This window comes from Streptomyces sp. NPDC046727 (assembly GCF_040645635.1).
Classification (GTDB): Bacteria; Actinomycetota; Actinomycetes; order Streptomycetales; family Streptomycetaceae; genus Streptomyces.
Window position 1 is genome coordinate 69,636 of the sequence record NZ_JBEYYR010000018.1, and the last position, 56,388, is coordinate 126,023.

The 56,388-nt window shown below is 71.7% G+C and carries 52 protein-coding genes and 1 riboswitch (1 of these 53 cut by a window edge); of the genes, 14 read left to right on the forward strand and 38 right to left on the reverse strand.

What is annotated here, in order from left to right; translation table 11 throughout:
- Positions 1 to 111 precede the first annotated feature (111 nt).
- Positions 112 to 666: an MFS transporter gene (locus tag ABZ937_RS22840; RefSeq protein ID WP_361694604.1), complete on the forward strand. Its 555-nt coding sequence runs from the start codon at positions 112 to 114 to the stop codon at positions 664 to 666.
- 4 nt (positions 667 to 670) lie between these two features.
- Here the strand turns inward: ABZ937_RS22840 and ABZ937_RS22845 are convergent, their stop codons facing one another.
- The gene (locus ABZ937_RS22845; protein ID WP_361694606.1) at positions 671 to 1,255 is read right to left on the reverse strand and encodes a TetR/AcrR family transcriptional regulator; all 585 of its coding nucleotides are present in this window, start codon (positions 1,253 to 1,255) and stop codon (positions 671 to 673) included.
- Between the two features lie 96 nt (positions 1,256 to 1,351).
- Here ABZ937_RS22845 and ABZ937_RS22850 point away from each other — a divergent pair, with 96 nt between their 5' ends.
- Positions 1,352 to 2,866: an MFS transporter gene (locus tag ABZ937_RS22850; RefSeq protein WP_361694608.1), complete on the forward strand. Its 1,515-nt coding sequence runs from the start codon at positions 1,352 to 1,354 to the stop codon at positions 2,864 to 2,866.
- Between the two features lie 60 nt (positions 2,867 to 2,926).
- On the opposite strand, the gene serA is transcribed toward ABZ937_RS22850, so the two are convergent.
- The 6 genes from serA to ABZ937_RS22880 all read right to left on the reverse strand — a co-directional run bounded on the left by serA (position 2,927) and on the right by ABZ937_RS22880 (position 12,917).
- On the reverse strand, positions 2,927 to 4,516 hold the full coding sequence (serA, locus tag ABZ937_RS22855) for a phosphoglycerate dehydrogenase (protein WP_361694610.1): 1,590 nt from the start codon (positions 4,514 to 4,516) through the stop codon (positions 2,927 to 2,929).
- Between the two features lie 225 nt (positions 4,517 to 4,741).
- The gene (gene ilvC, locus ABZ937_RS22860) at positions 4,742 to 5,740 is read right to left on the reverse strand and encodes a ketol-acid reductoisomerase (RefSeq protein ID WP_361694612.1); all 999 of its coding nucleotides are present in this window, start codon (positions 5,738 to 5,740) and stop codon (positions 4,742 to 4,744) included.
- Positions 5,741 to 5,858: 118 nt separating this feature from the next.
- Complete coding sequence (gene ilvN / locus ABZ937_RS22865) at positions 5,859 to 6,383, reverse strand: acetolactate synthase small subunit (protein WP_030793132.1); 525 nt, start codon at positions 6,381 to 6,383, stop codon at positions 5,859 to 5,861.
- A 20-nt stretch (positions 6,384 to 6,403) separates the two neighbouring features.
- Positions 6,404 to 8,254 (reverse strand): acetolactate synthase large subunit, encoded by a 1,851-nt coding sequence (locus ABZ937_RS22870; protein ID WP_361694614.1) that lies wholly within the window; start codon positions 8,252 to 8,254, stop codon positions 6,404 to 6,406.
- A gap of 243 nt (positions 8,255 to 8,497) precedes the next feature.
- Positions 8,498 to 11,554 (reverse strand): EAL domain-containing protein, encoded by a 3,057-nt coding sequence (locus ABZ937_RS22875; RefSeq protein ID WP_361694616.1) that lies wholly within the window; start codon positions 11,552 to 11,554, stop codon positions 8,498 to 8,500.
- A gap of 385 nt (positions 11,555 to 11,939) precedes the next feature.
- Positions 11,940 to 12,917 carry a 2-hydroxyacid dehydrogenase gene (locus ABZ937_RS22880; protein WP_361694618.1) on the reverse strand — a complete coding sequence of 326 codons (978 nt, stop codon included), beginning with the start codon at positions 12,915 to 12,917 and terminating at the stop codon, positions 11,940 to 11,942.
- Between the two features lie 75 nt (positions 12,918 to 12,992).
- On the opposite strand from ABZ937_RS22880, the gene ABZ937_RS22885 reads away from it, so the two are divergent.
- Together ABZ937_RS22885 and ABZ937_RS22890 are read left to right on the forward strand one after the other, a co-directional pair.
- A complete protein-coding gene (locus ABZ937_RS22885) occupies positions 12,993 to 13,991 on the forward strand; it encodes an aldo/keto reductase (RefSeq protein ID WP_361694620.1) in 999 nt (332 codons plus the stop codon).
- A 111-nt stretch (positions 13,992 to 14,102) separates the two neighbouring features.
- Positions 14,103 to 15,260, forward strand: coding sequence for a PQQ-dependent sugar dehydrogenase (locus ABZ937_RS22890; protein ID WP_361694622.1), 1,158 nt, complete (start codon positions 14,103 to 14,105; stop codon positions 15,258 to 15,260).
- A gap of 24 nt (positions 15,261 to 15,284) precedes the next feature.
- On the opposite strand, the gene ABZ937_RS22895 is transcribed toward ABZ937_RS22890, so the two are convergent.
- The 17 genes from ABZ937_RS22895 to ABZ937_RS22975 form a co-directional block, all read right to left on the reverse strand.
- Positions 15,285 to 15,494: a DUF6191 domain-containing protein gene (locus tag ABZ937_RS22895; protein WP_361694624.1), complete on the reverse strand. Its 210-nt coding sequence runs from the start codon at positions 15,492 to 15,494 to the stop codon at positions 15,285 to 15,287.
- A gap of 38 nt (positions 15,495 to 15,532) precedes the next feature.
- Positions 15,533 to 18,601: an AAA family ATPase gene (locus ABZ937_RS22900; RefSeq protein WP_361694626.1), complete on the reverse strand. Its 3,069-nt coding sequence runs from the start codon at positions 18,599 to 18,601 to the stop codon at positions 15,533 to 15,535.
- A 230-nt stretch (positions 18,602 to 18,831) separates the two neighbouring features.
- Positions 18,832 to 19,023, reverse strand: a complete 192-nt coding sequence (locus ABZ937_RS22905) for a hypothetical protein (protein ID WP_361694628.1) — start codon at positions 19,021 to 19,023, stop codon at positions 18,832 to 18,834.
- A 197-nt stretch (positions 19,024 to 19,220) separates the two neighbouring features.
- Positions 19,221 to 19,799: a hypothetical protein gene (locus tag ABZ937_RS22910; RefSeq protein WP_361694630.1), complete on the reverse strand. Its 579-nt coding sequence runs from the start codon at positions 19,797 to 19,799 to the stop codon at positions 19,221 to 19,223.
- A gap of 35 nt (positions 19,800 to 19,834) precedes the next feature.
- Positions 19,835 to 20,410: a GNAT family protein gene (locus tag ABZ937_RS22915; protein WP_361694632.1), complete on the reverse strand. Its 576-nt coding sequence runs from the start codon at positions 20,408 to 20,410 to the stop codon at positions 19,835 to 19,837.
- 40 nt (positions 20,411 to 20,450) lie between these two features.
- On the reverse strand, positions 20,451 to 20,804 hold the full coding sequence (locus ABZ937_RS22920; RefSeq protein WP_361694634.1) for a hypothetical protein: 354 nt from the start codon (positions 20,802 to 20,804) through the stop codon (positions 20,451 to 20,453).
- A gap of 75 nt (positions 20,805 to 20,879) precedes the next feature.
- Positions 20,880 to 22,394, reverse strand: a complete 1,515-nt coding sequence (gene gatB, locus ABZ937_RS22925) for an Asp-tRNA(Asn)/Glu-tRNA(Gln) amidotransferase subunit GatB (RefSeq protein WP_361694636.1) — start codon at positions 22,392 to 22,394, stop codon at positions 20,880 to 20,882.
- A gap of 16 nt (positions 22,395 to 22,410) precedes the next feature.
- On the reverse strand, positions 22,411 to 22,650 hold the full coding sequence (locus ABZ937_RS22930; protein ID WP_361694638.1) for a hypothetical protein: 240 nt from the start codon (positions 22,648 to 22,650) through the stop codon (positions 22,411 to 22,413).
- Positions 22,647 to 24,146, reverse strand: a complete 1,500-nt coding sequence (gene gatA, locus ABZ937_RS22935; protein ID WP_361694640.1) for an Asp-tRNA(Asn)/Glu-tRNA(Gln) amidotransferase subunit GatA — start codon at positions 24,144 to 24,146, stop codon at positions 22,647 to 22,649. Before gatA ends, ABZ937_RS22930 begins: the two co-directional genes overlap by 4 nt.
- A 5-nt stretch (positions 24,147 to 24,151) precedes the next feature.
- Entirely contained in the window at positions 24,152 to 24,448 is a 297-nt protein-coding gene (gatC, locus tag ABZ937_RS22940) for an Asp-tRNA(Asn)/Glu-tRNA(Gln) amidotransferase subunit GatC (RefSeq protein WP_006130840.1), read from the reverse strand.
- 95 nt (positions 24,449 to 24,543) lie between these two features.
- Positions 24,544 to 25,038 (reverse strand): cupin domain-containing protein, encoded by a 495-nt coding sequence (locus ABZ937_RS22945; RefSeq protein WP_361694642.1) that lies wholly within the window; start codon positions 25,036 to 25,038, stop codon positions 24,544 to 24,546.
- A gap of 132 nt (positions 25,039 to 25,170) precedes the next feature.
- Positions 25,171 to 27,411 carry a bifunctional diguanylate cyclase/phosphodiesterase gene (locus ABZ937_RS22950; RefSeq protein WP_361694644.1) on the reverse strand — a complete coding sequence of 747 codons (2,241 nt, stop codon included), beginning with the start codon at positions 27,409 to 27,411 and terminating at the stop codon, positions 25,171 to 25,173.
- A gap of 259 nt (positions 27,412 to 27,670) precedes the next feature.
- Positions 27,671 to 29,866, reverse strand: a complete 2,196-nt coding sequence (gene ligA / locus ABZ937_RS22955) for an NAD-dependent DNA ligase LigA (RefSeq protein WP_361694646.1) — start codon at positions 29,864 to 29,866, stop codon at positions 27,671 to 27,673.
- A gap of 15 nt (positions 29,867 to 29,881) precedes the next feature.
- Positions 29,882 to 30,889 (reverse strand): methionine synthase, encoded by a 1,008-nt coding sequence (locus tag ABZ937_RS22960; RefSeq protein ID WP_361694648.1) that lies wholly within the window; start codon positions 30,887 to 30,889, stop codon positions 29,882 to 29,884.
- 32 nt (positions 30,890 to 30,921) lie between these two features.
- Positions 30,922 to 31,305, reverse strand: a complete 384-nt coding sequence (locus ABZ937_RS22965) for a hypothetical protein (RefSeq protein ID WP_361694650.1) — start codon at positions 31,303 to 31,305, stop codon at positions 30,922 to 30,924.
- Entirely contained in the window at positions 31,302 to 32,000 is a 699-nt protein-coding gene (locus tag ABZ937_RS22970) for an SDR family oxidoreductase (RefSeq protein ID WP_361694652.1), read from the reverse strand. The genes ABZ937_RS22965 and ABZ937_RS22970 overlap by 4 nt, the downstream gene beginning before the upstream one ends.
- Before the next feature lie 7 nt (positions 32,001 to 32,007).
- A complete protein-coding gene (locus tag ABZ937_RS22975; RefSeq protein ID WP_361694654.1) occupies positions 32,008 to 32,547 on the reverse strand; it encodes a TIGR00730 family Rossman fold protein in 540 nt (179 codons plus the stop codon).
- A gap of 64 nt (positions 32,548 to 32,611) precedes the next feature.
- On the opposite strand from ABZ937_RS22975, the gene ABZ937_RS22980 reads away from it, so the two are divergent.
- Positions 32,612 to 32,935, forward strand: coding sequence for a DUF427 domain-containing protein (locus tag ABZ937_RS22980; RefSeq protein WP_361694656.1), 324 nt, complete (start codon positions 32,612 to 32,614; stop codon positions 32,933 to 32,935).
- Between the two features lie 63 nt (positions 32,936 to 32,998).
- Complete coding sequence (locus ABZ937_RS22985) at positions 32,999 to 33,781, forward strand: alpha/beta hydrolase (RefSeq protein ID WP_361694658.1); 783 nt, start codon at positions 32,999 to 33,001, stop codon at positions 33,779 to 33,781.
- Between the two features lie 6 nt (positions 33,782 to 33,787).
- Here the strand turns inward: ABZ937_RS22985 and mnmA are convergent, their stop codons facing one another.
- Positions 33,788 to 34,918 carry a tRNA 2-thiouridine(34) synthase MnmA gene (gene mnmA / locus ABZ937_RS22990; RefSeq protein WP_361694660.1) on the reverse strand — a complete coding sequence of 377 codons (1,131 nt, stop codon included), beginning with the start codon at positions 34,916 to 34,918 and terminating at the stop codon, positions 33,788 to 33,790.
- 60 nt (positions 34,919 to 34,978) lie between these two features.
- Here mnmA and ABZ937_RS22995 point away from each other — a divergent pair, with 60 nt between their 5' ends.
- The gene (locus ABZ937_RS22995; protein ID WP_361694661.1) at positions 34,979 to 35,653 is read left to right on the forward strand and encodes an N-acetylmuramoyl-L-alanine amidase; all 675 of its coding nucleotides are present in this window, start codon (positions 34,979 to 34,981) and stop codon (positions 35,651 to 35,653) included.
- 4 nt (positions 35,654 to 35,657) lie between these two features.
- On the opposite strand, the gene ABZ937_RS23000 is transcribed toward ABZ937_RS22995, so the two are convergent.
- From ABZ937_RS23000 to ABZ937_RS23010, 3 genes are all read right to left on the reverse strand, one after another.
- On the reverse strand, positions 35,658 to 36,827 hold the full coding sequence (locus tag ABZ937_RS23000; RefSeq protein ID WP_361694663.1) for a cysteine desulfurase family protein: 1,170 nt from the start codon (positions 36,825 to 36,827) through the stop codon (positions 35,658 to 35,660).
- 220 nt (positions 36,828 to 37,047) lie between these two features.
- Positions 37,048 to 37,326: a DUF4190 domain-containing protein gene (locus ABZ937_RS23005; protein ID WP_361694665.1), complete on the reverse strand. Its 279-nt coding sequence runs from the start codon at positions 37,324 to 37,326 to the stop codon at positions 37,048 to 37,050.
- Between the two features lie 31 nt (positions 37,327 to 37,357).
- Positions 37,358 to 37,525 carry a hypothetical protein gene (locus ABZ937_RS23010; RefSeq protein ID WP_014675136.1) on the reverse strand — a complete coding sequence of 56 codons (168 nt, stop codon included), beginning with the start codon at positions 37,523 to 37,525 and terminating at the stop codon, positions 37,358 to 37,360.
- 145 nt (positions 37,526 to 37,670) lie between these two features.
- Here ABZ937_RS23010 and ABZ937_RS23015 point away from each other — a divergent pair, with 145 nt between their 5' ends.
- Positions 37,671 to 38,297 (forward strand): TetR family transcriptional regulator, encoded by a 627-nt coding sequence (locus tag ABZ937_RS23015; protein ID WP_361694667.1) that lies wholly within the window; start codon positions 37,671 to 37,673, stop codon positions 38,295 to 38,297.
- Between the two features lie 514 nt (positions 38,298 to 38,811).
- Positions 38,812 to 39,393, forward strand: a complete 582-nt coding sequence (locus ABZ937_RS23020; RefSeq protein WP_361694671.1) for a TIGR03086 family metal-binding protein — start codon at positions 38,812 to 38,814, stop codon at positions 39,391 to 39,393.
- Positions 39,394 to 39,401: 8 nt separating this feature from the next.
- Here ABZ937_RS23020 and ABZ937_RS23025 read toward each other — a convergent pair whose 3' ends face one another.
- Positions 39,402 to 40,262 (reverse strand): thioesterase family protein, encoded by an 861-nt coding sequence (locus ABZ937_RS23025; protein WP_361694673.1) that lies wholly within the window; start codon positions 40,260 to 40,262, stop codon positions 39,402 to 39,404.
- A gap of 153 nt (positions 40,263 to 40,415) precedes the next feature.
- Between ABZ937_RS23025 and ABZ937_RS23030 the strand changes: the two genes are divergently transcribed.
- Entirely contained in the window at positions 40,416 to 41,663 is a 1,248-nt protein-coding gene (locus ABZ937_RS23030; RefSeq protein ID WP_361694675.1) for an alpha/beta hydrolase-fold protein, read from the forward strand.
- Here the strand turns inward: ABZ937_RS23030 and ABZ937_RS23035 are convergent.
- From ABZ937_RS23035 to ABZ937_RS23075, 9 genes are all read right to left on the reverse strand, one after another.
- Positions 41,572 to 42,231, reverse strand: a complete 660-nt coding sequence (locus tag ABZ937_RS23035; protein WP_361694677.1) for a trimeric intracellular cation channel family protein — start codon at positions 42,229 to 42,231, stop codon at positions 41,572 to 41,574. The genes ABZ937_RS23030 and ABZ937_RS23035 overlap by 92 nt on opposite strands.
- A gap of 63 nt (positions 42,232 to 42,294) precedes the next feature.
- On the reverse strand, positions 42,295 to 43,767 hold the full coding sequence (locus tag ABZ937_RS23040) for a dipeptide ABC transporter ATP-binding protein (RefSeq protein ID WP_361694679.1): 1,473 nt from the start codon (positions 43,765 to 43,767) through the stop codon (positions 42,295 to 42,297).
- On the reverse strand, positions 43,764 to 44,858 hold the full coding sequence (locus ABZ937_RS23045; RefSeq protein WP_361694681.1) for an ABC transporter ATP-binding protein: 1,095 nt from the start codon (positions 44,856 to 44,858) through the stop codon (positions 43,764 to 43,766). Before ABZ937_RS23045 ends, ABZ937_RS23040 begins: the two co-directional genes overlap by 4 nt.
- Positions 44,855 to 45,862: an ABC transporter permease gene (locus ABZ937_RS23050; RefSeq protein ID WP_361694683.1), complete on the reverse strand. Its 1,008-nt coding sequence runs from the start codon at positions 45,860 to 45,862 to the stop codon at positions 44,855 to 44,857. Before ABZ937_RS23050 ends, ABZ937_RS23045 begins: the two co-directional genes overlap by 4 nt.
- Positions 45,863 to 45,934: 72 nt before the next feature.
- Complete coding sequence (locus ABZ937_RS23055) at positions 45,935 to 47,707, reverse strand: ABC transporter substrate-binding protein (protein WP_361694685.1); 1,773 nt, start codon at positions 47,705 to 47,707, stop codon at positions 45,935 to 45,937.
- 34 nt (positions 47,708 to 47,741) lie between these two features.
- Positions 47,742 to 48,740 carry an ABC transporter permease gene (locus tag ABZ937_RS23060; RefSeq protein WP_361694687.1) on the reverse strand — a complete coding sequence of 333 codons (999 nt, stop codon included), beginning with the start codon at positions 48,738 to 48,740 and terminating at the stop codon, positions 47,742 to 47,744.
- 383 nt (positions 48,741 to 49,123) lie between these two features.
- Positions 49,124 to 49,939, reverse strand: coding sequence for an enhanced serine sensitivity protein SseB C-terminal domain-containing protein (locus ABZ937_RS23065; protein ID WP_361694689.1), 816 nt, complete (start codon positions 49,937 to 49,939; stop codon positions 49,124 to 49,126).
- Between the two features lie 162 nt (positions 49,940 to 50,101).
- Positions 50,102 to 50,893 (reverse strand): enhanced serine sensitivity protein SseB, encoded by a 792-nt coding sequence (locus ABZ937_RS23070; RefSeq protein WP_361694691.1) that lies wholly within the window; start codon positions 50,891 to 50,893, stop codon positions 50,102 to 50,104.
- Positions 50,894 to 50,959: 66 nt separating this feature from the next.
- Positions 50,960 to 51,619, reverse strand: coding sequence for an AAA family ATPase (locus ABZ937_RS23075; protein WP_361694693.1), 660 nt, complete (start codon positions 51,617 to 51,619; stop codon positions 50,960 to 50,962).
- 179 nt (positions 51,620 to 51,798) lie between these two features.
- Positions 51,799 to 51,898, forward strand: a riboswitch (glycine riboswitch).
- Positions 51,899 to 52,050: 152 nt separating this feature from the next.
- Here ABZ937_RS23075 and gcvT point away from each other — a divergent pair.
- From gcvT to ABZ937_RS23095, 4 genes are all read left to right on the forward strand, one after another.
- Complete coding sequence (gene gcvT, locus ABZ937_RS23080; RefSeq protein WP_361694695.1) at positions 52,051 to 53,169, forward strand: glycine cleavage system aminomethyltransferase GcvT; 1,119 nt, start codon at positions 52,051 to 52,053, stop codon at positions 53,167 to 53,169.
- A 137-nt stretch (positions 53,170 to 53,306) separates the two neighbouring features.
- Positions 53,307 to 53,684 (forward strand): glycine cleavage system protein GcvH, encoded by a 378-nt coding sequence (gene gcvH, locus ABZ937_RS23085; RefSeq protein ID WP_361694697.1) that lies wholly within the window; start codon positions 53,307 to 53,309, stop codon positions 53,682 to 53,684.
- Between the two features lie 14 nt (positions 53,685 to 53,698).
- Positions 53,699 to 54,979 carry a serine hydroxymethyltransferase gene (gene glyA / locus ABZ937_RS23090; protein ID WP_361694699.1) on the forward strand — a complete coding sequence of 427 codons (1,281 nt, stop codon included), beginning with the start codon at positions 53,699 to 53,701 and terminating at the stop codon, positions 54,977 to 54,979.
- Between the two features lie 102 nt (positions 54,980 to 55,081).
- A protein-coding gene (locus tag ABZ937_RS23095; RefSeq protein ID WP_361694701.1) for an L-serine ammonia-lyase crosses the window boundary here: on the forward strand, positions 55,082 to 56,388 show its 5' portion. The gene runs 61 nt beyond the window's last position; 1,307 of the gene's 1,368 nt are visible here — the first part of the coding sequence; the start codon lies at positions 55,082 to 55,084; its stop codon lies off the right edge, out of view.

Below are 56,388 nucleotides of genomic sequence, written 5' to 3' on the forward strand. Positions count from 1 at the left end.
TAGGCGCCGAACCAACCGGCCCCAGGCGGAAGCGGGACGGCCACGGCCCGGAGCCAACCGGCCCCGGGCGACGGTGGGACGGCCACGGCGCGGCGGGAACGTGCCCTCGGGATGGGCGCCGCGTGGCGTGCCGGCGCGTTGATACGGCCTTCGCTCGTCTTCGCCGCCACCGCCCTCGCCGCCGGGATCCTCGTGACGTTCCTGCCGCTGGCGGCCGGCGCGGCCACGGGCGCGGTGACCGTGGCGCTGCTGGTGCAGCCCGCCGCGTCGACGGCGGCCCGCTGGGTCGCGGGCCGGTACGGCGACCGGCGGGGTGCCGGGCAGCTGGTCGTGCCGGGGCTGCTCGTGTCGGCCGCCGGGGTGCTGCTCACCGCGGCGACCTCGGTGCCGGCCGCCGTGGTCGCCGGGTCGGCGGTGTTCGGGGCCGGTTTCGGTGTCGTCCAGAACGCCACCCTCACGGTCCTGTACGGCCGCGTCTCCAGCGCGTCGTACGGCACCGTCGCCGCGCTGTGGAATCTCGCCTACGACGCGGGGATGGGTGCCGGAGCCGCGGCTTTCGGGCTCGTCGCGGGCCGCACGGGCTATCCGGTGGCGTTCTCGCTGACGGCGGCGGCGATGCTGCTCGCGCTCGCCCCGGCGATCGGTGACCGGAGGTCGCCCGACTGAAGGCTCAGCCCTTCGTGGCGCCCTGGATCAGCCTTCGTACCCCCGCCGTGAGCTGCTCGGCGGTGGTCGCGGAGTCCGGGTCGAAGAGCCACTGGACCATGAGGCCGTTGAGGAGGGTCTGGTAGAGGCGGCCCTCGGTGTCCACCGTCTCCTGGTCGACCTCGGCCTCCGGGATGCCGCTGAACAGGGACACGAGCCCCGTGCGACCCTCCTCCTGCGCCTCGGCCAGCAGCTTGCGCACTTCCGGGATCCGGTCGCCCTGGGCGATGAGTTCGTAGCTCAGCATCCAGATCGCCCGCGACTGGGGGACACCCCGGATGACGTTCGTCCACACCTCCTGGAAGCGTTCCAGCGACCCCGGCGGCTGCGTCACCTGTCCGCCCATGGCGGGATCGAAGCTCTCGCCCACCTCCTCGATCAGCGAGACATAGGCCTGCACCAGCAGCGCGTCCTTCGACCCGTAGTGGTAGCCGATCGAGGCCAGGTTCGTCCCCGACTCCTTGACGACGTCCCGCGCGGTCGTGCGCAGGAAGCCCTTCTCCAGCAGGCAGCGCTTGGCGCCTTCGAGCAGATCCTCACGGTGTCCCATGCGGCCACCCTACCCCGGATCCATACAACCGTCCTAGACGCATGTCCTATACAAACGTTCTAGACAAGCGTTTAAGACGCTCGTACAGTCCTCGGCATGACGATGAACCTGACGAGCACCACCGCCCCCGGCCGCGCCGGGCGACGCGAGTGGACCGCGCTCGGCGTGCTGATGCTGCCGCTGCTGCTGGTCTCGATGGACGTGTCGGTCCTGTACTTCGCGACCCCCGGGATCAGCGCCGACCTGCGGCCGAGCGGCACCCAGCAGCTGTGGATCTTCGACATCTACGGCTTCGTGCTGGCCGGCCTGCTGATGACGATGGGCTCGCTCGGCGACCGCATCGGCCGCCGCAGGCTCCTCCTCATGGGCGCCGCGGCCTTCGGCGGCGCCTCGCTCCTCGCGGCCTACGCGAACAGCGCCGAGACCCTCATCGCGGCCCGCGCGATCCTCGGCATCGGCGGCGCGACCCTGATGCCGTCGACGATGGCCCTGCTGCGCACGATGTTCACCGACCCGGCCCAGCGGGCGAAGGCGATCGGACTGTGGTCCGCCGTGATGACCGGCGGTATCGCGCTCGGCTCGGTGATGAGCGGCATCCTGGTCGAGCACTTCTGGTGGGGCTCGGTCTTCCTGGTCAACCTGCCCGCGATGGCGCTGCTGCTCGTCCTCGGCCCGGTGCTGCTGCCCGAGTCGAGGAACCCCGAGCCCGGCCGCTTCGACTGGGTGAGCGTCCCGCTGTCGATGGCCGCCGTGCTCCCCGTGATCTACGGCCTGAAGGAGATCCCCTCCGAGGGCTGGCACCCGCAGTACGTCGTCTCGGTCACCGTCGGCCTGCTCTTCGCGGCCCTGTTCGTCCACCGCCAGCGCACCAGCGCCTCCCCGCTGATCCCGCCGGCCCTGCTCAAGGGCCACGGCTTCACCCCGGCACTGGTCCTGAACCTCGTCGCCAGCCTCGGCATGATGGGTTCGGCCATCTTCACCACGCAGTACCTGCAGTCGGTCCTCGGCAAGAGCCCGCTGGAGGCGGCCCTGTGGAGCCTGCTGCCGTCGGTGTTCATCGGGGTCGCCGGCCCGGTCACCGCCCAGCTCGTGCAGCGGGGTGTCGACCGGGGGTACGTGATCGCCGGTGGCTTCGTGGCCATGGCCGCCGGTTACGCCCTGCTCGCACTCGTCGGCACCGACTCGCTGTGGCTGGCCCTCACCGGGGCCGGCGTCCTCGCCTGCGGGATGGTCGCGATCGTGTCCCAGCTGACCGACCTCGCCATGAGCGGCACACCGGTGGAGCGAGCGGGCACGGCCTCCTCCCTGCTGGAGACCAGCGCCGAGTTCGGCGGCGCGCTCGGCATGGCGGTCCTGGGCTCCATCGGTACGGCGGTCTACCGCCGCGAGATGCCGGCCACCGCCCCGGCCGCGGCCCGCGAGACCCTGGGCGGGGCCCTGGCCGACGCGGCTCACCTGCCCGGCCGGGCCGGACAGACCCTGCTCGCCACGGCCCGGGATGCCTTCACCAGCGGGATGCACGGGGCGGCGATCGCCGGGGCGGTGCTGCTGGTGCTCGCGGCGGCGGGGGCGGCGGCGACGCTGCGGAGGATCGAGGTCAAGCAGAAGTAGGGCACGACAGAACGCCGGACGGGCTGAGAGACCTCAGCCCGTCCGGCGTTTTCGGACTGCTCAGACCAGGTTCACCGACCGGGCCGACGTGGCCCCGATCTCGGAGGCGACCTCGGCCAGAACGGCGGCGCCCACCGTGTCGTCCACGGTGAGCACGGCGAGCGCCTCGCCGCCCACCGCCGCGCGGGCGACCTGCATGCCGGCGATGTTGATGCCCGCCTCGCCGAGGATGCGGCCGACGGTGCCGACGACACCCGGGCGGTCCTCGTAGCGCAGGACGACCATGTGGTCGGCGAGCGCGAGGTCGACGTCGTAGTCACCGACCGCGACGATCTTCTGGACGTGCTTCGGGCCGGCCAGCGTGCCGGAGACCGACACCTCCTCGCCGGTGCCCAGCGTGCCGCGCACGGTCACCACGTTGCGGTGGTCGGCGGACTCCGAGCTGGTGGTCAGCCGGACCTCGACACCGCGCTCCTGCGCGAACAGCGGGGCGTTGACGTAGGACACGGTCTCGTCGACGACGTCCTCGAAGACACCCTTGAGCGCGGACAGCTCCAGCACCTTCACGTCGTGCTGGGTGATCTCGCCGTAGACCTCGACGTCCAGGCGGACCGCGACCTCGCCCGCGAGCGCGGTGAAGATCCGGCCGAGGCGCTCGGCGAGCGGCAGGCCCGGCTTGACGTCCTCGGCGATGACACCGCCCTGGACGTTCACCGCGTCCGGCACCAGCTCACCGGCGAGCGCGAGGCGCACCGACTTGGCGACGGCGATACCGGCCTTCTCCTGCGCCTCGTCCGTGGACGCGCCCAGGTGCGGGGTGCAGACGACCTGGTCCAGCTCGAAGAGCGGGGAGTCGGTGCAGGGCTCCTTGGCGTACACGTCGAGGCCGGCGCCGGCGACCCGGCCCTCCTTCAGCGCCGCGTACAGCGCCGCCTCGTCCACGATGCCGCCGCGCGCGGCGTTGACGACGCGCACGCTCGGCTTGACCTTGCGCAGCGCCTCGTCGCCGATGAGGCCGAGGGTCTCGGGGGTCTTGGGCAGGTGGACGGTGATGAAGTCGGAGACCTCCAGCAGCTCGTCCAGGGAGAGCACCTTGACGCCCATCTGCGCGGCCCGAGCGGGCTGCACGTAGGGGTCGTAGGCGACGACCTTCATGCCGAAGGCGGACATGCGCTGCGCGACGAGGGCACCGATGCGGCCCAGGCCCACGACGCCCAGCGTCTTCTCGGCCAGCTCGACGCCCGTGTACTTGCTCCGCTTCCACTCGCCGTTCTTCAGCGCGGCGTTGGCCTGCGGGATGTTGCGGGCGGTGGAGAGGAGGAGACCGCAGGCCAGCTCGGCGGCGGTCACGATGTTGGAGGTCGGGGCGTTGACGACCATCACGCCGGCCTTGGTGGCGGCGGAGACGTCGACGTTGTCCAGGCCGACGCCGGCTCGCGCGACGACCTTCAGCTTCTTCGCGGCGGCGATGGCCTCGGCGTCGACCTTGGTGGCCGAGCGGATCAGGATCGCGTCCACGTCGGCGATGGCGGGCAGCAGCTGGCTGCGGTCCGCGCCGTTGCAGTGCCGGATCTCGAAGTCCGGACCGAGTGCGTCGACGGTGGCGGGCGACAGCTCTTCAGCGATGAGTACGACGGGTTTCGAGCTCACGTGAGTCCTCACATGTGCGATGCGGACGGCCGTCCCGACGGCCGCAGGCGGAGGAGGGGCTAGCCGCGGAAGACGCACGACGCTGTGGGCCTGACGCGTGTTGTGCAGCAGTCTAGTGGTGCGGCGGGGGCTGCATTGCGCCACCGCGGAAGGATCACTCGTCCGGGGCTGGACGGGGTGGACAACAGGGGCCGGAGCACTTCGCCCCGGCCCCTGTCCTGAGGCTTACGCCTCCTCGTTCACCCAGCTCATCAGCTTGCGCAGCTGCTTGCCCGTGGTCTCCAGCAGGTGCTCGGCGTCCTGCTGCTTGTACTCGTTGTACTTCTTCAGACCGCCGTGGTACTCGTCCATCCAGGTCTGGGCGAAGGTGCCGTCCTGGATCTCGGCGAGGACCTTCTTCATCTCGGCCTTGGTGGCGTCCGTGATGATGCGCGGACCGGTGACGTAGTCGCCCCACTCGGCGGTCTCGGAGACCGACCAGCGCATCTTCTCCAGGCCGCCCTCGTACATGAGGTCCACGATCAGCTTCAGCTCGTGCAGGCACTCGAAGTAGGCGATCTCCGGCTGGTAGCCGGCCTCGGTCAGGGTCTCGAAGCCCGCCTTGACCAGGGCCGCGGTGCCACCGCAGAGGACGGCCTGCTCGCCGAAGAGGTCGGTCTCGGTCTCCTCGGTGAAGGTCGTCTTGATGACGCCGGCGCGGGTGCCGCCGATGCCCTTGGCGTAGGACAGCGCCAGCTGGAAGGCGTCGCCGGAGGCGTCCTGCTCGACGGCGGCGATGCACGGAACGCCGCGGCCCTCCTCGTACTGACGGCGGACCAGGTGGCCCGGGCCCTTCGGGGCGACCATGGCGACGTCGACGCCGGCCGGGGGCTTGATGAAGCCGAAGCGGATGTTGAAGCCATGGCCGAAGAACAGCGCGTCGCCGTCCTTCAGGTTCGGGGCGATGGACTCCTCGTAGACCTGGGACTGGATCGGGTCCGGGACGAGGATCATGATGACGTCGGCCTCGGCGGCGGCCTCGGCCGGGGTCACCACACGCAGGCCCTGCTCCTCGGCCTTGGCCTTGGACTTCGAGCCCTCGTGCAGACCGACACGCACGTCCACACCGGAGTCACGCAGCGACAGGGCGTGGGCGTGGCCCTGGCTGCCGTAGCCGATGACCGCGACCTTGCGGCCCTGGATGATGGACAGGTCGGCGTCGGCGTCGTAGAACAGCTCGGCCACTTTGGGTTCTCTCCTTGAGTGCAGGTGGTGCGTCCCACCGTATGACGGCGGGCGGGAAGGAAGTTCCGGGGTCTCGGCATACGGGCGGCCGTTGATCGGCGGCCGCCCGTTTCCAGTCTTACGCCGTCCGGTCGAGAGCGCGCAGCGACCGGTCCGTGATCGAACGGGCGCCGCGGCCGATCGCGATCGTGCCGGACTGGACCAGCTCCTTGATGCCGTACGGCTCCAGCATCTTGAGCATGGCGGACAGCTTGTCGCTGGAACCGGTGGCCTCGATGGTCACGGCCTCCGGGGAGACGTCGACGGTCTTGGCGCGGAACAGCTGGACGATCTCCACGATCTGGGAGCGGGTCTCGTTGTCGGCACGGACCTTCACCAGGACGAGTTCGCGCTGCACGGCCTGACCGGGCTCCAGCTCGACGATCTTCAGCACGTTGACGAGCTTGTTGAGCTGCTTGGTCACCTGCTCCAGCGGCAGGTCCTCGACGTTCACCACGATGGTGATGCGGGAGATGTCGGGGTGCTCGGTGACACCGACCGCGAGCGAGTCGATGTTGAAGCCGCGACGGGAGAAGAGGGCGGCGATCCGGGCCAGGATGCCCGGCGTGTTCTCCACCAGGACGGAGAGCGTGTGCTTGGACATTTCTCGTTCGTCTCTCTCGCTCAGTCGTCTTCGTTGTCGCCGAAGTCGGGGCGGACGTCCCGGGCGGCCATGATCTCGTCGTTGGAGGTGCCGGCGGCGACCATCGGCCAGACCATCGCGTCCTCGTGGACGATGAAGTCGATGACGACCGGGCGGTCGTTGATGGAGTTGGCCTCCTCGATGACCTTGTCCAGGTCCTCGGGACGCTCGCAGCGCAGGCCCACGCAGCCCATCGCCTCGGACAGCTTCACGAAGTCCGGCACGCGCGTGCCCTTGGCGTCCGGGTTGATGTCCTCGGGGCCGCTGTGCAGCACGGTGTTGGAGTAGCGCTGGTTGTAGAAGAGGGTCTGCCACTGGCGGACCATCCCGAGGGCGCCGTTGTTGATGATGGCGACCTTGATCGGGATGTTGTTCAGGGCGCAGGTGGTCAGTTCCTGATTGGTCATCTGGAAGCAGCCGTCGCCGTCGATCGCCCAGACCGTACGGCCCGGCTGGCCGGCCTTGGCGCCCATGGCGGCCGGGACCGCGTAGCCCATCGTCCCGGCGCCGCCGGAGTTCAGCCAGGTGGCGGGCTTCTCGTACTGGATGAAGTGCGCGGACCACATCTGGTGCTGGCCGACGCCCGCGGCGAAGATCGTGCCCTCGGGCGCGAGCTGTCCGATGCGCTCGATGACCTGCTGCGGGGACAGCGAGCCGTCCTCGGGCTGGTCGTAGCCGAGCGGGTAGGTCTCGCGCCAGCGGTTGAGGTCGCTCCACCAGGCGGTGTAGTCGCCCTTGTGGCCCTCGCTGTGCTCCTTCTGCACGGCCTGGACCAGGTCGGCGATGACCTCGCGGGCGTCGCCGACGATCGGCACGTCGGCGGCGCGGTTCTTGCCGATCTCGGCCGGGTCGATGTCCGCGTGGACGATCTTGGCGTACGGGGCGAAGCTGTCCAGCTTGCCGGTGACACGGTCGTCGAAGCGGGCTCCGAGGGCGACGATCAGGTCGGCCTTCTGCAGCGCGGTGACGGCGGTGACCGCACCGTGCATGCCCGGCATTCCCACGTGCAGCGGGTGGCTGTCGGGGAACGCGCCGAGCGCCATCAGCGTGGTGGTGACGGGCGCTCCGGTGAGTTCGGCGAGGACCTTCAGCTCGGCGGTGGCCTGTGCCTTGATGACGCCGCCGCCGACGTAGAGGACGGGCCGCCTGGCGGAGGTGATCAGCTTGGCGGCCTCGCGGATCTGCTTGGCGTGCGGCTTGGTCACCGGGCGGTAGCCGGGCAGGTCCATCACCGGCGGCCAGGAGAAGGTGGTCTTCGCCTGGAGGGCGTCCTTGGCGATGTCGACCAGGACCGGGCCGGGGCGGCCGGTGGAGGCGATGTGGAACGCCTGCGCGATGACCCGCGGGATGTCCTCGGCCTTGGTGACGAGGAAGTTGTGCTTGGTGATCGGCATGGTGATGCCGACGATGTCCGCCTCCTGGAAGGCGTCCGTGCCGATCGACTTCGAGGCGACCTGGCCGGTGATCGCGACCAGCGGCACCGAGTCCATGTGCGCGTCGGCGATGGGCGTGACCAGGTTGGTGGCGCCCGGTCCTGAGGTGGCCATGCAGACGCCGACCTTGCCGGTGGCCTGCGCGTAGCCGGTGGCCGCGTGGCCGGCGCCCTGCTCGTGCCGGACCAGCACGTGCCGCACCCGGGTGGAGTCCATCAGCGGGTCGTACGCCGGCAGGATCGCACCGCCGGGAATGCCGAACACCGTGTCCGCGCCGACCTCCTCAAGGGAGCGAATGAGGGACTGCGCACCCGTGACGTGCTCGACGGGGGCGGACTGCTGTCCTCCGGAACGGGGCCGCGGCTGCGGATGGTGGGCCCCGGTGGCCTGCTCGGTCATCGGCATTCTCTTCTCGATGCTGAGGGTTTTTGCGAGGTTTGTACGGAGTTCAAGCGCTGCACGAAAGGCGCTCGTGCAACAAAAAACCCCTCGTGCCGCAAGGCAAGCGAGGGGAGCGCGCCGGTGAGGTCGCTGGGGATTCCGGATCGTCCTCCGGTGGGTCCCAGCTCAGCCGACGCGCTGTCCAAGTACGAGAATTCGGGTGCGCATGGAACTGACCCTCCCCCCGGCACGCACCACGTGTCAAGTAGGTGGGACGGGAGTCTCAGAATGTGAGCGAAGAGCACTGCCGCCTCCGAGAACAGCGGGGACACCCCCTGTGTACACCCCCTTCGGCTCCCTCGCCCCCTTCCACGGCTCATTCACCTCCGGGGCGCTCGCGGCGCCCGCGAACGCCGGTTCGGCCGGGGCGTGCGGCACCGGGTAGTGGCCGGATCCGAGCGCCCGGCGCAGCCGGTACTCGTCCAGCGGACCGGCGAACGCCATGCCCTGCCCATGGGTGCAACCCATCGCGCGCAGCGCCACCACCTGTTCGGGCAGGTCCACACCCTCGGCGACCGACTGGAGCCCGAGATCACCAGCGATCCTCAGCAGCCCACTGGTGATCTTGTGCAGCCGGACGGACTCGACCACGCCCTCGACCAGACTGCGGTCCAGCCGGAGGATGTCCACCGGCAGCCGCCGCAGCGCCGTGATGGCCGCGTAGCCGCTGCCGAAGCCGTCCAGCGCGATCCGCACCCCGAGCCGGCTGAGCACGGTCAGCCGCCGCTCCAGCTCCTCCAGGGAGACCCTGGGATCGGTGTCGGACAGCTCGACGACCAGCGCCCCGGGCGGCAGCCCGTGCCGGGTCAGCAGCGCCTCCACCGAGCCCAGCGGCATCGAGCGGTCCAGCAGCCGCCGGGCGCTCATCCGCACCGCCACCGGTACGGCGAGTCCGGTCGCGGCCCGCTCGGCCGCCCGCTCCACGGCTTCCTCCAGGATCCAGCGGTCCAGCTCGGCGGTCTTGTCGCCGTCCTCGGCCACCCGCAGGAACTCCGCCGGCGTGAACAGCACCCCCTGCGAGGAGCGCCAGCGCGCCTGTGCGGAGACCGCTGTGATCCGGCCGTTCTGCAGGCACACCACGGGCTGGTGCAGCAGCGCGAACTCGCCGTCGTGCAGCGCGGCACGCAGGCGCGTGGCCAGTTCCGCCTTGCGGACGACGTCCTGCTGCATCTGCGGCTTGTACAGCTCGACCCGGCCCTTTCCGGCCGATTTCGCGCGGTACATCGCCAGGTCGGCGTTGCGCAGCAACTCGCCCGCGCCGAGGCCCGGTTCGGCGAAGGCGACGCCGATGGACGCGTTGACCCGGACATCGTTTCCGTCGATGCCGTACGGCTGGGAGAGGGTCAGCCTGAGGCGGTCGGCGAGCTCCAGGATGTTCCGCTCCCGGGCGGCACGGTCCCGGGTGCCGTCCCCGACGATCAGGGCCGCGAACTCGTCGCCGCCCAGCCGGGACGCGGTGTCCCCGTGCCGGACCGCGTCCTGGAGTCTGCGGGCGGCCTGGACCAGCAGCTCGTCCCCGGCCTGGTGCCCGATCGTGTCGTTGACGGCCTTGAAGCCGTCGAGGTCGATGAAGAGCACCGCCGTACCGCGCAGGGCGGCGCCCCGGTCGGTGGCCCGGCGGCCGGACAGGGCCTGCTGGACGCGCTTGGTGAACAGCGCGCGGTTGGGCAGGTCGGTCAGCGGGTCGTGCTCGGCGTTGTGCTGGAGCTGCGCCTGCAGGCGCACTCTTTCGGTCACGTCCCGGCTGTTGAAGATCAGCCCGCCGTGGTGCCGGTTGACGGTCGACTCGACGTTGAGCCAGCCCCCGCCGCCGGACCGGAACCGGCACTCGATGCGCGTGGTGGGCTCCTCCAGCGGGTCGGCGGCGAGGAAGCGGCGCACCTCGTGCACCACACAGCCCAGGTCCTCCGGATGGATCAGACCGGCCAGCTCCGTGCCCACCAGCTCCTCGGCGGGCCGTCCGTACACCCCGGCGGCGGCCGGGGAGACGTACCGGAGGATGCCGTTCGGCGCGGCGATCATGATGACGTCGCTGGAGCCCTGCACCAGGGAGCGGAAGTGGTTCTCCTTCTGGGCCAGTTCCTGGGTGAGGGTGATGTTGTCCAGCAGCATGATGCCCTGCCGGATGACGAGCGCCAGCACCACGGCGCCCGCGGTGATCAGCACCACGTGGTCGGGTCTGCGGCCGTTGAGGACGTTGTACAGGATGCCCAGGGTGCACACGGCTGCGGCGAGGTACGGGGTGAGGGCGGCGAGGGAGCCGCTGAGCGGCCGGCCGGACGGGTACCGGCAGTGCTCGGCGCCCGGCGCGGGCAGGGGGAGGTGGTGGTGGCCCGTGCTCCGCTGGCCCGGGACGTGCTCGTGGACCACGCGCGTGTGCCCGTCGGCCGCGCGTGCCTCCTGCGCCTTCCGGCGCCGGGGGGCGGCCCAGGGGGCGTAGGCGAGCAGCAGCGAACCGGCGAACCAGCCGGCGTCCAGGAGCTGCCCGGAGCGGTAGCTGCTGTGCAGCAGCGGCGAGGTGAACAGGGCGTCGCACATCACGGTCAGCGCGAGCGCGCCGATCGCGGTGTTCACCGCCGTGCGGTTGCCCGGGGCGCGGCGGAAGTGCAGCGCGAGGACCATGCTGACGAGCGCGATGTCGAGCAGCGGGTACGCCAGCGACAGCGCGGCGTGCGCCACGCTCGATCCGTCGAACCGGGCCGCCTGGGCGAGCGCGAGGCTCCACGAGAGGGTGAGCAGCGAGCCGCCGATCAGCCAGGCGTCCAGGCCCAGGCAGATCCAGCCCGCCTTCGTCACGGGCCGCTTGGCGAGCACCAGCAGGCCTACGATGGCGGGCGGCGCGAAGCACAGGAAGAACAGGTCGGCGTAGCTCGGGCTGGGCACGGTCCGGCCCAGCACCACCTCGTACCAGCCCCAGACACCGTTGCCCAGGGCCGCCATGGCGGAGGAGAGCGCGAACAGCAGCCAGGCCGAGCGGAAGCGCACGCGCCGGCTGCGGGCGTACAGGAAGCAGGAGACGGCGGCGGTGCCCGCCGCCGCGCTCAGTCCGAAGTCGCCCATGAAGAGCGCGACTTGCTCCGCGCCCCAGTCGAACGCGGCTCCGACGGCGTAGGCCGCGCAGATCAGGGCGAGGACGAGCTGCTCCAGCAGCCGGGTGTTGTCACAGACGGCCGGCCGGCGGGGCGGCGGCGCCTCGTGCGGGTGCGGTGCGCGCACCGCTCCGTCGAGGGTGGTCGTCACGGAGGGCGGCGCACTCACCGGGGCCTCCCGGTCCGCGCCGCTCCCGCGTCCCGGCGGTCCCGCTGCACCGGGTGCGCGTGCCTGCGACGACCGCTGTGCCTGCGCTGGTGGTGGCTGTGATGGCCGGTGTGGTGGCCGCGCCTGCGCGCGGCCGTGCGCCAGGGTCGCCGTCGGCGGCTCCGCCGCGTCGGATCGTTCGTCCATAGGCCGTGCATCGCCCGTCGCCCCCCTCACAAATCTGAAATGTCCATCCCCGGCGCCGAACGGTCAGCGGCGCTGCCCCTGTCGGGACGATACACCAGGATCGTCACTCAGGGACATAGCGTCTCTACGCTCCGTGACGACCAGGGGTAATGCGCGTACAGGGTGCGTCCGAAAGGTTGCGGAGGGTGCCGGAAGCGGACTACTGCCCCATTGATCCCGGCGTTTCGGATCCGGTGGTAAGGATCACGTTCCGCAGTGGTTCCTGGTTGACGAAGCGGGTCAGCTGGTCGACGAGCAGCCGCTTGGCGCGCGGCAGGAAGGCCGAGGAGGGGCCGCCGACATGCGGGCTGATCAGCACGCCCGGCGCCTGCCACAGGGGATGGCCGGGGGGCAGCGGCTCGGGGTCCGTGACGTCCAGGGCGGCGGTGATCCGGCCCCGCTCCAGCTCGGCGAGGAGCGCCTTGGTGTCGACCACGGCCCCGCGAGCGACGTTGACGAGCAGCGCTCCGTCCTTCATCCGGGCCAGGAAGTCGGCGTCGACAAACCCCCGGGTGGCCTCCGTGAGCGGCGTGCAGAGGATCACGACGTCCGCGTCCGGAAGCAGTGAGAGCACATCGGTGATCGGGTGCACAAGACCGCGCGCCGTGGTGCGCTGGGAGCGCGCGATGCGCGCCACCCGCGCGACTTCGAACGGCGTGAGCCGGTCCTCGATGGCGGCACCGATGGCGCCGTAGCCGACGATCAGGACGCTCTTGTCGGCGAGGGACTGGTGGAAACCCGCCGCCCAGCGCTCCTGTTGCTGGGCCCGGACGAATCCCGGGATGCCGCGCAGCGCGGCCAGGGTGAGGGTGAGCGCCAGCTCGGCGGTGCTCGTCTCGTGCACCCCGCGCGCGTTGCACAGCCGTACGCCCGGCACGATCTCCGGCAGCCGTGCGGTGATGTCGTCGACGCCGGCGGTGAGCGTCTGGATGACCCGGACGTTCGTCAGCCGCTCCAGCGGCCGTACCCGGACCGACAGCCGCTTCATGTACGGCACCACGTACACCGCGCAGTCCGCGGGGTCGCCGGGAAACGGCTGGTCGCCGTCCTCTCCCCCGTCCCAGAACAGGTACCGGGGCCCCGCCGGCAGCCCCTCGATCTCCTCGGGCGGGATGGGAAGCCACACGTCTGAAGTCATGCCAGGAGGCTATGTCAGGCACGCGCGCGTGCAGAGGTTAGGTTGGGGGCCGGGCAGAGGGAGGTTCACGAGCAGGTGGAGCGCAGGACGATCGGCGCGGGGGGACTCGCGGTGGGGGCCGTCGGACTCGGATGCATGCCGATGAGCTGGGCGTACAGCGGTTCGCGACAGCGGGGCGACGAGTCGCTCAGAACCGTGCACCGGGCGCTGGACCTGGGCTCGGACCTCCTGGACACCGCGGACATGTACGGCCCTTTCACCAACGAGCTGCTGCTGGGCCGGGTGCTCAAGGAGCGGCGCCAGGACGCCTTCGTGTCCACGAAGGTGGGGCTGCTGGTGGGCGAGCAGCACATCGTGGCCAACGGCCGCCCCGGCTATGTGAAGCGGGCCTGTGACGCCTCGCTGCGGCGGCTGCAGACCGACGTGATCGATCTGTACCAGCTGCACCGCGCCGACCCCGAGGTGCCCGTCGAGGAGACGTGGGGTGCGATGGCGGACCTGGTGCGGGCCGGGAAGGTGCGGGCGCTGGGCCTGTGCGCGGTGGGGGCGCGCGGCGGGCGCCGCTCGGGGACGGGGCTGCACGACACGACGCTGCGCCAGTTGCAGCGGGTGCAGCAGGTGTTCCCGGTGAGCGCGGTGCAGGCGGAGCTGTCGGTGTGGTCGCCGGAGTCGCTCCAGGCGCTGCTGCCGTGGTGCGAGGCGCGCGGTGTGGGCTTCCTGGCGGCGATGCCGCTGGGCAACGGCTTCCTGAGCGGCACGCTGACGCCGGGCGAGGGCTTCGAACCGGACGACGTGCGGGCCCGGCACCCCCGGTTCACCGCCGAGATGATGGCGGCCAACCAGCCGATCGTGGCGGGCCTGCGGCGCGTCGCCCGCCGGCACGGCGAGGACGTCACCCCGGCCCAGGTGGCCCTGGCCTGGGTGCTGGCGCAGGGGCGGCATGTGATCGCGCTGCCGGGTACCAAGCGGGAGCGGTGGGCCGCGCAGAACGCGGCGGCGGCCGGGCTGCGGCTGACCGCACAGGACCTGGCGGAGGTGTCCCAGCTGCCGGCGGCGCAGGGGTCCTGGGACTGAGGTTCCTGCCATCGGTTCCCCAAGACCGGGAACCCGGGCGGCGCCCACGGTGTATGAGAGGGAGAGGGTGCCGTTGGACCGCTGCCTCGGGACCGCCGCCTGGAAGGGACCTTGATCGTGCGACGTCGAGCTGTACCGGCCGTGCTGGCCGCGACCGCCCTGTTGCTGACGGCCGGCTGCTCCTCCGGCGGCGGGGACTCCCCGGGCAGGGCGCCTGCCGCCACGTCGCCCGGCGCCGCCACCGCCCCGCGGGGCACCGGGTCGGCGCCCCCGGCCAAGGGCTCGGCGCGGGTGCTGCGCACGGTGGCCGAGGGCCTGAAGACGCCGTGGGGACTGGCTCCGCTGCCCGGCGGGGGGCTGCTGGTCTCCTCCCGGGACGACGGGACGATCGTCCGCGTCGACGAGAAGACGGGCGAGAAGACCGAACTGGGCGCGGTCTCCGGGGTCTCGCCGGCCGGCGAGGGCGGCCTGCTGGGCATCGCCCTCTCCCCCGACTACGCCTCGGACCACATGGTCTACGCCTACTTCACCTCGGCCTCGGACAACCGCATCGTCCGCATGCTGTACGACGAGCGGAAGCCGGCCGGTGAGCAACTGGGCGCTCCGGACACGGTGTTCCGGGGCATCCCCAAGGGCGTCATCCACAACGGTGGCCGGATCGCGTTCGGCCCGGACGGGATGCTGTACGCGGGCACCGGTGAGAGCGGGCAGCGGGGTCTGGCCCAGGACCGGAAGTCACTGGGCGGCAAGATCCTGCGGCTGACCCCGGAGGGCGAGCCGGCACCGGGCAACCCGTTCCCGGACTCCCCCGTGTACTCGTACGGCCACCGGAACGTCCAGGGTCTGGCCTGGGACGACAAGCAGCGGCTGTTCGCCTCGGAGTTCGGCCAGGACACCTGGGACGAGCTGAACGCGATCAAGCCCGGCGACAACTACGGCTGGCCGCGGGCCGAGGGCAGGTCCGCCGACGCCGGGTTCCACAACCCGATAGCCCAGTGGCACACCGACGACGCCTCCCCCAGCGGCATCGCCTACGTGAACGGCGTGATCTGGATGGCCGGCCTCAAGGGCAAGCGCCTGTGGCGCATCCCGCTGAACGGCACCTCGGCCTCGGCCGCCCCGCAGGCGCTCCTCACCGGCACCTACGGCCGCCTGCGTACGGTCGTCCCGGCCGGTGGCGACAGGCTCTGGCTGGTGACGAGCAACACGGACGGCCGGGGCACCCCGAAGAAGGGGGACGACCGGGTGCTGGAGGTGCGGGTGAGCTAGCCCCGCCAGGCGCGGCTCCCTCCCTCACGCCTCATCCGGCGCCGCCTCGGCGGCCGGCGGTTCGTCAGGCGCCCGTTGGGGCAGGCGTATCACCGCCTTCCCGGACGACAGGTCTATCGGGCCGTGGCCCGGGTCGTTGTCGCCGACGTCCTCGCGGGTCAGTTCGAGTCGGTTCTGCTCGTCCCGGGTGTGCTTGCGGCCGGGCGCGAACAGGTCCTCGAAGACGTTGAACACGGCTCCCCCCTCGTTGCCGGTTTTCTCCAGCGTAGGTCTCAGCCCGGTGATTCGGCAGCGAGCGTCCCGGCCGTGAACAGTTCCAGCCGGTGCGCCACCGCCGCCGCCTCGCCCCGGCCCGAGACGCCCAGCTTGCTCAGGATGTTGGAGACATGGACGCTCGCGGTCTTCGGCGAGATGAACAGCTCCTCGGCTATCTGCCGGTTGGTGCGGCCGGCCGCGACCAGGCCGAGGACGTCCCGTTCCCGGCTGGTGAGGCCGAGCGCCGCGGCCGGGTCGGCCGGGGCCTGCTCCGAGGCGCGGGCCAGGCTGAGACGGGCGCGCCGGGCGAGCCGGGCGACGGCGTCGGCGAGGGGGCGGGCGCCCAGGTGGGCGGCGACCGCCGCGGCCAGCCGGAGCAGCTCCACCGCACGGTCGCGCTCGTCCTCGCCGCCCTCGGCCAGCAGCGCTCCGGCGAGGCGGTGCCGGACCCGGGCGAGGTCGTAGGGGCGGTCCAGGCACTCGAAGGCGGTGACGACCGGGGACCAGGTGTCGACGGTGTCCCGGCCCCGCGCGCGCAGCAGTTCGGCCCGGGTCCACTGGCCGTAGGCACCCCAGAGGGGGACACCGGTGGTGAGGGTCCGTACGACCGTCGCGAGGCGGTCCAGGGTCTCGGAGCGGCCGGGCCGGGCGGCGGGCAGGGTGCGGGCGTCGGCCTCGGCGGTGACGGCGGCGAGCAGCAGCGGCCAGCCGTGGCGGTGGGTGCCGGGCGGGAAGCCGGCGTCCAGGACCGGGAGCAGGGCGGCGCGGGCGTCGTCGATCCTGCCCTCGGCGGCGGCGACTCCGAGGGCGATGCGGGCCACGGGCAGGGTCTGCTGGGGCACGGGGTCATGGGTGCCGTACCAGGAGCGGGCGGCGGCGAGCCGGCGGCCGGCCTCGGCGAGGTCGCCGCGGGCCAGGGCGAGGCGGGCCTGGTGCAGGGCGCCCGCGCCGCGGGGCCGGGCGCTGTGGCCGACGCGGGTGGCGTGCGCGGCGGCCTCGGCTGCCTCCTGCCACCGGCCGAGCGAGTAGAGCGCCTCGGAGAGGCTGCCCCACGCCCGCGCCCCGGACTCCAGCAGGCCGTACCGGCGGCAGAAGTCGATGCCCTCACGCAGCAGCGGGACGGCCTCCCGGTCCCGGCCGACGCTCTGCAGCGCGGACGGCAGGTTCACATAGGCGCGGCCCGCGACATGGTGCATGCCGTCCGCCTGGGTGTCCCGCAGCACCTGCCGCATCTGTGCGAGGCCGGTCTCCGGGTCGCCCGCCTCCACCGTCAGGCCGCCCAGGGTGAGGCGCGCGTGCAGCTCGGTCTCGCGGGCGCCCACCATCCGCGCGTACTCCACGGCCCGCTCGGCGGCGGTGAGGGCCTCGGGGCCGGGCCGGTGCTGCATGGACCAGTTGGCGGCGACCGCCAGCACCTCGGCGTGCACCTCGGACGGCGGCAGGCCGCGCACCAGGTCCTGGGCGGTGGCCAGTTCGTGCCGGCCGTCGCCGCGGGCCTGGGCCTGGACCAGCCGGGAGCGCTGCACCCAGAACCAGGCGGCGCGCAGGGGGTCCCGCTCCTCGTCCAGGAGCCGCAGGGCCTGCTTGGTGATCTTCAGGGCGCGTTCGCGTTCGCCGCCGAAGCGGCCTGCCAGCGCCGCCTCGGCCAGCAGGTCGAGATAGCGCAGCGGTGTGGTGGCAGGGTCGCGGTCACCGTGGGTGCCCGCGCGCCCTTCGGGCGGTGCCGGCGGACAGGCCTCCGCGTAGTCGGCCGGGCGCAGGGCGGCGCGGACCTCCTCCGGGGTGGTGTCCCACAGCTCCATCGCCCGCTCCAGCAGCCCGAGTTGCTCGGTGTAGGCGTGCCTGCGGCGGGCGACGGCCGCGGCGGCCAGGACGGCGGGCAGGGCCTTCGCTGCGTCGTGCGCGTGGTACCAGTAGCTGGCCAGGCGCATCACCCGGGCATCGGCGGGGACGAGCGCCGGGTCGGCCTCCAAGGCCTCGGCGTAGCGGCGGCTGAGCCGGGAGCGTTCGCCGGGCAGCAGGTCGTCGGCGACGGCCTCGCGGACCAGGGAGTGCCGGAAGCGGTAGCCGTCGCCGGTGCGGGTGACGGTGAGGATGTGGGCGCCGACGGCGGCCCGCAGCGCCTCGATGAGGTCGTCCTCGGTGAGCTGGGCCACGGCGGCGATCAGCCGGTACTCCACCGTGGAGCCGCCCTCGGCGACGATCCGGGCGACCCGCTGGGCGCTCTCGGGCAGCGCCTCGACCCGGACCAGGAGCAGGTCGCGCAGGGAGTCGGTGAGGCCGGTGCAGTTGCCCTCGGCGACGGCGACGGCGAGTTCCTCGATGAAGAAGGCGTTGCCGTCGGAGCGTGCGTAGATCTCGTCGACCTGGGCGGGGTCGGGTTCGGCGGCGAGGATGCCGGCGATCTGGCGGCCGGCCTCCTCGCGGGTGAAGCGGGCGAGTTCGACGCGGCGGACGGTGCGCAGCCGGTCCAGTTCGGCGAGCAGGGGGCGCAGCGGGTGGCGGCGGTGGATGTCGTCGGAGCGGTAGGTGGCCAGGACGAGGAGGCGGCCGGCGCGCAGGGTGCGCAGGAGGTAGGCGAGGAGGTGGCGGGTGGAGGCGTCCGCCCAGTGCAGGTCCTCCAGGACGAGCACGACGGTGCGGGCGGCGGCGACCCGCTCCAGCAGCCGGGCGGTGAGTTCGAACAGGCGGGCCATGCCCTGTTCGTCGTGGCGGCCGGCGCCGGCCTCGCCGAGGTCGGGCAGCAGCCGGGCCAGTTCCTCCTCCTGGCCGGCCGCCGCGGCGGCGAACTCCTCGGGCAGGGCGTCACGCAGGACGCGCAGCGCGGTGGAGAAGGGGGCGAACGGCAGCCCGTCGGCGCCGATCTCCACGCAGCCGCCGACGGCGACCACGGCATCGCGGCCGGCCGCGGCGGTGGCGAACTCCTCCACGAGGCGGGTCTTGCCCACGCCGGCCTCGCCGCCGAGCAGCAGCGCCTGCGGCTCGGCCGCGGCGGCACGGGCGAGCGCGTCGTTCAGCGTGTCCAACTCGTCGGTGCGGCCGACGAACACGGGACTGACGGACCTGGTCTCCACGGGCCCGAGCATCGCATGGTGCCGGGACCGCCTGGCACCCGTTTTCCACAGCCCCTGTGCGATGGTCGTACCGCTCGTTCCGGCACCCGGCGGAGCCGCCGACGGCACCGGGAGATCCACGGGCCGCACCGGGAGAACCGCGGGCCGTACCACGGGAAGGGCCGTACGGCTTCGCTGGGAAACCGTACGGCCCTGGGACTGTGAGCGGCCGACCCCCGTCCGGCCGCTCTCCGCCCCCGTGGTCACGCGGTGCGCGGCAGCCGGAGCCGGCGGGGGCGGTCGGTATGCGACTCGGCGACCGGGGTGCCGTGGCCGGCCGACTCCGCGCGGCGGGCGGCGCGGCGGATGCGGACGGCCTCGCGGGCCAGGCGCTCCTGCTGGGCCGTGCGGCGCAGGTCGGCGGAGCGGAGCTGGTGCAGTTCGAGCCCGTACATGGCGGGTCCTTCCGGAGAGTTCGGTGTCGTGCGTCGCTTCTTGCGATGACTCCACCTTCGTCTCCCAGGGGGGTCCGCCACATCGGGAGAGTTCCGCATCTTCGGCCGGCCGTGGGGATGCGGGCGCGCGTAAGGGGCCTCAGGACGTCCGTAAGGTGCTCACGGATCGCCTAAGGCCCCTGGGACCTGCGGGTTTCTCAGCCGGCCGAGGGCAGTGCGAGCAGTGCGTCGGAGTACTTCAGTACGGCCAGGATCAGTCCGACGACCCCGAGCGAGACGCCCGCCCAGGCGACCGACCTGATCCAGGCGGCCTGCGGGCGGCCGGGGGCGCCGAACGCGGGGCGGGCCAGCACGACCACACCGGTGATCAGCGCGGTCAGTGCGAACAGGCCGGCCCACAGGGCGGTGGTGTGCCAGGCGTCGCCGTAGACCTCCTTGAGCTGCGTGGCGACGCTCGCGGACGACGACGTCCGCAGCTGGCCGATGAGCTGCTCGCGGGCGGAGGCGACGGTGCCGATCCAGCCGCCGCTGAGCGAGACCAGGCCCAGTGCGGCGGAGACGACGGCGCCGGCGCCCTGGCCGATCCCGGAGGGCGCCGGGTCAGCGGCGCCGTCCTCCGCACCGGCTTCCGCGCCCTCCTCGGCTTCCTGGCCCTCCTCGGCGTCCGCTGCCTCGGCGTCCGCGGCCTCGGGGGCCTGGGTCTCCTCGGCGGTGCCGGCCTCCTCCGTCTCGTCGTCCTTGCGCACCTCGGTGCCTTGCGCTGTCTTCGTTGCCATGCCTGGCACCGTACGGACGCTGTCTGAGAGGTCTCTTAATGATCGTTGTGCGCGGTACGCGCGCGTGCCGCACGCCACTCGGGTGCGAGGACCGCCCAGATCTCGGTGCTGGTGCGCACCCCGCGGTGCGGGTAGTGCTCGCGCAGCACGCCCTCGCGGGTCATGCCGAGCCGCCGGGCCACGTTGATGCTGGGCTCGTTGGCCGAGGACACGTACCACTCCACCCGGTGCATGCCGCGCTCCTCGAAGGCCCAGTCGAGCAGCACCCGCATGCCGCGCGTGACCAGCCCGCGCCCGGCCGCCGCCGGCTCCAGCCAGCAGCCGGCCTCGCAGACCCCGCTCGGGGTGTCCCAGACCCGGAACAGCAGCCCGCCGACGAGCTTTCCGTCCAGCCAGATCCCGTGCAGGCTGCCCGCGTCGGCGCCGCGCTTGTCGGCGTACGACTTCAGCCAGCCACGGGCGCCGTCGAGATCGGACACCGCGTCCGCCAGACCGATGTGCCGGCCGATGAACTCCCGTCCCCGGTCTATGTTGGCGAGCAGTTCCGCCGCGTGCCAGACCTCCAGGGGCCGCAGTTCGGCGCCGTCGTCACCGAGCGATGTCGCGTACATCGTGCCGTTCTTCCTTCCGCAGTTCGTCCACCAGGGCACTTCAGTCGAACTGGTCTCCGAGTGCCATCACCATCGTCCCCACGATCAGCAGCCACAACGCCCTGCGGGTACGGCCCCTGGCGCCGAGCACCGCCGCGAGGGCGCAGACGGCGGCCCCGAGGGCGTAGGCGGCGGGGACGCGGGCGGGCGCGGATCCGGTGAGCCGCATCAGGGCGGCGGCGAGGCCCGCGAGGCAGAGCAGCGCTCCGGTGCCGGCCGCGGTCCAGCGGGCCCGGCGGGCGCCCTCGGCGTACTCCTCGCCGTCTTCGCCGCCCTCGTCGCCCTGGGTGTCCTCGCGGTTCCAGGCGGCCTCGGCTATCGAGGGGTCGGTGTCGGAATCGGTGCGTCCACTCATGGCGGGCGAGCGTAGCGCAGGCAGCCGTACGGCCCCGGAGGGCATGCCTCCGGGGCCGTACGACGAGCTGCGGGCTCAGCCCTCGCTGACGCCCAGCTTCTCCAGGATCAGCTCCTTGACGCGGGCCGCGTCGGCCTGGCCACGGGTGGCCTTCATGACCGCGCCGACCAGGGCGCCGGCCGCGGCCACCTTGCCGCCGCGGATCTTGTCCGCGATGCCGGGGTTGCCGGCGATGGCCTCGTCGACCGCCGTACCGAGCGCCGAGTCGTCGGAGACGACCTTCAGGCCGCGCTTCTCGACGACCTCGTCCGGGGTGCCCTCGCCCGCGAGGACGCCCTCGATGACCTGGCGGGCCAGCTTGTCGTTCAGGTCGCCGGAGTTCACCAGCTCGGTGATCCGGGCGACCTGCCGCGGCGTGATGGCCAGCTCGTCCAGCGTCTTGCCCGACTCGTTGGCGCTGCGCGCCAGTTCGCCCATCCACCACTTGCGGGCGGAGGCCGCGTCGGCACCGGCGTCGATCGTGGCGACGATCGGGTCCAGCGCGCCGGCGTTCAGGATCGCCTGCATGTCGGTGGCCGAGATGCCCCACTCCGCGAGCAGGCGGGTGCGGCGGGCCAGCGGCATCTCCGGCAGCGCCGCGCGGATCTCCTCGACCCACTCGCGCGAGGGCGCCACCGGGACGAGGTCGGGCTCCGGGAAGTACCGGTAGTCCTCGGCCTCCTCCTTCACGCGGCCCGAGGTCGTGGACCCGGTGTCCTCGTGGAAGTGGCGGGTCTCCTGGACGATCGTGCCGCCGTCGCCGAGGACGGCCGCGTGCCGCTGGATCTCGAAGCGGACCGCTCGCTCCACGGAACGCAGCGAGTTGACGTTCTTCGTCTCCGAGCGCGTGCCGAACTTCTCCGCGCCCTTCGGCATCAGCGACAGGTTCACGTCGCAGCGCATCTGGCCCATCTCCATACGGGCCTCGGAGACGCGGAGCGCCCGGATCAGCTCGCGCAGCTCACGGACGTACGCCTTCGCCACCTCGGGAGCGCGCTCGCCGGCGCCGACGATCGGCTTGGTGACGATCTCGATCAGCGGGATGCCGGCGCGGTTGTAGTCGAGGAGGGAGTGCTGCGCGCCGTGGATGCGGCCCGTGGCGCCGCCGACGTGCGTCGACTTGCCGGTGTCCTCCTCCATGTGGGCGCGCTCGATCTCCACGCGGAAGATCTCGCCGTCCTCCAGCTGCACGTCGAGGTAGCCGTTGAAGGCGATCGGCTCGTCGTACTGGGAGGTCTGGAAGTTCTTCGGCATGTCCGGATAGAAGTAGTTCTTCCGGGCGAAGCGGCACCATTCGGCGATCTCGCAGTTCAGCGCGAGACCGATCTTGACGGCGGACTCGACGCCGGTCGCGTTGACGACCGGGAGCGCGCCGGGCAGGCCGAGGCAGACCGGGCAGGTCTGGGTGTTCGGGTCGGCGCCGAGCGAGGTCGAACAGCCGCAGAACATCTTGGTCTTGGTGCCGAGTTCGACATGGACCTCAAGGCCCATGACGGGGTCGTACGACGCCAGCGCGTCCTCGTACGACACCAGGTCGGTCGTGGTGGTCACGGTGAAAACTTCCCTCTCAGCCCAGCAGGACGTCGTCGTCGCCCAGCCGCTTCAGCTCGCGGTAGAGGATGGCGAGGCCGGTGACGATGCCGGCGGCGGTGACGACGGCGTCGACGAGCCGCAGCGTGTCGTTCTCGGCGCGGGCCTTCTTGATCTGCTTCACGGCGCCGAACGCGCCGAACGCGGTGGCGGCCATGGACACGTACGTACCGGACTTGGACTTCTTGAAGCCCTTGGCCTTGGTCAGCGCACTCACAGCGACGGAGCCTCCTCGAGGAGCGGGTGCCCCCACTTTTCCACGAAGGCGGCCTCGACGGCAGCGCCGACCTTGTACAGCCGGTCGTCCTTCATGGCCGGGGCGATGATCTGCAGGCCCACCGGGAGGTTGTCCTCCGGGGCGAGGCCGCAGGGCAGGGACATGGCCGCGTTGCCCGCCAGGTTGGTCGGGATCGTGCACAGGTCCGCGAGGTACATCGCCATCGGGTCGTCGGCGCGCTCGCCGATCGCGAAGGCGGTGGTCGGGGTCGTCGGGGAGACGATCACGTCGACCTGCTCGAAGGCCTTCTCGAAGTCCCGCGTGATGAGCGTGCGGACCTTCTGCGCCGAGCCGTAGTAGGCGTCGTAGTAGCCGCTCGACAGGGCGTACGTGCCGAGCATGATGCGGCGCTTGACCTCGGGGCCGAAGCCGGCCTCGCGGGTGAGGGAGGTGACCTCCTCGGCCGAGTGGGTGCCGTCGTCGCCGGTCCGCAGGCCGTAGCGCAGGCCGTCGAAGCGGGCGAGGTTGGAGGAGCACTCGGACGGCGCGATCAGGTAGTACGCCGACAGGGCGAGGTCGAAGGACGGGCAGTCCAGCTCGACGATCTCGGCGCCCAGCTCCTTGAGCAGTTCGACCGACTCGTCGAAGCGCTGGATGACACCGGCCTGGTAGCCCTCGCCGCGGAACTGCTTGACCACGCCGACGCGCATGCCCTGCACGCTGCCGTTGCGGGCGGCCTCGACCACCGGCGGGACCGGGGCGTCGATGGAGGTGGAGTCCAGCGGGTCGTGGCCGGCGATCACCTCGTGCAGCAGGGCCGCGTCCAGGACCGTACGGGCGCAGGGGCCGCCCTGGTCCAGGGAGGAGGAGAAGGCGACCATGCCGTAGCGGGACACCGCGCCGTACGTCGGCTTCACGCCGACCGTGCCGGTGACGGCGGCCGGCTGGCGGATGGAGCCGCCGGTGTCGGTGCCGATCGCGAGCGGGGCCTGGAAGGAGGCGAGCGCGGCGGAGGAGCCGCCGCCGGAGCCGCCGGGGATCTTGGTGAGGTCCCAGGGGTTGCCGGTCGGGCCGTAGGCGCTGTTCTCGGTGGACGAGCCCATGGCGAACTCGTCCATGTTGGTCTTGCCGAGGATGACGACGTCGGCGGCCTTCAGCCGCTTGGTGAGCGTCGCGTCGTACGGCGGGATCCAGCCCTCCAGGATCTTCGAGCCGACGGTCGTGGGTACGCCCTCGGTGGTGAAGATGTCCTTGAGCGCGAGCGGGACGCCGGCCAGCGGGCCGAGCTTCTCGCCGCGCTCGCGCTTCTCGTCCACGGCGCGGGCCTGGGCGAGGGCGCCCTCGCGGTCGACGTGCAGGAAGGCGTGCACCTTCTCGTCGACCGCTTCGATGCGGGCGAGGTGGGCCTCGGCGACCTCGACGGCCGTCAGCTCGCCGGAGGCGATCTTCGCGGCGGTCTCGGCCGCGGTGAGCTTGATGATGGTGTGGTCCGTCATGGCGGTCACTCCTCCCCCAGGATCTGCGGCACCTTGAAACGCTGCTGCTCCTGGGCGGGGGCGCCGGAGAGCGCCTGCTCGGGGGTGAGCGAGGGACGGACCTCGTCCGCCCGCATGACGTTCGTCAGCGGGAGCGGGTGCGAGGTCGGCGGTACGTCTTGGTCGGCGACCTCGCTGACGCGGGCGACCGCGCCGATGATGTCGTCAAGCTGTCCCGCGAAGTGGTCGAGTTCTTCGGGCTTCAGCTCCAGACGCGCCAGCCGGGCGAGGTGGGCGACCTCCTCGCGCGTGATGCCAGGCATGCAGCGATCCTCTGGGGTGAGTGTGTGTGGTTTGGGGCCAATCCTATGGGGCGGGGCCGGGTGGCCGTGAAACGGTTTCCCCGGCCCGCCGCCCGTCAGCCTCGGCGGCCCTCCCAGACCTCGCTGCTGAGGAAGTGGTTGTCGTACCGGTCCTGCACCTCAAGGATGCTCTCCGGGGTGGCCTCGCCGAGGCGGATGCGCTGGAGGTGCCGGAAGTACTCGAAGCGCTCGATGCCCGGCGTGAAGACGATGAGGATGTCCGCCGTGGCCTCCGGCACGGCGGCGAAGGCGTGCGGCTTCTCGGGCGGGACGATGACGAGATCGCCGCGCTCGGCGGTGACGATGTCGTCGCCGGACAGGATCTCGGCGCACCCGTCGAGCAGGTAGAACATCTCCGCGCCGTTGTGGTGGAGGTGGGGCCGCGCTCCGTCGGCGCCCTGCGCCAGGGTGACGCGCACGGTGGACAGCGCCCCTCCGGTCGCGCTCCGGTCGGCCAGCAGCTGGACGGCGACGGGGCTGTCCCCGACCACCTCGGCATCGGCGCCGCGGACGATCACGGAATCGTCGAACTTCGGCACGAACAGTGACATGGCATTCCCCCTTGCGAAGTGGATCCCGAAGGCCACGGCCCACATGTCTGCCGGCCGTACGAGTTCCACAGCGGCCGTGAACCACGCCTCGGCCCGGTATCGGCACTCGGCTCCGCCGCGCGGGCGGGAACGCTACTCGGCGGCCGGAAGCGCCGCGGGCGACCGCTGCCATCCACGCGACCCACGGGCCCGCAGCCAGGCGGTGGTCTCCTCGGGCGGCATCGCCGCGGCGACCAGCCACCCCTGCACGGCGTCACACCCGAGATCCCGCAGCCGCTCCCACGTCTCGTCGTCCTCCACGCCCTCGGCGACGACCAGCAGGCCCAGCGAATGGGCGAGGTCGACGGTGCAGCGCACGATCTCGGCGTCCTCGGCGTCGACCGCCAGCCGGGCCACGAAGGAGCGGTCGATCTTCAGCTCGCTGACCGGCAGCCGCCGCAGGTGCACCAGGGACGAGTACCCGGTGCCGAAGTCGTCGAGGGACATCTTCACGCCGTGCCCGGTGAGCCCGGCGAGGGTGTCGGCGGCCCGCTGCGGGTCCTCCAGCAGCACGTGCTCGGTTATCTCCAGCTGGAGCGCCCCGGCGGGGACCCCGTGCCGGGCCAGCCGGGCGGCGACGGAGCCGGCGAAACCGGGGGTGTGGACGTCGCGCGGGGAGACATTGACGGCGACCGGGACCCTGAGGCCCTGCGCCCGCCACCGGGCGACCTGGCCGAGCGCGGTCTCCAGCACGTACTCGGTGAGGTGGGGCATCAGCCCGGAGGACTCGGCTATCGCTATGAACTCGTCCGGCGGAACCTTCCCGCGCTCGGGATGCACCCAGCGGACCAGTGCCTCCAGGCCGGCGACCTGTCCGTCGAAGCGGACCTTGGGCTGGTAGTGGAGCTGCACCTCGTGCGCGTCCAGCGCCCGGCGCAGGTCGCCCAGCAGGCCGAGGCGGTCCGGGGTGTTGGAGTCCCGCTTGGACTCGTAGACCTCGACGCCCGTACGGTCCCGCTTCGCCTGGTACATCGCGACATCCGCGCGGCGCAGCAGTCCCTCGGCGTCGAGCGCGTGATCGGGGAAGACCGCGACGCCGGCGCTGGCCTCCAGGACGAGGGTGAGCCCATCCAGGTCGAGCGGGGAGCTGAGGGCGGTGACGAGGCCGCGGGCGACGCGCGTGGCCGACGTGGTGGAGTCGGCGACGGGCAGTAAGACGGCGAACTCGTCACCGCCGAGCCGGGCGGCCTCGGCGCCGCGCGGCAGGGCGAGGCGCAGCCGGTCGGCGATCTGGAGCAGCAGCCGGTCGCCGGCCAGATGACCGAGCGTGTCGTTCACCGACCGGAAGCGGTCGAGGTCGATCAGCATGAGCGCGGCGCGGGCCCCGATGCGCTCGGCGTCGTCCAGGGCCGTCCAGATCCGCTCCAGCAGCCACTGCCGGTTGGGCAGCCCGGTCAGCGGGTCGCGCAGCTGCTCCTCGGCGCGGGCGCGGGCCATCCACAGCGTGGAGTCCAGGGCGATGAGCGGGATGGCGAACAGCGGGAGCAGGATCGGCTGGGCGTCGGCGACGACGCACACCAGGGGCGCGATGCCGAGCAGCGCGACGGCGACCAGCCCCTGTCTGACCAGGGCGGTGCGGGCGGCGGTGGGCACCCCGCCGCCGCGCGGGGCGTGCAGGTACCACAGCAGGCCACGGCTGACGGCGAGGTAGGCGACGGCGACCAGGACGATCGCGGGGGCCGTGGTGACGGTCCAGCTGTCGGGCCGCCAGGGCTGCTCGACGCTCGGGACCCGGCCGAACGCGCGGAGCAGCAGGGCGCCGACGCCGATGCCGAGGATGTCCACCGCGCCGTGCAGCACGCCCTGGCGCCAGCGGTGCCGGCGGGCGATGCCGACCAGCACCACGACGGTGAGGCTGACCAGGCCGGCGGGCACCCAGCCGTACAGCAGCAGGACGGCGAGGGTGAGGGCGGCGCCCGATCCGGTGCCGCCCCACCAGCGGGCGCGGCCCAGCATGACGAGGTGGCCGACGATGACGCCGGTGAGCAGGGCCAGTGCCCAGCCGACCGTGCCGGACGGGAAGAGGGCGTGGTGGCCGATGTAGGCGCGGTAGAAGCCGGCGCCCAGGACGAATCCGGCGGCGGCGACGACGGCCGCGGGCAGCGCCGGCCAGGACGGGTGCCGTTCGGTGTCGCCGCCGGCCAGGCCGGGGGCGGGTGCGATGGCGAGCGGCAGCGGGGGGTGGGCTTCGGCGGCGGCGCCCGGTCCGGCCGGGCGGGTCTGCACGCCCGTACGCCCGTCGGCCCGTGCGGTCCAGCGGCTCCCCCGCCACGCGCCCGCGCGGCGGCGCAGGCGCAGCCGTGAGTCCGGGGCGGCGCTCTCGGTCGGTTCCATTCCCGTCCCTCTCACAGCCGGCGGTGCCCACGCCACGCGGCCCGATGCCCGACAACCATCAGCAGCTCCGCGTCGAAGAAACCTTCCCCGCGCCGCTGGAGGGCACGGAGATGCCCCAACCGCAGCTGGGCACGGCAGGCGCACACCTCAACAGTAGGCCGCGGAAGGCTTCCACGGGCAGCGGTCTCCGACGGTTGCCCGAATGCGCCCGGGCCACCCGTATGCAACTGATATGCGCCGAACGGGTGGCCTTCAACCGCTACTCCCCGGTCGGAAGCGCGACTTCGGCCGCGGCTTCGGGGCCCTGCTCCAAGAGGACACCGAAACCGTCCTCGTTCAGCACAGGAACCTTCAGTTGCATGGCCTTGTCGTACTTCGATCCGGGGTTGTCACCCACTACGACGAACGAGGTCTTCTTCGACACCGAGCCGGCCACCTTCGCGCCCCGGCTCTGCAGTGCGTCCTTGGCGCCGTCCCGGGTGAAGTTCTCCAGCGTGCCGGTGACGACGACCGTGAGCCCCTCCAGCGGTCGCGGCCCCTCCTCCTCGCCGGTCGACTCCTCCTCCAGCGGGACTCCGGCCGTCTTCCACTTGGCGACGATCTCCCGGTGCCACTCCTCGGCGAACCAGTCCTTGAGCGCGGCGGCGATGGTCGGGCCGACGCCGTCGGTGGCCGCCAGTTCCTCCTCGGACGCCTGCTCGATGCGGTCCACGGAGCGGAACTCGCGCGCGAGGGCCTGCGCGGCCACCGGTCCCACGTGCCGGATCGACAGCCCGTTCAGGAAGCGGGCGAGCGGACGGGACTTGGCCGCCTCGATGTTCGCCAGCAGGGCCAGGGTGTTCTTCTTCGGCTCGCCCTTCTGGTTGGCGAAGACCGTGACGACCTTCTCCTCGCCGGTCTTGGGATCGCGCTTGGGCAGGCCGCTGTCGGGGTCGAGGACATAGGCCTTGATGGGCAGCAGCTTCTCCACCGTGAGGTCGAACAGGTCGCCCTCGTCCACCAGCGGCGGGTCGGCCGGCTCCAGCGGACGGGTGAGCGCGGCGGCGGCCACCGCGCCGAAGTGCTCGATGTCCAGGCACTCACGGCCCGCCAGATACGACACCCGCTCGCGCAACTGGGCCGGACAGGTGCGGGCGTTCGGGCAGCGGAGGTCGATGTCGCCCTCCTTCATGGGCCGCAGCGCCGTGCCGCACTCGGGGCACTCGGCCGGCATCACGAACTCCCGCTCGCCGCCGTCGCGCAGGTCGACCACCGGGCCGAGGATCTCCGGGATGACGTCACCGGCCTTGCGGATGACGACGGTGTCGCCGATGAGCACGCCCTTGGCCTTGACGACCTCCTGGTTGTGCAGGGTGGCGAACTCCACCTCGCTGCCCGCGACCGTGACCGGCTCGACCTGGGCGTACGGCGTGACGCGGCCCGTGCGGCCGACGCCCACCTTGATGTCGATGAGCTTGGTGTTGACCTCTTCCGGCGCGTACTTGTAGGCGATGGCCCAGCGGGGCGCCCGCGCGGTGGAGCCGAGCCGGCCCTGGAGGCGGATCTCGTCCAGCTTGACGACGACGCCGTCGATCTCGTGCTCCACGGAGTGGCGGTTCTCGCCGAAGTACGCGATGAACTGCCGTACGCCGTCGAGGTCGTCGACGACGCGGTTGTGCGTGGACGTGGGCAGGCCCCAGGTCTTCAGCAGGTCGTACGCCTGGGAGAGGCGGGTCATGCCCTTGTAGCCCTCCAGGGCGCCGATGCCGTGGACCACCATGTGCAGCGGGCGGGTGGCGGTGACCCGCGGGTCCTTCTGGCGCAGCGAACCGGCGGCGGCGTTACGGGGGTTGGCGAAGGGCTTGTCGCCGGCCGCGACCAGGCGTTCGTTCAGTTCGAGGAACTTCTCCATCGGGAAGTAGACCTCGCCGCGGATCTCCACCAGGTCGGGCACCTCGTCGCCCTGGAGGCGGTCCGGGATCTCCGCGATCGTCCGGACGTTCGGGGTGATGTCCTCGCCGGTGCGGCCGTCGCCCCGGGTGGCCGCGCGTGTGAGGCGGCCGTTCTCGTAGGTGAGGTTGACCGCGAGGCCGTCCACCTTCAGCTCGCACAGGAAGTGGTACTCCTGGTCGCCCAGCTCTCTGGCGATGCGGTCGGCCCAGGCGGCCAGCTCGTCGTCGTTGAAGGTGTTGTCGAGCGAGAGCATCCGCTGGCGGTGTTCGACCGCCGTGAACTCCGTCTCGTACGACCCCGCGACCTTCTGGGTGGGCGAGTCCGGGGTGCGCAGCTCCGGGTACTCCTCCTCCAGGGCCTCCAGGGACTTCAGGAGCTTGTCGAACTCCGCGTCGCTGATGACGGGAGCGTCCTTCACGTAGTACCGGAAGCGGTGCTCCTCGATCTGTTCAGCGAGCTGCGCGTGCTTGTCACGTGCCTCGGCGGGCACTGCCGTCTCCGCCTGCTGCTTGTCGCCGGCCACCGTGTCGTCCTCCCGTTACTCTGGGTTGTCCGCGAGGGATCTCGCCGCCCGGACGCAGTGCGCGAGCGCCTGGCGTGCGTAGGCAGGGGAAGCGCCCGCCAGACCGCACGCCGGGGTCACCGTGACCGCCTCCGCGAGCAGCCCCGGATGCAGCCCCAGCCGGCGCCACAACGTCCTGACACCCATGACGCTACCGGCAGGGTCTGACAATGGGCCGTCCGTGCCCGGCACGACACCGGCGAACAGCCGGGTGCCGCCCTCGACGGCCTCGCCGATCGTGTCCTCGTCACGCTCGGTGAGAAGCGCGAAGTCGAAGGAGACGGCTGCCGCGCCGGCCCGCCGCAGCAGGGCGAACGGCACGTCAGGGGCGCAGGAGTGCACGACGACCGGTCCGTCGCCGTGCGCCTCGACGACGTCCCGGAGCGTGGCCTCCACGAGCTGCCGGTCCACGGCGCGGTGCGTGCGGTAGCCGCTGGCGGTACGGACCTGGCCGCGCAGGACGGCGGTGAGGGAGGGCTCGTCGAGCTGGAGGACGATCCGGGCGCCCGGGACGCGGCGCCGCACCTCGGCGAGGTGCAGCCGCAGCCCCTCGGCGAGCGAGGCGGCGAGGTCCCGGCACGCGCCGGGGTCCGACAGGGCGGACTCGCCGTTCCTCAGCTCCAGGGCGGCGGCCAGCGTCCACGGGCCGACGGCCTGCACCTTCAGATCGCCCTCGTAGCCCTGCGTGAACTCCTCCAGGGCGTCGAGGTCCTCGCCCAGCCAGGACCGGGCCCGCTTGGTGTCCCGGCCCGGCCGGTCGCCGATCCGCCAGCCGCTGGGCTCCACGCGCGCGTACAGCTCGACCAGCATCCCGGCGGTGCGGCCGATCATGTCGGCGCCGGGCCCGCGCGCGGGCAGCTCCGGGAGAAACGGGAAGTCCTCGAAGGATCCGGTGGCGGTCTTGGCGGCCTCGCGGGCGTCCCCGCCGGGCAGCGACCCGACACCGGTGGCTCCGGCGAACCTGAACTGGCTGTTTTCGCTCACCCCGGCAGGGTACGTAACGCCGGCCGGTCGGCTCACAACCAGTCGGCGCCGTACCGGCTCAGGAAGGCGCACAGCCCCTGCGGGTCGGCCACCTCGAGGTTGTTCCGGAAGCGGCCCCGCTCCCAGGCGAGGTCCGTCCCACCGTGCAGACTCGCGGCGCCGATGACCGCGCCGTCCGCGCCGAGCAGCGCCACCGTCAGGCTGCCGGGGCACCGGCAGACGGATCCGGTGAACTCGCCGTCGGCGGCCAGACCGCGCAGCTCGGCGAGGTCGGCGTCATCGAAGATCTCGCCCAGGACCGGCCGGTCCGCGAGCGGCACGCCCACGTCCCCGCCGGCCAGGACCAGCGCGGCCTCGGTCCGCGGCCAGACCTCCGCCAGCCAGGCCCGGATCTCGGTGCCCGCGGCTGCGGTCACCGTCCCGGCCGCACGGTGAGGTCGTTGACCTCCGCGTCCCTCGGCAGGTCCAGGGCCATGAGGATCGTCGTGGCGACCGACTCGGCGTCGATCCACTTCGAGGCGTCGTACTCCTTGCCCTCCTGCTGGTGGACCTTGGCCTGCATGGGGCTGGCGGTGCGGCCGGGGTAGACGGACGTGACGCGGACGCCGTTTCCGTGCTCCTCCTGGCGCAGGGAGTCGGCGAGGGCCTTCAGGCCGTGCTTGGAGGCGGCGTACGCGGACCAGCCGGCGTTGGCGCTCAGTCCGGCACCGGAGTTGACGAAGATCACATGGCCGCGGGCCACCCGCAGCTGCGGCAGGAAGTGCCGGGTCAGCTCGGCGGGGGCGATCAGGTTGACGTTGAGCTGGTGGTGCCAGGACTTCGGGGTCAGGTCGCCGACATCGCCGAGGTCGACGACCCCGGCGATGTGCAGCAGGGAGTCCACCCGGTCCGGGAGCGTCTGGTGGGAGAACGCCCAGGACAGCCTGTCCGGGTCCGCGAGGTCGCCGACCAGGGTGCGGGCGCCGGGGAACTCGGCCGCCAGCTCCTTCGCGCGGCCCGCGTCGCGCGCGTGCAGCACGAGTTCGTCCCCGCGCGCGTGCAGCCGGCGGGTCACGGCCGCGCCGATGCCGGAACCGGCCCCGGTGATCACATGAGTAGCCATGCCCGCCATGCTCGCATCACCGGACGCCGAGCTGCTCCTCCAGGTAGGCCAGGGCCCCGACCGGCTCGTCCGCGAAGAAGACCAGCTCGGCCAGCGGGCGGGGCAGGAAGCCCTCGTCCTCCATGCGGTGGAACTGCTGCTTCAGGCCGTCGTAGAAGCCGGCCGTGTTCAGCAGCACGACCGGCTTCTCGGTGCGGCCGTGCTTCTTCAGCTCCAGGATCTCGGTGGCCTCGTCGAGCGTGCCGGTGCCGCCCACCATGATCACCACGGCGTCGGCCTTCTCCAGCAGCAGCTTCTTGCGTTCGGCGAGGTCGGCCGCGATGACCATCTCGTCGGCGCCGGGCCGCGCCCGGTTCGCCAGGAACTCCACGGAGACGCCCAGCAGCCTGCCGCCCGCCTCCTGCACGCCGTCGGCGACCACCTTCATCAGACCGACGTCGGAGCCGCCCCAGACCAGGGTGTGGCCGGCCTTGCCGATCAGTTCCGCGAACTCGCGCGCGGGGCGCGTGTAACGGTCGTCGAGGTCGGCGGCGGACAGGAAGACGCAGATGTTCATGGCGTCCACCGTACGGTTTCCGCCCGGGCGGGAAGAAGCGCGGTCCGCCGGGCGCTGAACGGGTATGACCCAAGGACACACGATCACGATCGAGAAGAGCGAGCGGCACGTGCGCGTGGTGCGCGGCGACCAGGTGCTCGCGGAGTCCGACCGTCCGCTGGAGCTGCGCGAGACGGGCTGTCCGGTGCGGTACTACATCCCCGCCGAGGACGTGCGCCTCGAACTGCTCACGCCCTCCGACACGCACACCGTCTGCCCCTTCAAGGGCACGGCGTCCTACTGGTCCCTGCCGGACGCGCCCGACCTCGTCTGGGCCTATCCGGACCCCAAGCCGGGCGTGGCCGAGATCAGGGACCACTACTGCTTCTACGACACCGAGGTCTCATGACGCCGCGCGGCATCGCCGTGTCGTGACCGGTGAGTCGCGTGCCGTGCGGCAGTCTGCACGGGCATGGACAAGAAGACGACTTCCCGCGACGGCACCTCCCTCGCGTACGGAGTGATGGGCCAGGGACCCACGGTCATCCTGGTGAGCGGCGCGATGTCCACCGGCGGCACCGTGGCGCCCCTGGCCCACCGCCTCACCGACCGCTGCACGGCCGTCGTCTACGACCGCCGGGGCCGCGGCGAGAGCGGGGACACGCCGCCGTACGCGGTCGACCGCGAGGTCGAGGACCTGGCCGCACTGATCGACGCGGTGGGCGGCGAGGCGGCGCTGTTCGGGGTCTCCTCGGGCGGTGCGCTGGTCCTGCACGCGGCGGCGAGCGGGCTGCCGATCGGGCGGGCGGCGGTGTACGAGGTGCCGTACGCCGACCATCTGGCGGGCGGTGCCGCCCGCGAGGCCACCTACAAGGAGCAGCTGAACACGGCGCTCGCGGAGGGACGGCGCGGGGACGCGGTGGAGCTGTTCCTGCGCCTGACGGGCCTCGGCGAGGAGATGATCCAGCGCGCCCGGCAGTCCCCGATGTGGGCCGGCATGGAGGCCGTCGCCCCCAGCCTCGCCCACGACGACGCGGTCATGGGCGACGGCCTGCTGCCCCGGGACCGGGTCGCCGCGATCTCCGTGCCCGTGCTCGCGGTGGCGGGCGGCGCGAGCCCGGAGTGGATGCACCGGGCGAACCAGGCCGTCGCGGAAGCGGCACCCCAGGGCACGTACCGCGTCCTGCCGGGCCAGACCCACATGGTGGAACCGGACGTGCTGGGGCCGGTGCTGGCGGAGTTCTTCGCCGGCTAGGCCGGCCTAGCCGGCCGCGGCCGTCGCGCGCGTGGTGGACGCGATCGTCGCCGAGCCCACCACGCGCGTGCCGTCGTACAGCACGATCGCCTGGCCGGGGGCGACGCCGCGGACCGGCTCGGTGAAGGAGACGCGCAGTTCGCCGTCGACCGGTTCCGCGGTCACCTCGGTCTCGCCGCCGTGGGCGCGCAGCTGGGCGGTGTAGGTGCCGGGTCCGGTGGGGGCGGTGCCGCACCAGCGCGGCTTGATCGCCGTCAGCGCGGTGACGTCCAGGGCGGCGGCCGGGCCGACGGTGACCGTGTTGGACACCGGGGAGATGTCGAGGACGTAGCGCGGCTTGCCGTCGGGGGCCGGGGTGCCGATCCGGAGGCCCTTGCGCTGGCCGATGGTGAAGCCGTACGCGCCCTCGTGCGTGCCGACCTTGGCGCCGGACTCGTCCACGATGTCGCCCTCGGCCTTGCCGAGCCGCCGGGCCAGGAAGCCCTGGGTGTCGCCGTCGGCGATGAAGCAGATGTCGTGCGAGTCGGGCTTCTTGGCGACGGCCAGGCCCCGGCGCTCGGCCTCCGCGCGGATCTCCTCCTTGGTGGTGACCGTGTCGCCGAGCGGGAACATCGCGTGGGCCAGCTGCTTGTCGTCCAGGACGCCGAGGACGTACGACTGGTCCTTCGCCATGTCGGAGGCGCGGTGCAGCTCGCGGGAGCCGTCCTCGCGCACGATCACCTTCGCGTAGTGACCGGTGCAGACGGCGTCGAAGCCGAGGGCCAGCGCCTTGTCCAGCAGCGCGGCGAACTTGATCTTCTCGTTGCAGCGCAGGCACGGGTTCGGGGTGCGGCCGGCCTCGTACTCGGCGACGAAGTCCTCGACGACGTCCTCGCGGAAGCGGTCGGCGAGGTCCCAGACGTAGAACGGGATGCCGATGACGTCGGCCGCGCGGCGGGCGTCACGCGAGTCCTCGATGGTGCAACAGCCCCGCGCGCCGGTGCGGAAGGACTGGGGGTTCGCGGAGAGCGCGAGGTGGACGCCGGTGACGTCGTGGCCTGCTTCCGCCGCGCGCGCGGCGGCGACGGCGGAGTCGACTCCGCCGGACATGGCGGCGAGGACGCGGAGGGGGCGGGGGCGCTGCGGGGTGTCAGTCATAGCCCTTCCAGAGTACGGGGGCGCGGGAACCCGGTCGGCCGGATATCCGTTGACGACCACATGGGGGCGCGGACAGAGGCGACGACAGGGACGGCCGGGAGCGACGGGGACCGGCGGCTGGGGCGGCGGGCCCTGCTCGTCGGCGGGGCCGCGGCGGCGGTGGGCACGGCCGTGCTGGCCCGCGAGGAGCTGTCCCGTCTGTGGTGGCGGCTGCCGGGGGTGGACAAGCCGCGGGTGGCGGGCGCGGTGGACTTCCGGGGCGCGCGCTGGGTGGCGGCCTCGGCGGCGAACTACCGGCGGGCGGACCGGCCGGCCGACTACCGGATCGACCGGGTCGTCGTCCATGTCACGCAGGGCGGCTACGCGTCGGCGGTGAAGGTCTTCCAGGACCCGGCGCACGGGGCGGCGGCGCACTACATCGTGCGCGAGGACGGGCGGGTCACCCAGCTGGTCCGGGAGCTGGACGTGGCCTTCCACGCGGGCAACCGGGAGTACAACGAACGCAGTGTCGGCATCGAGCACGAGGGCTTCGTGGAGGACGCCTCGTCCTTCACGGACGCCATGTACGCGTCGTCGGCCCGCCTGACGGCGGCGATATGCCGGCGCTACGGCATACCCGCCGACCGGGAGCACATCATCGGGCATGTGGAGGTGCCGGGCACGGACCACACGGACCCCGGCCCGCACTGGGACTGGGACCGGTACCTGCGGCAGGTCCGCCGGGCGCGCCCCTGAGGGCCTACGTCAGTCCCGCCGCCCGGGCGCGTTCCACCGCCGGGCCGATCGCCTTGGCGACGGCCTCCACGTCCGCCTCCGTGGAGGTGTGGCCGAGGGAGAAGCGCAGGGTGCCGCGGGCCAGGTCCGGGTCGGTACCGGTGGCGAGGAGGACATGGCTGGGCTGGGCGACGCCGGCGGTGCAGGCGGAGCCGGTGGAGCACTCGATGCCCTGGGCGTCCAGCAGGAGCAGCAGGGAGTCGCCCTCGCAGCCGGGGAAGGTGAAGTGGGCGTTGGCCGGGAGCCGGCCCTCGGGCGCCGGGTCGCCGCCGAGGATCGCGTCCGGTACGGCGCCGCGCACGGCGTCGACGAGCTGGTCACGCAGGGCGCCGATCTCCCGCGCGAACCAGGCGCGCTGCTCGGCGGCGAGCCGGCCGGCGACGGCGAAGGAGGCGACGGCCGGGACATCGAGGGTGCCGGAGCGGACGTGCCGCTCCTGGCCGCCGCCGTGCAGGACGGGTACGGGGGTGTGCTCGCGGCCGAGGATCAGGGCGCCGATGCCGTACGGGCCGCCGATCTTGTGGCCGGACACGGTCATCGCGGCGAGGCCCGAGGCCTCGAAGTCGACCGGCACCTGACCGAAGGCCTGGACCGCGTCGGCGTGCAGCGGGATGCCGAACTCGGCGGTGACGTCGGCGAGTTCACGGATCGGCATGACCGTGCCGATCTCGTTGTTGGCCCACATCACGGTGGCCAGGGCGACGTCGTCGGGGTTGCGGGCGACGGCCTCGCGCAGCGCCTCGGGGTGGACGCGGCCACAGGAGTCGACGGGGAGGTACTCGACGGTGGCGCCCTCGTGCTCGCCGAGCCAGTGCACGGCGTCCAGCACGGCGTGGTGCTCGACGGGGCTGGCCAGGACGCGGGTGCGGGCCGGGTCGGCGTCGCGCCGGGACCAGAACAGGCCCTTGACGGCGAGGTTGTCGGCCTCGGTGCCACCCGAGGTGAAGACGACCTCGCTGGGGCGGGCGCCCAGCGCTTCCGCGAGGGTCTCGCGGGATTCCTCGACCGTTCGGCGGGCCCGGCGGCCGGAGGCGTGCAGGGAGGACGCGTTGCCGGTGATGCTCAGCTGGGCGGTCAGTGCCTCCGCCGCCTCCGGGAGCATCGGGGTCGTGGCCGCGTGGTCGAGGTAAGCCATGGTGAGGTGATTCTACGGCTCCCCCGCGGTTGGCTTCGGCCGCGCGTGGGGGCGTTGAGGCCGGGGGGCCTGGTGGGTGCCGTCGGCCGTGGGGTGCGCCTCGGCCTGGCCGCACCTGGCCTTGGTGGCGGCCTGCCCGGCGTCGCCGGCTGCCGGCTGTGCGGCCGCCCCGTCGTCCTCGGGGCTCGGCTGCGTGCCGTCGGCTCCGGGGGACCCTCTGTCACAGGCTCCAGGAGAGCGTGCCCGAGATCTCCATCGCGGTCGCCAGGGCGACCAGGTCGGCGATGCCCAGCGTCAGGCCCAGGTAGGCACGGCCCCGGCGGGTCGTGCCGCGCCACAGCGCGACCACGGCCAGGACGATGGCGATCGGGCCGAGGAAGAGGTTGAGGACGAGCAGGCCGAGGAGGCCGAGGATGAAGGACGCGACGGCCATGCCGTCGGCGTCACGCGTGCGCGGACGGGTGTCGGTGCGGCCGGTGGCCGGTGCGGTGAGTTGCATGGGGCTCAGCTCCTGAAGTCCTTTTGGGTGGTCAGTTGGCCGAGGTGTGACGGCGGCGGCCGTGGCGCTCGCGGATCGCGAAGACGCCGAGCCAGACGGCGATGACGGCGGCCAGGACGGCGGTGACGGTCAGTGGTGCGTGAGCGACGGTGCCCAGCACGACTCCGAGCAGCATGAGCGCGGCGACGAGGAACAGCATGGGATCAGATCCCCCCTCCGGGATGCCTCGTGTTCAGCCGGTGTGAAATTTCGGTGAACAGTTGTAGTAACAGTTGTTCACTGACTTCGAGTCTAGCGCGCCCGACGGCTTTAAAATTCCGGAGAACAGTTGTTAACTGGATGACATGAGTCACACCCTCGGCATCCGGCAGGCCCAGAAGCAGAAGACCCGGCAGGCGTTCCTCGACGCGGCGCTCGCGCTGCTGGAGGAGCAGAGTCTGAGCAGTCTGGGCCTGCGCGAGGTCACCCGGGCCGTCGGCGTCGCACCGACCGCCTTCTACCGGCACTTCCGCTCGACCGCCGACCTCGGTGTCGCCCTGGTCGACGAGGCGCTGGGCAGTCTGCACCCGATGGTGCGGCCGACGGTCTCCACCACGGGCGGCAGCGAGGAACGCATCGCGCGGGCCATCGAGTTGGTCGCCCACCACGTCGCCGCGCACCCGGCGCACGTCCGGTTCATCGCACGCGAGCGGCACGGCGGGGTGCAGCCGGTGCGCGAGGCGATCCGGGAGCAACTCGCCCGGTTCGCCGAGGAGGTGAAAACGGAGCTGGCCAAGGACCCGGAGGCGGCCGGCTGGAGCGACGACGACCTGGCGATGCTCGCGCACCTCTACGTCGACCAGATGCTCATCACCTCCTCCCTCTTCCTGGAGGCGCTGGAGGCCTCGGAGGACGAGCGGGAGCGGGTGACGCAGCTCGCCACCCGCCAGCTGCGGCTGATCACCATCGGCCGCAGTCACTGGCTCGACTGAGCCGGTCAGCCCTGCTGGGCCTGGCCGCCGGCCTGCCCCGGCTGCCCGCCGCCCGGGCCGCCGCAGCCGCCCTGTCCGCCCTGGGGCGCACTCGACCAACGCCGCTCAGGGCGTTCTTGGGCGCGCCCTGTCCCCGCCCTGTCCATCAGGCAACGCGCACCCCAAGCACCCTTCCCCGCCTGAGGAGTGGGTCACCGCGCGGTGCGCCACCGTCGTCCCGCTCCTCCCCTGCCGCCGCAGCACCTCCCAGGCGTCGGCGAGTTTGTCCCCGCTGTGCCGGTAGCGCACCTTCACGCGCCGGTCGGAGAACACCGCGGGACGCCGGCCGCGGACAGCGACTCGACGTCCCGTAGATGGCACGGACCGACACCTCCGGCCGGTCGGACTTCACCGCGCCAGGAACCCGCCGTGCGGGTGGCCGGAGCAACGGCTGACAGCAGGTGGCAGGTTTCCCGGGAATTCTCCTCCCGAGCACCCGGCCGAACCCGCATGCCCAAGCAGAGAAAGGCCCGCCATGGCCACCGATCCCCGCCCCCTGTACACCCGCGCCACGGCCCAGGCGGCCCGGCTCATCCGGACCGTGCGCCCCGATCAGCTGACCGGGCCCACTCCCTGCGCCGAGTACGACGTGCGCACGCTGTTGAGCCACATCGTCGGCGGCACCCGCCGGATCGCCCTCGTCGGCGAGGGCGGTGAGGGTCAGTCCGTCGCGCTGTACGCGCCCGACGTCCCCGACGATGCCTGGGCGCAGGCGTACGACGAGGTCCGGGAGCAGTCCCTGAAGGCCTGGGAGAGCGACGAGCGGATGGCGTCGACCGTGCGCGTTCCGTGGGGCGAGATCCCGGGGCGGGCGGCCCTGTCGGCGTATGTGATGGAGATCGTCACGCACTCGTGGGACCTGTCCGAGGCGGTGGGCCGTCCGTTGCCGCTCGACCCGGAGCTGGCCGAGTTCTCGCTCGCCGCCGCGCACGAGGCCCTGCCCGACGGACCCCGGGAGGGCCGCCCCTTCGACGCGCCGGTGCCGGCCCCCGAGGGAGCGGGCGCCTACGAGCGGCTGGCGGCCTGGCTGGGCCGCACCCCGCTGAGCCGGACCTGAACCACAGCTCAGCCGAGCCTGACGCGGGCCAGCTGCCGGGACTGGGCGACCAGGCGGTCCTCGCTGTCCCAGACCTCGGCGTCCTCCTCCAGGAAGCCGCCGGCCAGGTTGCGGGTGGTGATCGACACCCGCAGCGGACCGGGGGCCGGGCGGTGGCGGACGTGGACGGTGAGTTCCACCGTCGGGACCCAGCCCTTGAGGCCCAGCTCGAAGGCGGTGGGCGGCAGGGCGTCCACGGCGAGGAGCAGCGAGAGCGGGTCGGCGTCCCGGCCGTCGGCGAGGCCGAACCAGGCGCGCATCTCGCCGTTGCCGGAGGGCGCGCCGAGCGCCCAGCCGAGGGTGGCGGGGTCCAGCTTGAGCATCAGCCGGTCGGCGATGGCGGAGCTGCCGTCGACCGGGGCCGGCCCGTCCTCGGGGCCGAAGCACTGCTCCAGCGGCGGGATCGGCGGCGGGGTGGCGGTCGTACGGACGTCGTCGGGGAGGCCGGCGAGGTCGCCGTAGGAGGCGAGGACGCGGATGCGCTCGACCTCGTTGCCCTCGGCGTCGTACTGGAAGAGCGAGGCCTGGCCGGTGGAGAGGGTCCGGCCGGTGCGGACGGTCTCGGTGCGGATGACCGCCGGGCCGGGCTGGGAGGCGGTCAGGTAGTGCGCGGAGACGGAGAAGGGGTCCGGGTGCGGGAGGGTGTCCGCGAGCGCCCGGCCGAGCACGGCCAGCAGGTAGCCGCCGTTGACGGCGCTGATGATGGTCCAGCCGGCCGAGAGGTCGATGTCGTAGACGCCGGGCTCGCGGCGGGTGACCGCGGTGTCGCGGTCGAACTCGCTGTCGCCGATCAGGGCCTGTACGGCGGGGGCGGAAGCTGCTTCTGGCATGACTGAACGGTACAACAGAAAATTACTAAGCGGTAGCTTTGTAGAGGACGGGCGGATGACACGATCCGGCCACCGGGTGAGGTTCCGGCAATTTCTCGGTAAGTGTCAGGACACATCCACAACCCCGGGCCGCCGAACACCCTCTATGGGGACATGAGCCTCACCGGGACTCCGTTCCTCTACACGACCATCGTGCTGGCCGTGGTCGCCCTCGTAGTGCCGCTCCTCCTGTGGTCACGGATGCGCGGGCCGAGGCCCCTGCGGGCCGCGGCCCGGGTGCTGATGCTGCTGTTCGCCCAGGGCACGGCCGTCACGCTGGTCTTCGTGCTGGTCAACAACCAGAACAACCTGTACGACAACTGGGCCGACCTGCTCGGCACCGGGAACCACGTCCAGCAGGCCGCCGACCTCGGCCGGGACGGCACCGGCGGGATAGCGGTGAAACGGTTGCCCAAGGTGCGACAGGACTTCACGACGGCCGACGGACCCGGCATGCGCGCGGCCGGCGGCGTGCGCGTCACCCAGCTCAAGGGCCGGGTCTCCGGCGTGAACGCCGAGGTCTACGTCTGGCTGCCGCCGCAGTACGACGAGCCGGCCTACCGGCACAAGAAGTTCCCGGTGGTGGAGCTGCTGCCGGGCTACCCCGGCTCCGCGAAGGCCTGGTTCGGGTCGATGAAGGCCCACGAGCAGCTGCTGCCGCTGATGAGGAGCGGTGAGGTGGCGCCGTTCATCCTGGTCGCCCCGCGCACCAACCTGCTGGCCGGCGTGGACACCGGCTGCGCCAACATCCCGGGCCAGGTCAACGCCGACAGCTGGCTCAGCATCGACGTGCCGAAGATGGTCACGGACAACTTCCGGGCCCAGCCGGCGCCCCGGGGCTGGGCGGTGGCCGGGTACTCGGCGGGCGCGCACTGCGCGGTGAAGCTGGCCGTGGCCCACCCCGACCGGTACCGGGCGGCGGTGAGCATGTCGGGTTACAACGACCCGATCGGCGAACGCAACTCCCTCGCCGCCCAGACCCCCGCCCTGCGTGCCGCGAACAACCCCTATCTGCTGCTGAGGAAGGCCGCCGTACCGCCCCGGATCGCGCTGTACCTGTCCGGCGAGTCCGGCGACGGCTACCAGGCGGGCGTGGCCCTGGAGTCCCTCGCCAAGGCGCCGACCACCGTGCGCGTGGTGTTCCTGCCGCGCAGCGCGGGCGGGCACACCATGGCGCTGTGGCGCCCGCAGGTCGACACCGTCTTCCGCTGGCTGACGCTGCAGATGGGGCAGAGCCACGCCCAGGGGCAGGACACCTCGGTGGCCGGGTCTACTCCTCGCGAACCGTCGACCGGCGGTTCCAGGCACGCGGCGCTCGCCAGTGGAACCGCATCGCGAGCAGCCGCAGTACGAAAGCCGTGACGACCGCGAGCCCGCTGGTGAACGGGGTCAGCGCGTCGTAGCGGATGCACAGCACGATCATCGTGGCGCCGACGATCGCCGGGACCGCGTACAGATCGCGGTCCCAGCGCAGCAGCGAGGGCACCTCGTTGGCCAGCACGTCCCGCAGTACACCGCCGCCGACGGCGGTGGCGAGGCCCAGCGTCGCCGACGCGGTCAGGCCGAGGCCGTAGCTGTACGCCTTCGTCGTACCGCTGACACAGAACAGGCCGAGGCCGGCCGCGTCGAAGACGAGCACCGCCGCCTGGATGCGCTCCACGTGCGGGTGCAGGAAGAAGACGACGAGCGCGGCGATCAGCGGGGTGACGAAGTAGCCGAGGTCCGTGAAGGCGGCCGGGGGTACGGCCCCGATGACCAGGTCGCGGAACAGTCCGCCGCCCAGCGCGGTGACCTCGGCGAGGACGGCGATGCCGAAGACGTCGAAGTTCTTGCGGACGGCCAGCAGGGCGCCGGAGATCGCGAACACGAAGATGCCGATGACATCGAGCGCGTGCTGGACGGAGGGACTGAAGAGTTGCTGGAGCTGCACCCTGACATTCTCACCCGCCTGGCGGCGTGAACCTTACAAAGCCAGGCGGGTGAGGTGCATGTCCTACTTCTCGTCGGCCTTGCCGTCAGCCTTGTCAGCGGCCTTGCCGTCGGCTTCTTCATCGGCCTTGTCGCCGGCCTTGCCGGCGGTCGACTCCGCCGATTCCCCGGACTCCGCCGGTTCCTCGGAGTCGGTGGCCTCTTCGGAGTCGGCCGCGGGCGCCTTGTCGGCGTCGGCGGGCTCGTCGGCACCGGCGGCCTTGTCCGCGTCTGCGGACTCGGCAGCCTCCGGCTTCTCGGCGGCCGGCGTCTCCTCGGAAGCCGTCGGCTCCTCGGCGTCCGCCGGGGACTCCGGCTCCGCCGCGGCCTCGGGCTCGGCCGGGGACTCGGGCTCCGTCGGCTCCTGGTTCAGTTCCGCGTCCGGAACCAGTTCCGACGCCTTCTTCGCCGCCGACAGCAGGACCGTGTCCTGCGGGGCCTGGTCGGCGAAGTTCTCCGGGTGGTGGCAGGCGACCCGCTGACCGGGCCTCAGCTCGACGAGCTGCGGCTCGGTCGTCTTGCAGATCTCCGTCGCCTTCCAGCAGCGCGTGTGGAAGCGGCAGCCGGAGGGCGGGGCGATCGGCGACGGGACATCGCCGCGGAGCAGGATGCGCTCGCTCTTCTGGCCCCGGCGCTTCGTGTCCGGCACCGGCACCGCCGACATCAGCGCCTTGGTGTACGGGTGCATCGGCGCCTGGTACAGCGAGGTGCGGTCGGCGAGCTCCACGATCTTGCCGAGGTACATCACCGCGATGCGGTCCGAGACGTGCCGGACGACCGAGAGGTCGTGGGCGATGATGACGTAGGTCAGGCCCAGTTCCTGCTGGAGGTCGTCCATGAGGTTGACGACCTGCGCCTGGATCGACACGTCCAGCGCGGAGACCGGCTCGTCCGCCACGACCAGCTTCGGCTTCAGGGCGAGCGCGCGGGCGATGCCGATGCGCTGGCGCTGACCGCCGGAGAACTCGTGCGGGTAGCGGTTGTAGTGCTCGGGGCTGAGGCCGACCAGTTCGAGGAGCCGCTGGACTTCCTTCTTCACCCCGCCCTCGGGCTCCACGCCCTGGAGCCGGAAGGGCGCCGAGACGATCGAGCCGATGGTGTGACGGGGGTTCAGGGAGCCGTACGGGTCCTGGAAGATCATCTGGATGTCGCGGCGCAGCGGGCGCATCTGCCCGGTGCTCAGCCGCGTGATGTCCCGGCCCTCGAAGGTGATCTGCCCGCCGGTCGGGTCCTGGAGGCGGGTGATGACCCGGCCCATGGTCGACTTGCCGCAGCCCGACTCGCCGACCACGCCCAGGGTCTCGCCCTTGCGCACCTCGAAGTCGATGCCGTCGACGGCCTTCACCGCGCCGACCTGGCGCTGCAGGATGCCCTTCTTGATCGGGAAGTGCTTGGTCAGACCCTCGACCTTGAGCAGCACCTCACGGTCGGCCGGGCTCTCGGTGGCCGGCGCCTGCTGCGGGATGGCGGCCTCGTCCGTCTTCTTGGTCTCACTCACAGCTTCGGCGCAATCTCTTCGGTCCAGATCCGCTGGCGGTCCTCGGCCGAGAGGTGGCAGGCGGACCAGTGCCCGGTGCCCACCTGCTCCAGCTCGGGGCGCACCGTGCGGGTGACGTTCCCCTTGGGGATGTCCGCGTACGGGCAGCGCGGGTGGAAGGCGCAGCCCGAGGGGACGTTGATGAGGCTCGGCGGCGAGCCCTTGACCGGGATGAGCCGTTCGGAGGTCTCGCGGTCGATGCGGGGCATCGAGCCGAGCAGACCCCAGGTGTAGGGGTGCTGCGGCTGTTCGAAGACCTCGTCGGCCGGGCCGCGCTCGACGCACCGGCCGCCGTACATCACGAGGACGTCGTCGGCGATCTCGGCGACCACACCGAGGTCGTGGGTGATCATGATGACCGCGGAGCCGAACTCCTTCTGCAGGTCGCGGATCAGGTCGAGGATCTGCGCCTGGACGGTCACGTCGAGGGCGGTGGTCGGCTCGTCCGCGATGAGCAGCTCGGGGTTGTTCACCAGCGCCATGGCGATCATGGCGCGCTGGCGCATACCGCCGGAGAACTCGTGCGGGTAGCCGTCGACGCGCTTGGCGGGCTCGGGGATGCCGACGCGGTCGAGCATCTCGATGGCGCGGGCGCGGGCGACCTTCTTGCTGACCTTGTGGTGCACCCGGTACGCCTCGACGATCTGGTCGCCGACCTTGTAGTAGGGGTGCATCGCGGACAGCGGGTCCTGGAAGATCATCGCCATCTCGCGGCCGCGGAGCTTGCGCACCTCGTCCGGGGAGGCGGAGACCAGTTCCTGGCCGTCCAGCCAGATCTCACCGGACATCCGCACGTTCTTGCCGCGCGTGCCGAGCCGGTGCAGGCCCATGATGGCCTGCGAGGTGACCGACTTGCCGGAGCCGGACTCGCCGACGACGGCGAGGGTCTTGCCCTTCTCCAGCGAGAAGCTGAGCCCGTCGACGGACTTGACCACGCCGTCGTCGGTCGGGAAGTGCACCTTGAGGTCACGGACCTCCAGGAAGGCTTCGGGTGCCTGGCGGCCGGAGGTGGGCTCCCCCACTGCGGCGCCGGTCTTGGAGAGTTCGGTCACGAGAGCCTCACCCGCGGGTCGGCGGCGGCGTACAGCACGTCCACCACAAGATTTGCGATCACGACGAAGAAAGCGGCGAGCAGGGTGACGCCGAGGATCTTGGGCAGGTCGTTGTCGGTGATGCCCTGCACCGCGTACTGGCCGACACCGGGCAGCGAGAACACGTACTCCGTGATCACGGCACCGCCGAGCAGCAGGCCGATGTCCATGCCGAAGACCGTGATGATCGGGGTCAGGGCGGCGCGCAGACCGTGCCGGGTTACGACGGTGCGCTCCCGCAGACCCTTGGCGCGGGCCGTGCGGATGAAGTCCTCGTTCATCGTCTCCAGCATGCCCGAGCGGGTGAGCCGCGCGTAGATGGCGGAGTACAGCAGGGCCAGCGAACACCATGCCGGGAAGAGGGTGTTGGCCCACTGTGCCGGGTTCTCGGTGAACGGGACGTAGGTGCGGCCGAAGATCGGCAACTGGACGGTGAAGAGCAGGAGCGCCAGGTTGCCCGTGAAGAACATGGGCAGCGAGACGCCCGAGAGCGCGATACCCATGAAGGCGCGGTCGTAGAACGAGCGCGGCTTCAGCGCGGAGATGACACCGGCCACCACGCCGGAGATCAGCCACAGCACGGCGGCGCCCACGGCGAGCGAGAGAGTGATGGGAATACGGGAGGTGAGCTCCGGCCACACCGCCTGGTGGTTCTTGAAGGAGTAGCCGAAGCAGGGTGCGTCGCAGTGCACCGTGGTGGGGCCGAGGTCGTAGGTGGAGCCTGCCACGATCCCCTTGATGAAGTGCCAGTACTGGACGTAGACAGGCTGGTCCAGACCGAGGTTGTGCTTGACAGCGGCGATGTCCGCCTTCGACGGGCTCTTGCCGATGTACTGCTGCGCCAGCTGGTCCGCTGTCTGGCCGGCAAGCCGTGGCAGCAGGAAGAAGATGGCGAAGGTGACCGCGGAGACGACCAGCAGCAGGATCACTGCCGCGAACGTCCGGCGGAGGATGTACGAGATCACGGGGACCGGCGCTGGTGCCCGCGGGCCGCGAAGCCCGCGGGCACCAATGCCTTCACCTGCCTTCCGGGGCTGCTACTTCGACGCGACGCCGATGTTGAGGTAGTCGTACTGACCGCTGAAGGCCGCCGTGGAAACCAGGTTGGTGTAGGTCGTCGGGCGGCCCAGCAGGACCTTGAAGTAGGTCAGCGGGACCAGGACGGCGTCGTCCATGGTCTTCTTGTCGATCTGGGTGTAGAGGCTGTTGCGCTCGTTGTTGTCCTCAGTACCGATCGCCTTGGCCAGCAGGGCGTTGACGTCCTTGCTGTCGTACTGCGACAGGTTGGTGTTACCGGACTGGCTGATCGCCTTGCCGTTCAGGATCTGCTGCAGGAAGCCGTAGCCGGACGGCCAGTCGGCGCCCCACTGCATCATCTCCAGGCCGATGTTCTGCTTCTTGGTGAACTTCGGCACACCCGCGTAGTCGGTGAAGTACTTGCCGGACGGGTACTGCTTGAGGCTGGCGTTGATGCCGACCTTCTTGAGCGAGTTGATGATCGCCGTGGCGGCGTCGACCTCCTGCGGACGGTCCGAGCGGGCCGAGATGTTGGTGGAGATCGACGACTTGCCGCAGGCCTTCAGCTGCTCCTTGGCCTTGGCGACGTCGCCCTTGCTGTCCTTGGTGGCGTAGGCGTCGGACTTCGCGTAGCCCGGGATGTCCGGCGGCAGGACCGTGGAGGCGATGTCACCGCGGATCGGGCCGCCCTCGGCGGTCTGCACCGAGACCTTGTCGATGGCGTACTGCACGGCCTTGCGGCACTCGACCTTGTCGAACGGCGCGACCGTGGTGTTGATCGCCATGTAGACGAGGCGGCCACCGTAGGTGTTGTCCGTGTTCGCCTTCTTGGCGGGGTCGGTGAGCACCTGGGCCTGCGTCGCCGCCTGGACACCCGTACCGGCCAGGTCGATCGCCTTGCCGGCCATGACGTCCTGGTCGATGGTCTCCGGGTTGACCTTCAGCTTGACGACGATCTTGTCCGGCAGCTGCTTGCGCAGCGGGTCGGTCTTGGCGTCCCACTTCTCGTTCCGCACGAGCACGGCCTGCTTGCCGTCCTCGTAGCTCTGGAACTTGTACGAGCCCGAGGACACGATGTGCTTGACGTAGTCGACGCCCGTGTCCTTCGCCTTGGGCACCGGGGCCGTCTGCGGGGCGGCGACCAGGTAGTCGAACTCCTGGAAGGCCTGCTTCAGGTGGAAGACGATGGTGGTGTCGTCCGGCGTCTCGATGGAGGACAGGCCCTTGGCGCTCTTGTCCTTGTAGGGGCCCTTGTACTTGTCGCCGCCGGCCATGAACTGCTGGAAGTAGTTGGGGCCGAGGGAGAGCACGTCACGCGCGAAGTTGGAACGCTCGACGGCGTACTTGACGTCTTTCGAGGTGATCGGCGAGCCGTCCTCGTACGTCAGGCCCGAACGCAGCTTGTACGTCCAGGTCTTGCCGCCGTCGCTCGGGACGCCCTTGCTCGCCGCGAGGTCCGGGACGAGGGTGTTGCCCTCCTCGCCGGCACCGGGCTGGAAGGTCATCAGCGGGCGGGCCCACAGCCGGCTGAGGTTGTACATGTACGCGTAGTACGTGTTGCCCGGGTCGAACGAGTCCGGGACGTCGGACAGCTCGTAGGTGAGCGTGCCGCCCTTCTTGTCCGACGCGTTGACGACGCCCTTGGTCGCGGCGTTGGCGCCGGCCGACTTGGTGCCGTTCTCGGACTTGTTGTCATCGGCCTTGCTGCAACCCGCAAGAAACAGGCTGGCGGTGCCGATGGCCGCGATCGCGGCCAGCGCTGACCTTCGCATGATGGGCGCTTTCCCCTCCATTGTTGGAAACTTTTCGGGCTCTCTGCGGCAGGACTCAGCGGCTGCGCGGGTCGAGAGCATCGCGGAGACCGTCGCCGAGCAGGTTGAACGCCAGGACGGTCACAAAGATGGCGAGGCCGGGAACGATCATGAACTGGGGGTCGACCTGGTAGTAGGTGACCGCCTCGCGGAGCATGCCGCCCCAGGACGCCTGCGGGGGCTGGATGCCGACGCCGAGGAAGCTCAGGGACGCCTCGAAGAGGATGTTGGTCGGGATGAGCAGCGTCGAGTAGACGATGATCGGACCGACCAGGTTGGGCATCAGCTCCCGGAACAGGATGTACGGAGCCTTGGCGCCCATGCCCCGGGAGGCGTCGACGAACTCGCGCTCGCGCAGGGCGAGGGTCTGGCCGCGCACGATCCGGCCCAGGTAGGGCCAGTTGAAGAAGCCGATGACGAAGATCAGCACGCTCAGGTGGAGCGGCAGACCGTTCAGGCCGAAGGCGCCGCCCTGGAGCGTGGCGGAGATGGAGATGGCGAAGAGCAGGAGGGGGAAGGCGAGGAACGTGTCCATCAGCCGGCTGATGATCGAGTCCACCCGTCCGCCGTAGTAGCCGGCCACGACGCCCATGATCGCGCCGATCACGTTGGAGAGGATCGTGGCGCCGAAGGCGACCACCAGCGACACCCAGGAGCCCTCCAGGATGCGGGTGGCGATGTCCCGGCCGAACTTCGGGTCCACGCCGAGCGGGTGGTCCGCGCTCATGCCGCCCCAACTGCCCTTGGGCAGCGAGGTGTCCGGGGTGATCAGGTCCTGGTGGAAGGCGTTGGGGTCGAGCCCGAACATGGCCTGGATGGGACGCGAGAGGACGGCGAGGAGGATCAGCAGGATCACGATGACGCCGCCCGCGACGGCGACCTTGTCCTTCTTGAACCGGGTCCAGGCGATCTGGCCCAGGGAACGACCCTCGATCTGCCCCTTACCGGCACCCTCCAGCACAGCCTCCGGCTGTGCCTCGGTTGCCGCCCCGGTGGTCTCGATCGGTGCGGTCACGGTGAGCGACCCCTCTCGCCGGTGGTGACCGGCCTGCGCCTGCCGCGGATTGCGGCTTTGTCGACTTGCCATCGATCACGAGGTCTCGGCCTCGTGTCTGAGTCGCGAGTCTTCAGCGTCGCTGCGATCACCCGCCAGAGCTGACGGCGAAAGTATGCGCAACCGTGATGCAGTGCGGGGGATTCCGTTATCCGAACAGTGGGTAACGGCTCTCGGACGTTGCCCAGTTGGGACAGAACGGCGAATTTGCGCGGTTCGGGCCGATCGGTCGATGTCTACGCGCGCAGAAGTGTGTCGGCCCGGTAAATCCTGCGATCCGGGCCAAGAAGTGTCTCGCTCGACCCGGTTGTCGCGCCGCTCGGCCCGGTCGCTCAGCCGGTCGCTCAGTAGGCGCCGCGCACCGGCGGGTAGCCGTAGCCGCCGGCCGGGGCCTGCGGCGGGGCCTGCAGCTGGGGCTGCGGTGCGGGGGCGGCGTGGGCCTCGCGGTCGTAGAAGGGGCGCGCGTGGACCCGCATCCACATGACCACCGGGTCGTAGTCGTCGGTCATGGCGACCGTGGACACCGGCAGGCCCTCCGGGACCGCGCCGACGGACTGCTGCATCATCGCGCGCACCGAGTCGACCGCGGCGGGCGAGGTGTCGTACACGTCCAGGCCGAGGGCGAGATACGGCGCCCCCAGCGCGGGCTGCACCCAGGCGCGGCGCAGCGAGCGGAGCGCGGGGGTGCGGTGCGCGTTCTGCGCGAGCAGGGCGTAGAACTGCGGGATCTCGATGCCGGGCTCGGACAGGCGGAGCGGGCCGGCGGGCTGGCGGTCCAGGCCGGTGGCGATGCGGCGCAGATCCAGCCAGGGGATGCCGACACCGCCGCCCGGAGCGTGCGGATTGAGCCAGAGGCCGTAGTGGTCGGGGTAGAGGGTGCGGGCCACGTCGAGGCCGTCGACCACCTCGTAGGAACGGTTCCAGCCGCTGGCCGACAGCTCCTGGGCGGAGGTCACGCAGGGGGCGTAGTGGAAGCCGTCCACCTCCATGTCCCCGTACTGGGCGTCCGGGGAGCCGCCCTGGCCGTGCCACAGGAACATCCAGATCTGGCCGGAGGAGGGAGTGGCGAGGGCGCGCAGCAGGGCCTCGTAGGCGTCGTAGCGTCCGGGCGTGACCTGGCGCAGCATGTGCTCGACGCTGCCGCTGTGGCTCGCGCTCACCTGTCGTGCCCTTCTCTTTTCAGTGACCCTGCGTTCGGAGACAGCTTATGCGCCCAGTAGCTCGGGGCCTCATGTTCGTGCGCGGGTCCGGGTGCGTTGTGCTGCCCGCGCCCCGCGGCGGAGCCGCATATCGGACACAGCCCCGCGCCCCTTCGGGCGCTTTCAGTGGCCGTACTCGTAGAAGGGGCGGACGTTCGTCTTCAGCCAGGTGGCTACCGGGTCGTCCGTCACGTCCAGGAGGACCAGGTTGACCGGCCACGCGACCGGGACCGTGCCGAGGGCCTTGCCCAGGGCCTCCAGGGGAAGGGCGCGGAGGTCGCCCTCCCACCGGGAGAGTTCCACGCCGACGAACATCACCGGGTCGGCCGTCTCGATGGCGGCCAGGCAGCGGCGCGCGGTGAGGACCACGCCGGTCCCGGCGAACTCGGCGGAGGCGGCGGCGAGGAAGTCGACCGGGTCGTCCTGCCAGTCGGGCTCGAAGAGCCGGACCCGGCCGCCGGAGGCGGGGCCGTCGAGCGGGGTGCGGCCCGCCCGGCACAGTTCGGCCACGGCCGCGGGCGGGAGGGGTATGCCGACCACCCCGTCGGGGTTGACGGCGATGCCGATCTGCGGGGGCAGGCCGCGGGCGAACTCCACCGCCGGGGCGATGGTGTACGACATGTGGGAGCCGGCCACCCGGCGCAGCTGCTCCTCGGAGCTGAACACCGGCACGTACGCCTGGCCGTCGATGTCCAGCGTCGGCAGGTCCAGCGGGCCGCTGTCCGGGCCCCCGCCGCCCGGCAGCGGGATCCACAGGAAGCTGCGGCCGAGGACCTCGACGATCCGGCCGCCCGCCGAGGGGATGCCGAGGGAGGCCGAGAGCACCTCCTCCAGTTCGTTGCCGGGCCAACCGCCGTGCGGGTGGGGGTGCGCCTGTGCCGGGAAGTCCGCGGGAATGTCCGCCGGGAAGTCCATCTGCCTACCGCCTGCTGGGAACCACTGCTGTGAGCAAGAAGGCTAGCGGGTGGCGGTGACAGTGCCTCACCGAGTGAAGCCGATGCGGTTCAGGACGTCCGCCGCGTCCCGGTCCAGCAGCACCGCCGCACCGCAGCCGGCCGGCAGCTCCCCCTTCTCCACGGCGCGCAGCAGCCGGTCGGTCGTCCGGCGGTGGCGGCGGAAGGCGTAGCGGGACACTCCCCGGCCGCGCTCGCGCTGACCCTGCCTGGCCGTCTCGGGGGTGACGTCGAGGAGGAGCAGGTGCAGGGTGCCGCCGCGGCGGCGGGCCTCGCGGGCCAGCCAGGCGCGCACCCAGGACTGGGTGCCGCAGTCGTGCACGACGACGCCCTCGCCGGTGCGCAGGGCCCGGCGCAGCCCGGCGTAGTGGGCGAGGCGGACCAGGGGGCGGTACAGCGCGTAGGGGAGGCGGCGGGGGACCCGGGCGTCCCAGCGGTCGCGGGTGTCCTGGGAGTCGACGCGGTGGCCGGTGACGGCGCGGTGCATCAGGGTGGACTTGCCGCTGCCGGGCAGACCGGTGATCACCACCAGGTCCTCGCGGCCGAAGAGCAGGGCGTGCGGGCTGCGGCCGGCGCGGTCGCGCAGATCGCGGACGACCGGCGCGGGGCGGTCCGCGCAGCGCTCGCGGGTGGCGGCGGAGGGCTGCTCGGGCACCGCGATGCCGGCGTAGGCCGTGGTCCTGTTCACCGTGATCGTCCTCCCCAGTGGGCTCGGTCATCCCCATGCCCGTTCTATGTAAAGAGAAGGTAATGGGCAACGGTCGGCGGTTCGTGCGCGTACTGCCACAGCTCGGTTACAAGCAGCACGCTCTGGATGGCCGGGGTGCGGCGTGCAATGATGAGGCCGCCAACTGCATACCGGCCGTTTGAATCCGCGCGGGAGAGTCCCTGGCAGCACTGGTGCCGGGGCGCCGAAGGAGCAAGTCCCTCCCTTGAATCTCTCAGGCCCCGTTACCGCGCGGGCGAGGCACATCTGAAAAGCGGGCCGCTGCGACAGTGGCTCCACCCAAGGTGCAAGCCGTGATCGTCCCCGTGACGGTCAGGGCGAACCTCTCAGGTTCCGATGACAGATGGGGAGGAACGTTCCTCGCCTGTCATTCCTTGGGAGACGACCGACCGATGAGCAGTACCGAACTCCGTCATACAGCGCTGGATGCCGTGCATCGCTCGCTGGGCGCGACGATGACCGACTTCGCCGGCTGGGACATGCCCCTGCGCTACGGCTCCGAGCGCGACGAGCACGTCGCCGTGCGGACGCGGGCCGGTCTCTTCGACCTCTCCCACATGGGCGAGATCACCGTCACCGGCGACGGGGCCGCCGCCCTCCTGAACTTCGCCCTGGTCGGCAACATCGCCTCCGTCGGCGTCGGCCGCGCCCGCTACACCATGATCTGCCAGGCCGACGGCGGCATCCTGGACGACCTGATCGTCTACCGGCTGGCCGAGACCGAGTACATGGTCGTGGCCAACGCCTCCAACGCCCAGGTGGTCCTGGACGCGCTGACCGAGCGCGCCGCGGGCTTCGACGCCGAGGTGCGGGACGACCGGGACGCGTACGCGCTCATCGCCGTCCAGGGGCCCGAGTCCCCGGGCATTCTGAAGTCCCTCACCGACGCCGACCTGGACGGCCTGAAGTACTACGCCGGCCTGCCCGGCACGGTCGCCGGCGTCCCCGCGCTCATCGCCCGCACCGGCTACACCGGCGAGGACGGCTTCGAGCTGTTCGTGAAGCCGGAGCACGCCGTCGAGCTGTGGCAGGCGCTGACCGAGGCCGGCGAGGGCGTCGGCCTGGTGCCGTGCGGCCTGTCCTGCCGGGACACGCTGCGCCTGGAGGCGGGCATGCCGCTGTACGGGCACGAGCTGACCACGTCCCTCACGCCCTTCGACGCCGGGCTCGGCCGCGTGGTGAAGTTCGAGAAGGAGGGCGACTTCGTGGGCCGCGAGGCGCTCACCGAGGCCGCCGCCAAGGCCCAGGAGAACCCGCCGCGGGTGCTGGTCGGCCTGATCGCCGAGGGCCGCCGCATCCCGCGCGCCGGGTACGCGGTCGTCGCCGGCGGCGCGGTGATCGGCGAGGTCACCTCCGGTGCCCCCTCCCCCACCCTGGGCAAGCCGATCGCCATGGCCTACGTCGACGCGGCCCACGCGGCGCCGGGCGCCGAGGGCGTCGGCGTGGACATCCGGGGCACCCACGAGCCGTACCAGGTCGTGGCGCTGCCCTTCTACAAGCGCCAGAAGTAGAGACCGGACGCGGGCGCGGTCCGCGGGGCACCGGCCCCGTGGCCGGCGCGTGACCCTGCGCACATTCGCCCGCTCACCAGCGGTTTCCGCAGTCCCCCCGTCATCAGCAGTCCCGCGTGTACAGGAGAATTCAGGCCATGAGCAACCCCCAGCAGCTGCGCTACAGCAAGGAGCACGAGTGGCTGTCGGGCGCCGAGGACGGCGTCTCGACGGTCGGCATCACGGAGCACGCGGCCAACGCGCTCGGCGATGTCGTCTTCGTCCAGCTCCCCGACGTCGACTCCACGGTGTCCGCCGGCGAGACCTGCGGTGAGCTGGAGTCCACCAAGTCGGTCTCCGACCTGTACTCGCCGGTCACCGGTGTGGTCACCGAGGTCAACGAGGACGTCGTCAACGACCCGTCGCTGGTGAACTCCGCGCCCTTCGAGGGCGGCTGGCTGTTCAAGGTACGCGTCACGGAGGAGCCCGCCGAGCTGCTCTCCGCCGACGAGTACACCGCCTTCACCGCCGGCTGAGGAGTCGTCCCCGCATGACTGTTCTGAACACGCCCCTGCACGAGCTGGACCCGGAGATCGCCGCCACGGTCGACGCCGAGCTGGACCGCCAGCAGTCGACCCTGGAGATGATCGCCTCCGAGAACTTCGCGCCGCTCGCGGTGATGGAGGCCCAGGGCTCGGTCCTCACCAACAAGTACGCCGAGGGCTACCCGGGCCGCCGCTACTACGGCGGCTGCGAGCACGTCGACGTCGCCGAGCAGATCGCGATCGACCGGGTCAAGGAGCTGTTCGGCGCCGAGTACGCCAATGTGCAGCCCCACTCCGGCGCCTCCGCGAACCAGGCGGCCCTGTTCGCGCTGGCCCAGCCCGGGGACACGATCCTCGGCCTGGACCTGGCGCACGGCGGCCACCTGACCCACGGGATGCGGCTGAACTTCTCCGGCAAGCAGTTCGACGTGGTCGCCTACCACGTGAACGCCGAGACCGGTCTGGTCGACATGGCCGAGGTCGAGAGGCTCGCCAAGGAGCACCGCCCGAAGGTGATCATCGCGGGCTGGTCGGCGTACCCGCGGGAGCTGGACTTCGCCGAGTTCCGCCGGATCGCCGACGAGGTCGAGGCGTACCTGTGGGTCGACATGGCCCACTTCGCGGGCCTGGTCGCGGCCGGTCTGCACCCGAACCCGGTGGAGCACGCGCACGTCGTCACCTCGACCACCCACAAGACGCTGGGCGGTCCGCGCGGCGGCATCATCCTCGCCAAGAAGGACTTCGCGAAGAAGCTGAACTCGTCCGTCTTCCCGGGCTTCCAGGGCGGCCCCCTGGAGCACGTGATCGCGGCCAAGGCGGTCTCCTTCAAGGTCGCGGCCTCGGAGGACTTCAAGGAGCGCCAGCGCCGTACGGTGGAGGGCGCGCGGATCCTCGCCGAGCGCCTGACGGCGGCCGACGCCCGCGAGGCCGGGGTCAACGTGCTGTCCGGCGGCACCGACGTGCACCTGATCCTGGTCGACCTGCGCGCGTCCGAGCTGGACGGCCAGCAGGCCGAGGACCGCCTCCACGAGGTCGGCATCACGGTCAACCGCAACGCCGTCCCGAACGACCCGCGCCCGCCGATGGTCACCTCGGGCCTGCGGATCGGTACGCCGGCCCTGGCGACCCGCGGCTTCACGGCCGAGGACTTCGCCGAGGTCGCGGACGTGATCGCCGAGACGCTGAAGGCGCCCTCTCCCTTCGGGGCGGCCGACGCGGAGGCCCTGAAGGCGCGCGTGAAGGCGCTCGCCGACAAGCACCCGCTGTACCCGGGTCTGAACAAGTAAGTCACCTTTCGCGGGGCACCGCGCACACTGGGAGTACGGGTGTGCGCGGTGCCGCGCCCCTGTACCACCCTTTGCACCACCCCCGTCGTGAGGAGTCCCCCCGTGGCCATCTCGGTCTTCGACCTGTTCTCGATCGGCATCGGCCCGTCCAGCTCCCACACGGTCGGCCCGATGCGTGCGGCGCGCATGTTCGCCCGCCGGCTGCGCAACGAGGGTCTGCTGGAGAAGACCACCGCCGTCCGCTGCGAGCTGTACGGCTCGCTCGGCGCGACCGGTCACGGCCACGGCACCCCGAAGGCCGTGCTGCTCGGTCTGGAGGGCGTCTCGCCGCGCACGGTGGACGTGGAGACGGCCGACGAGCGGGTGGAAACGATCAAGCAGGCGGGGCGGCTCAGGCTGCTCGGCGAGCACGAGATCGCCTTCTCCTTCGACGACGACCTGGTCCTGCACCGCCGCAAGGCCCTGCCGTACCACGCCAACGGCATGACGGTCTGGGCGTACGACGCGTCCGGCGCGGAACTGCTCAGCAAGACCTACTACTCGGTCGGCGGCGGGTTCGTGGTGGACGAGGACGCCGTGGGCGCGGACCGCATCGTGCTGGACGACACGGTCCTGAAGTACCCCTTCCGCACCGGCGACGAGCTGCTCCGCCTCACCCGCGAGACGGGCCTGTCGATCTCCTCCCTGATGCTGGAGAACGAGCGGGCCTGGCGCACCGAGGAGGAGATCCGGGCGGGCCTGCTGGAGATCTGGCGCGTGATGCGCGAGTGCGTGCGGCGCGGCATGTCCCGCGAGGGCATCCTGCCCGGTGGTCTGAAGGTCCGCCGCCGCGCCGCCGTCTCGGCCCGCCAGCTGCGCGCCGAGGGCGACCCGCTGGCGCACGCCATGGAGTGGCTCACGCTCTACGCGATGGCGGTGAACGAGGAGAACGCGGCCGGCGGCCGGGTGGTGACCGCCCCGACCAACGGCGCGGCCGGCATCATCCCGGCGGTCCTGCACTACTACATGGACTTCGTGCCCGGGGCCGACGAGGACGGCGTGGTCCGCTTCCTCCTCGCCGCCGGCGCGATCGGCATGCTCTTCAAGGAGAACGCCTCCATCTCCGGCGCCGAGGTGGGCTGCCAGGGCGAGGTCGGCTCCGCCTGCTCCATGGCCGCGGGCGCCCTCGCCGAGGTGCTCGGCGGCTCCCCCGAGCAGGTGGAGAACGCGGCCGAGATCGGCATGGAGCACAACCTGGGCCTGACCTGCGACCCGGTCGGCGGCCTGGTCCAGATCCCGTGCATCGAGCGCAACGGCATGGCCGCGGTGAAGGCGGTCACGGCCGCGAAGATGGCGATGCGCGGCGACGGCTCCCACAAGGTGTCCCTGGACAAGGTCATCAAGACGATGAAGGACACCGGCGCGGACAT

Coding starts and splice junctions, on each gene's coding strand:
- ABZ937_RS22840 (WP_361694604.1), top strand. CDS start 112: ATGGGCGCCGCGTGGCGTGCCGGCGCGTTGATACGGCCTTCGCTCGTC.
- ABZ937_RS22845 (WP_361694606.1), bottom strand. CDS start 1,255: ATGGGACACCGTGAGGATCTGCTCGAAGGCGCCAAGCGCTGCCTGCTG.
- ABZ937_RS22850 (WP_361694608.1), top strand. CDS start 1,352: ATGACGATGAACCTGACGAGCACCACCGCCCCCGGCCGCGCCGGGCGA.
- ilvN (WP_030793132.1), bottom strand. CDS start 6,383: ATGTCCAAGCACACGCTCTCCGTCCTGGTGGAGAACACGCCGGGCATC.
- ABZ937_RS22870 (WP_361694614.1), bottom strand. CDS start 8,254: ATGACCGAGCAGGCCACCGGGGCCCACCATCCGCAGCCGCGGCCCCGT.
- ABZ937_RS22880 (WP_361694618.1), bottom strand. CDS start 12,917: ATGACTTCAGACGTGTGGCTTCCCATCCCGCCCGAGGAGATCGAGGGG.
- ABZ937_RS22900 (WP_361694626.1), bottom strand. CDS start 18,601: ATGCTCGGGCCCGTGGAGACCAGGTCCGTCAGTCCCGTGTTCGTCGGC.
- ABZ937_RS22905 (WP_361694628.1), bottom strand. CDS start 19,023: ATGTACGGGCTCGAACTGCACCAGCTCCGCTCCGCCGACCTGCGCCGC.
- ABZ937_RS22910 (WP_361694630.1), bottom strand. CDS start 19,799: ATGGCAACGAAGACAGCGCAAGGCACCGAGGTGCGCAAGGACGACGAG.
- ABZ937_RS22915 (WP_361694632.1), bottom strand. CDS start 20,410: ATGTACGCGACATCGCTCGGTGACGACGGCGCCGAACTGCGGCCCCTG.
- ABZ937_RS22920 (WP_361694634.1), bottom strand. CDS start 20,804: ATGAGTGGACGCACCGATTCCGACACCGACCCCTCGATAGCCGAGGCC.
- gatA (WP_361694640.1), bottom strand. CDS start 24,146: ATGACGGACCACACCATCATCAAGCTCACCGCGGCCGAGACCGCCGCG.
- gatC (WP_006130840.1), bottom strand. CDS start 24,448: ATGCCTGGCATCACGCGCGAGGAGGTCGCCCACCTCGCCCGGCTGGCG.
- ABZ937_RS22945 (WP_361694642.1), bottom strand. CDS start 25,038: ATGTCACTGTTCGTGCCGAAGTTCGACGATTCCGTGATCGTCCGCGGC.
- ABZ937_RS22950 (WP_361694644.1), bottom strand. CDS start 27,411: ATGGAACCGACCGAGAGCGCCGCCCCGGACTCACGGCTGCGCCTGCGC.
- ABZ937_RS22970 (WP_361694652.1), bottom strand. CDS start 32,000: ATGGCGGGCATGGCTACTCATGTGATCACCGGGGCCGGTTCCGGCATC.
- ABZ937_RS22975 (WP_361694654.1), bottom strand. CDS start 32,547: ATGAACATCTGCGTCTTCCTGTCCGCCGCCGACCTCGACGACCGTTAC.
- ABZ937_RS22980 (WP_361694656.1), top strand. CDS start 32,612: ATGACCCAAGGACACACGATCACGATCGAGAAGAGCGAGCGGCACGTG.
- ABZ937_RS22985 (WP_361694658.1), top strand. CDS start 32,999: ATGGACAAGAAGACGACTTCCCGCGACGGCACCTCCCTCGCGTACGGA.
- mnmA (WP_361694660.1), bottom strand. CDS start 34,918: ATGACTGACACCCCGCAGCGCCCCCGCCCCCTCCGCGTCCTCGCCGCC.
- ABZ937_RS22995 (WP_361694661.1), top strand. CDS start 34,979: ATGGGGGCGCGGACAGAGGCGACGACAGGGACGGCCGGGAGCGACGGG.
- ABZ937_RS23000 (WP_361694663.1), bottom strand. CDS start 36,827: ATGGCTTACCTCGACCACGCGGCCACGACCCCGATGCTCCCGGAGGCG.
- ABZ937_RS23005 (WP_361694665.1), bottom strand. CDS start 37,326: ATGCAACTCACCGCACCGGCCACCGGCCGCACCGACACCCGTCCGCGC.
- ABZ937_RS23010 (WP_014675136.1), bottom strand. CDS start 37,525: ATGCTGTTCCTCGTCGCCGCGCTCATGCTGCTCGGAGTCGTGCTGGGC.
- ABZ937_RS23015 (WP_361694667.1), top strand. CDS start 37,671: ATGAGTCACACCCTCGGCATCCGGCAGGCCCAGAAGCAGAAGACCCGG.
- ABZ937_RS23020 (WP_361694671.1), top strand. CDS start 38,812: ATGGCCACCGATCCCCGCCCCCTGTACACCCGCGCCACGGCCCAGGCG.
- ABZ937_RS23025 (WP_361694673.1), bottom strand. CDS start 40,262: ATGCCAGAAGCAGCTTCCGCCCCCGCCGTACAGGCCCTGATCGGCGAC.
- ABZ937_RS23030 (WP_361694675.1), top strand. CDS start 40,416: ATGAGCCTCACCGGGACTCCGTTCCTCTACACGACCATCGTGCTGGCC.
- ABZ937_RS23055 (WP_361694685.1), bottom strand. CDS start 47,707: ATGGAGGGGAAAGCGCCCATCATGCGAAGGTCAGCGCTGGCCGCGATC.
- ABZ937_RS23070 (WP_361694691.1), bottom strand. CDS start 50,893: ATGGACTTCCCGGCGGACATTCCCGCGGACTTCCCGGCACAGGCGCAC.
- gcvT (WP_361694695.1), top strand. CDS start 52,051: ATGAGCAGTACCGAACTCCGTCATACAGCGCTGGATGCCGTGCATCGC.
- gcvH (WP_361694697.1), top strand. CDS start 53,307: ATGAGCAACCCCCAGCAGCTGCGCTACAGCAAGGAGCACGAGTGGCTG.
- glyA (WP_361694699.1), top strand. CDS start 53,699: ATGACTGTTCTGAACACGCCCCTGCACGAGCTGGACCCGGAGATCGCC.